This window comes from Rhizobium ruizarguesonis (assembly GCF_012349115.1).
Classification (GTDB): domain Bacteria; phylum Pseudomonadota; class Alphaproteobacteria; order Rhizobiales; family Rhizobiaceae; genus Rhizobium; species Rhizobium ruizarguesonis.
On record NZ_PQIG01000089.1, the window covers coordinates 112,916 to 168,444 of the forward strand.

Genomic DNA, 55,529 nt, shown 5'->3' on the forward strand with positions numbered 1-55,529 from the left:
AATAGTGACGCGGGTCTGTCCCGGAACTTCATCCGTCTTTGAATTCATTGAGCCTTTTCCATTCGAGTCGGCAATCGGCCGTCGCCATTCTGAGCATGCACCAAAAAAGATATTGACTCCAGAGAATTCGAGAACGATAGTGGGAACGTTCCCGTAAACGATCCTATATCGGTCGCGAATGAACCGCGATCGCACGAAGGAGGAGACCAATATGCAACCGATGGATATGCGCGGGCTGAGCCCGGCCCCCGTTACCGCTTTCACCCGCGACGGTGAAGTTGATCACAAAGCCAACGCCAAACTCGCCAAATGGCTGGTCTCGATGGAAGGCGTCAAAAGCCTCGTCATCCTCGGTCATGCCGGTGAGGGCACCTTCCTCACGGAAGAGGAGCGCCTCGCTCTCATCCGCACTTATGTTGAAGCAGTCGACGGTGCCGTTCCGATCATTGCCGGGATTACCGGTGAAGGCACGAGGGTCGCCGCTGAAGAGGCCAGGAAATGCAAGGCTGCTGGGGCTACCGGCGCGCTCGTCTATCCCAACCACGGCTGGCTGCGTTTCGGCTTTCAGAAGGGAGCGCCTCAGGATCGCTACAAGGCAATCTGGCAGGAGTCTGGCCTCCAGTGCATCCTGTTCCAGTATCCCGACGCCACCAAGGCATCATACGATCTGGATACACAGCTTGCGATTGCCACCCAGGAAGGCGTCGTCGCTACCAAGAACGGCGTGCGAAATATGAAGCGCTGGTATGTCGAAATTCCGGAGCTGAAGAAAGCCAATCCAAAGCTGCAGGTTCTGAGCTGCCACGATGAATGGCTGCTGCCAACCATGTTCGATGTCGACGGTCTGCTCGTCGGTTATGGCAATATCGCGCCCGAGCTGCTGATCGACCTGATCAAAGCCGGCAAGGCACAGGACTATCCGGAAGCGCGCAAGGTCTTCGAACGCCTTCTTCCGGTGACGCGTGCCGTCTATCACCGTGGCTCTCACATGGAAGGCACCGTGGCCCTGAAACTCGGCCTTGTCCACCGCGGTATCCTTGATCACGCCACGATCCGCGAGCCGCTGAAGAACCTTGGCGAAAAGGCCGAAGCAGAGATCTTTGCTGCCTTCGACGCCGCCGGTATCGGTCGCGTTGACCAGTTGCTGGCAGCCGAGTGACCTCTTTGACGCCCCTGCGCAGGTCGCAGGGGCGCATTCCCAAGGGAGGAGGAAACCATGGAAACCCGCCGCAGACTTGAACGTCTTTGAAGGCCATTGCTCTGACGTGACGAACTGACGCGCAGTAGCAACCATCAAGCAGGAGCGCCCCTGGCCGGGAGAGTGGTAGTCCACGGGGCGAGAAGGAGGAACCAATGAATGTCATGCAGCCTATGCCGGCTGAGACGGCGAATGCCGCTGATCCTCAGGCCGAAATCAGCGCTCGTCTGGAGCGCCTTCCCATCACCCGCGAGGTATTCTGGGCGCGCAATATCGTCGGCGCCGCAACGTTCTTCGACGGCTACACGGTCATCGCCATTGCTTATGCCATGCCCGTCCTCGTCCGCGAGTGGGGCCTGACTCCCTCACAGACCGGCACGATCCTGTCGATGGGCTATCTGGGGCAGTTGATCGGTGCGATCCTGTTTGGCTGGCTTGCCGAGAAGGTCGGCCGGCTGAAAGTTCTTCTGTTCACGATCCTGCTCTTCGTCAGCATGGATGTCGCATGCTTGTTTGCCGCCGGGGCCGGCATGATGATGGCCTTCCGTTTCGTCCAGGGGATCGGCACGGGCGGCGAGGTTCCGGTCGCCAGCGCCTATATCAACGAGTTGATCGGATCGAAGGGGCGCGGCAAGTTCTTCCTCCTCTATGAGGTCATGTTCCTGCTGGGCCTCGTCGGCGCCGGGCTGATCGGCTACTTCATGGTACCGGTTTACGGCTGGAAGGCGATGTTCGTCGTCGGTCTCGTTCCCGCAATCATCATGATTCCTCTGCGCTGGTTCCTGAAGGAATCACCGCGTTGGCTGGCTGCCAACGGCCGCTATGGCGAAGCAAACGCTATCGTCACCCGCATGGAAGAAAGTGCTCGTGCAGCCGGCAAGGAATTGCCCGAACCGAAGCTCCTCCAGGCGCCGGTCCACCGCAAGTCGGACTGGCGCGAGCTCTTCCAGGGCGTCTACTTGAAGCGGACGCTTTCCATCTGGGCAATGTGGTTCACTGCCTATACGGTCGCCAACGGTACGATCACCTGGCTGCCGACCCTGTATCGACAGGTCTTCAACCTCCCGCTTCAAACCAGCATCTTCTATGGGTTCCTGACATCAGTCGGAGGCGTCATCGCCGCTGTCATCTGCGCGCTGCTCATCGACAAGGTGGGACGCAAACGCTGGTACACGGGGGCGCTGCTTCTCGCTCCCGTGCCGCTGCTGGCTCTCGCATGGCTCGGCGCGACCTCTCCCATCCAGGTTTTGGTTCTAGCCGGCCTCGCTTATGCGATCGTCCAGACCGTCACATTCTCCCTTTACCTGTACTCGGCAGAGATCTACCCGACGCGCCTGAGGGCATTGGGAACCGGAACCGGCAGTGCCTGGCTTCGCCTGGGATCGTCGACCGGCCCGATCATCGTCGGCACGGTGATGTCTTCCATGGGCATTCAGTATGTCTTTGCGAGCTTCGCAGCCATTCTGATCGTCGGTGCAATCATCACGATGTTGTTTGCGGTAGAAACCAAGGATCGCGTGCTGGAGGAGCTTTCTCCGTAACGGTTGAAAATACGGTCTGATCGGCTTGATCTGGCGGATGAAAATCCGCCAGTTTCATTTGGTCGTTGGTGAGGGCACTCGGTCGGCGCCGCCGGGAGGTCAAGCGCCGCCGGATGCGGTTTGCGCTATCGCTGGCAGACTTTAACGCGATAGGGATTGCCCCAATCATCGTGCAACCATTCGAAGTGGCAATAGTCTGGCCGGTAGTAGGTCCGGTAGACGGGATAGGGGCGGTAAGCCGGATAGGCGGGATAGACCGGGTAGGCGGGACGGGCGGCCTCCGACAGCAGAGCGCCGCCGACGACGCCGGCTGCAAGGCCGCCCCAGAAGGCATCGCGTGGACGGGCATCGGCGGTGGTGGCGGTAGCGAGCGAGGCGCCGGCAAAGGTCAGGGCGATCAGGCCCGTCGCCATGGTCTTATGAAGAACGGACATGGTATTTTCCTTTCATGGGCATGGCTTCCATAAAGCCATGCCGAGACTTGGCCCGGATCGCGGCAGCGCAATGGCCGCGCAAGCCGTTTCGGCATCAAATTTTCGTCATGATTTCAACGGATCCCAACGTCGAAAGGAATTATTGCCGGCGTCCTTTCAGTCTCGTGCAAGCCGGAGCTGGTCATCTCGAATTATCTTCAGCCTCGTGAGCCGGCTCGTAAAATTCCGCTGTCGAAATTTATGGTTAAAACCTTGTTAAAAGCCTTGGCGTTATAGTTTTTGTAGTCGATATTTCGTTCATTGCGGGAGCGATATTTTTGAAATCAGCCGGGGAACTTCTGGAGTTGGCTTGCCGCCGGATCGCTGATCTGGATACCCCGGCCTATGTCAAGAACAGCGAGCTGCGCTACATCGCTGTCAACGAGGCCTATGCCCGTTTTCTAGGCCGCGAGATCTCCGATTTCATCGGTAGGCGCAGCCGCGAGCTTCTTGACCGTCCCGAGGAAGAGGATCGTGAGGACAAGGAACGCCGTGCGCTGGTGTTCGGCACAGAGGAAAACGCCATCTGCTTTGATGCGGCGGGCCTCAGCCATGAACGCATACAGATAGAAAGCTTTTCGCCATCGGCCGACCGGGCTTATGTGCTCGGCATTTTCGAAGTGCGAGAGCCGCCGCGCCGCGCCGTTGACGATAGCGACGTCGCCGCCGATTTCGCCCGCGTGCGCGAGGCGCTGGAACAGCACGACCATCCGATCGGCATCTTTGCTGGGGATGGCCGGCCGCTGGTCGTCAACGCCGCCTATCGCAACGGCGCAAAACCTGCGGCTATCAGCGAAACGGCCTGGCACGAGAGCGTCAATGAGCTCGACCTGCTGCGGACCATCCTGGAGGACCTCCCGGTCGCTGCCTTCGTGCGCGATGAGAAGCATCGCCTCGTCTATGCCAATCAATATTACGAAACCTTCAGCGGCCATAACCGTTCTCGGGTCCTCGGGATGACCGAACACGAAATGTTCGGTCCGGACGGCGGCGAGGCGATCTACCAGGAAAACCTGCTGGCGTTGGAGGGAGGCACGTCGAAGGAAATCGAAAGCCTGCTGCCGAGCAAGGACGGCCATATCTATTCCGTCCTTTCGCGCGTCAATCGCGTCGTGACGGCGGATGGACGGCCCTATGTCGTCGGCTCTTTTTCGGACATCTCGCCACTCAAGGAACGAGAGAAGGCGCTGATCGAAGCGCAGAAACACAAAGAGTTGCTGCACCGGGACATCGAGAATATCCTCCGCTCGCTGCCGGTCGGCGTGCTGATCCTCGATAACGACCACCGGATCCTCTACGTCAACGACGAGTTCTACGGCATCTGGGAGCTGCCACTCGACGATCCATTCGACGGCCGCCCCTTCATCGACGTCATCCGCCGCAATTATGAGCTCGGTCGTTACGACGGCACGCAGACGCCCGAGGAGATCTACGATTTCCGCAAGCACCTGTTCGAGACCGAGGAGCCCGAGCCGATCGAGCTCGGCTGGGCGGGCGGCAAATCCGTCATCTTCGATAGCCGCCGTATCTCGAATGACCGAATCCTGCTCACCTATGCCGACATCACGGCCGTGCGTGAGCGGGAAAAGGAGATCCACGAGACCCGCGCTGCGCTGGAGCGGCTCGGCGAAATGATGCGCGATGCGACACACGCCATGCCGCAGGGCCTCGCCATCGTTCAGGACGGCATCATCAGGATGTCCAACGAGGCGCTTTCTGACATCCTGCAGATTCCGGCCACCTATCTCGAGCGTGGCGAGGGTTGGATTGGCATGTTCGAATATTGCGCGGCGCGTGGCGATTTCCACGATGCGGCGGCTGAAACCCTGCAGGGTTGGCGCGACAATATCGCGGCCAGGTTGCCGATCTCCACGGCCTTTCACGTCGGCGGCGAGCGCTGGGTGAACATGGATGCGACCGTCAGCCGGGGACAGCATTGGGTGGCGCTTTTTACTGACGTCACCGAACTCAAGAGCCGCGAAGAGGAACTACGCCAGCTGCTGTCGCGCGCCGAAGCCGCCGATCGCGCCAAATCCGAATTCCTTGCCAATATGAGCCATGAGATCCGCACGCCGATGAACGGCGTGCTTGGGATGGCGGAACTGCTTGCCAAGACCAATCTCGATACCCGCCAGAAGACATTCGTCGACATCATCGTCAAATCCGGCAATGCGTTGCTGACGATCATCAACGACATCCTCGACTTTTCGAAGATCGATGCCGGGCAGATGAAACTGCGCAAAGCCGCCTTCGACATCACCGAAGCGGTAGAGGACGTGGCGACACTGTTGTCTTCACACGCCGCCGAGAAGAACATCGAGCTCCTGGTGCGGGCCGCACCCGATCTGCCCGCCGCCGTCATCGGCGACGCCGGGCGTTTCCGTCAGATCGTCACTAATCTCGTCGGCAACGCCGTCAAGTTCACTGAGCGCGGCCATGTCTTCGTCGATGTCGGTTTCGAGACAGCTGCCGGCGGCGAGATCATGGCGAGCATCCGTATCGAGGATACCGGTATCGGCATTCCGCCGGAGAAGCTCGAATCCGTCTTCGACAAGTTCTCGCAGGTGGATGCCTCATCGACCCGGCGGCATGAGGGTACCGGCCTGGGTCTTGCGATCACCGCCGGGCTCGTCGACCTCTTCGGCGGTTATCTCAACGTCGACAGCGAATGGGGCAAGGGTTCGGTCTTCACCGTCAATCTGCCGTTTGCGGTCGCGGCCGCCCGCCTTGAGCCGAAGCCGTTGCCGATCAACGTGCAGGGTGCGCGCATCCTCGTCGTCGACGACAATGAAGTGAATCGGCGAATCCTGACCGAGCAATTGTCTCTTTGGGGCTTTGACGGCGTGGCCGCCGAGGGTGGCGGTACCGGTCTTGCGATCCTGGAGGCGGCTGCCGATCTTGGCGTCACCGTCGATGCCGTCGTGCTCGATTATCACATGCCCGATATGAACGGTGCCGATGTCGCGCGCAGGCTACGAGCCGATCCCCGCTTCGTCGAACTGCCGATCATCTTCCTGACGTCGATGGATATTTCGGGCACGGAGAAGGAATTCGCGGCGCTGAACGGCCATGCGCATCTGATGAAACCGGCGCGCGCCAACGTGCTGCGCAACACCGTCGTCGAGGTGGTGCGCGCCAGCCGCGTCAAACAGGCCTCCGAGGCCGAGATCGCCCGGCTGCAGACGGAAGCGGCCGTGCCCGCGCCCGCACTCGTGCCGCAGAAGCGGGCTGCTGAATTCGTCGACGTGCTCGTCGCCGAGGACAACGAGGTCAACCAGATCGTCTTCACACAGATCCTGCAAGGCACGGGTCTTTCCTTCCTCGTCGTCGACAATGGCGAGGAAGCGGTCGCCGCCTGGGAGCGGTATACGCCGCGCATCATCATGATGGACGTCTCGATGCCCGTCATGAACGGTCATCAGGCGACCCAGACGATCCGCGAACGGGAAAAGGGGCAGGGCCACCGAGTGCCGATCATCGGCGTCACCGCCCATGCGCTCGAAAGCGACCGCGAGCTCTGCCTCGATGCCGGCATGGACGATTACATGTCGAAGCCGATCAGCCCCGAGCTGCTTGAGGAAAAAATCCGCCAGTGGCTCGGAACAAGCGAGCAGCAGCCGGAGCGCACTACAGCGCCGCGCATCTTTTAAGACGCGAAAAGGACGCTGTAGCACTTTGAATGGCTACTGATCTGCACGCTGATCGGGTGATGCCTTGATGCCGCAGAGCATTTCGCGCTTGCCGGCAAAGCCCTTGCGGCGCTCGACGGCGAAGCCCGCGGCGATGAGGTTGCGGCGCACGAAGCCGGCCGCCGCATAGGTGGCGAAAGTGCCGCCCGCTGCGCTTTTCTCACAGACGAGCCGCATCAACTGCTCCGACCACATATCGCTGTTGCGCGACGGAGCGAAGCCGTCGAGATACCAGGCGTCGAAGCCGGGCTTGGCTGCCGCGACGCCGTCCAAGGCATGGCCGCAGACGACGCTGAGCGTCGTCTGACCATCGAGATCGAGCGAGATGGTATCCGTGGGTGTTTGCGGCCACGTCGCCGTCAGCGCCTCGCGTTCGGCATCGATCTCCGGCCAGTGCGACAGCGCCCGGCCGATTTCTTCGCTGCGCATCGGGTGGAGTTCGAAGGAGATGAAATGCAGGTGCTGGCTGTCTGCACGGTGGAGTTTCCATTGCCGCCAGGTTTCGGCGAAGTTCAGGCCGGTGCCGAAGCCGAGTTCTCCGATCAGGAATTTCTGCCGCCCGTTCCAGCGCTCCGGCAGGCCATTGCCGGCGAGAAAAACATGGCCGCATTCCAGCCGCCCATCGGTCTGGCAATAAAAATGATCGCCAAAGGCTGTGGAATAGGGCATATCGCCGTCGCGCCATTCGAGCGGCTGCGGCGCGCCCGCGCCAATCTGATCGGGGTTCACATCTGTCATGGAAAAAGCCGATAGTCCTGCGCCGGTCTCAGGTCAATCGTCCTACGAATTGCTGATCGTCGGCGGCGGCATCATGGGTCTCTGGGCGGCCGTCCATGCCGAGCGCCGGGGCATCCGTACTCTTGTTACTGACGCCGGCAGATTGGGCGAAGGTGCAAGCGGCGGCTTGCTTGGCGCGCTGATGCCGCATATGCCGGACCGGTGGTCTGAGAAGAAGCAGTTCCAGTTCGATGCACTGGTCTCGCTCGAAGCTGAGATCGCCGCGCTTGAAGCCGAAACGGGGCTTTCCGCCGGTTATACCAGGTCCGGGCGGGTGATCCCGCTGCCGAAGCCGCATCTCAACAAAATAGCGCTCGGTCACTCCCGGGATGCCGAACGCCATTGGCGGGCGGGCGACCGCCGTTTCTACTGGCATGTGCTCGACAGGCCTGATGTGGACGGCTGGATCGAGGCGTCTGCCGGCGAGAGCGGCTTCGTGCACGACACGCTCGCTGCCCGCGTGGCGCCGCGCTCGCTGATTGCGGTGCTCGTCGCTTTCCTGCGGCGAGCAGGGCATGTGCGAATTGGAGAGCATGCCGGGATCGCCGATCTCGATCCCGATCGCGGCACGGCCGAAATAAACGGTGAAACCATCGCTTTCGGTCACTGCATCCTGGCTGCCGGTCATCAATCCTTTCCGTTGTTGCAGGGCCTGACGGCGGGGCTGAAACAACCGCTTGGCCAGCCGGTCAAGGGGCAGGCAGCGCTATTGAAAGCCGATATCGACCCGGCGCTGCCGACGATCTTCTTCGACGGGCTCTATGTCGTCGCGCACGAGGGCGGGCACGCGGCAATCGGCAGCACCAGCGAGAACCGTTTTGAGGATCCCACCTCGACCGACGCCCAGCTCGACGTGCTGATCGAGGCGGCGCGCGGCATCGTGCCAACCCTTCGCGATGCCCCCGTTGTCGAGCGTTGGGCGGGGCTTCGCCCGAAGGCGATCGACCGAGATCCAATGATCGGCCGCCATCCCGATCACCGGCGCCTGATCGCGCTGACCGGCGGCTTCAAGGTCAGCTTCGGGCTCGCCCACAGGCTGGCGGAGGCGACGATATGTATCGCAGGCGATACAGACTGCGGATTTTTGCTGCCGGAAAGCTTCGCTATTTCAAGCCACATCGCGGTGGCTTCACGTTAAACGTGAATTCGGCGCCGCTGCGTTTCGTTATTCTGTCATGCAAATCACCTATCTGCTTGCGCATCGACAGCGCCGGATCTGGACGGCGCTCATTTCCTTGATGGAGGAAATTGCATGCGCTATGCCATTTGCTTCACGCCCCCGGCGAGCGACCCGCTGTCGCTCGTGGCCGCCAATTGGCTTGGCCGAAATGTGTTTTCGGGCGATATGATGGAGCCTCCGGCAGTTCGTGGCCTCGGCATTCACGAGATCGCCTTCCATACCGCCGTGCCCCGGCGCTACGGTTTTCACGGCGTTTTGAAGGCGCCGTTTCATCTGTCCCACGACATGTCCGAATCGCAACTCCTGCGCGATTTGATGCGTTTTTCCGGGACTTTCGTTCCCTTCCAGATTCCGCGTATCGAAGTCGCCCGGCTCGGCAATTTCTACAGCCTGCTGCCGAGTGTTCCCTGCGAGCAGATCCAGTATCTTGCCTCGGCGCTGGTGCAGGAATTCGATCGTTTCCGCGCACCGCTCAGCGAGGCCGAGATTGAACGCAGCGATCCGGACGGGCTGTCGGCGACGCAATTTGCCAATCTGCATCGCTGGGGCAATCCCTATGTGATGGAGGAGTTCCGCTTTCATATGCCGGTGACGGGCCCCGTCAACATGATCGATATGCCGCGCATCGAGCCGGTGCTGCGGACGATCTTCGAGCCTGTCCTCTGCGAACCTGTCACGGTTTCGAACGTGGCGTTGATGATCGAGGAGGGCACGGGCGGCCCTTTCCGCGTTCATTCGCTGCATCCGATGGGCAAGGTCAGCGCGCGCAGGATCGCCTAAGGATGCCGATGAGCTAAGGCCTTGCGCTGCCAAGACAAAATCTGGTCGAGCAGTTTCCGTCTCGACATTCCGGCTGCGGATGCTACCGTTCCCCGTCTTTTCAGAAGGTGATTTGATGGTATCCGAGACTTATCCGCGCAATCTCGTAGGTTACGGGCGTCTGACGCCCGATCCGAAATGGCCGGACGAGGCACGCGTCGCCGTGCAGTTCGTCATCAACTATGAGGAGGGCGGCGAAAGCTCGATCCTCGACGGCGATGCGGCTTCCGAAAACCTGCTGTCGGAGATCGTCGGTGCGGCCGCCTGGCCAGGGCAGCGCAACCTCAACATGGAATCGATCTACGAGTATGGTTCGCGTGCCGGCTTCTGGCGGCTCTGGCGAATGTTCACCGATCTCAAGGTGCAGGCAACCGTCTACGGCGTGACGCTGGCGATGGCCCGCAACCCCGAGGCCGTTGCCGCGATGAAGGAGGCCGGCTGGGAGATCGCCAGCCACGGCTACCGCTGGCTGGAATACAAGGATTTTCCTGAGGATCTGGAGCGCAAGCATATCCTCGAAGCCGTGCGCCTGCACACCGAACTCACCGGCGAGCGGCCCTACGGCATGTACCAGGGCAAGCCTTCCGACAATACGCTTCGACTGGTGCAGGAGGAGGGTGGTTTCCTCTATTCCTCCGATTCCTATGCCGACGACCTGCCTTACTGGGTGAAGGGCGTCGACGGGAAACCCTTCCTGATCATCCCCTATACGCTCGAAACCAACGACATGCGTTTTGCAACGCCGCAGGGCTTCAACGCCGGCGATCAGTTCTTCACCTATCTGAAAGACGCCTTCGACACACTTTATGAGGAAGGCAAGGCCGGCAGCCCGAAGATGATGTCGGTCGGCCTGCATTGCCGCCTCGTCGGACGTCCCGGCCGGGCAGCGGCGCTGAAACGCTTCATCGAATATGTGCTGAAGCACGACAATGTCTGGATTCCACGCCGCATCGAGATCGCCGAGCATTGGCACAAGCACCATCAGCCGGAAGCGCTCTGATGGTGTCGCGCGAGGATTTCGTCTCCCGCTTCGGCGGCGTCTTTGAACATTCGCCTTTCATCGCCGAGCGCGCCTATGACGCTGGCCACGTGACGGGGCCGCTGACGGCGGCCGGCGTGCATGCGGCCCTTGCCGCCGTCTTCCGGACGGCAAGCCCACAGGAGCGCCTCGGTGTGCTCCGCGCCCATCCAGATCTTGCCGGGCGCCTCGCAATATCAGGCGAACTCACCGAAGACAGCCGGAAGGAACAGTCCGGCGCCGGTCTCGATCGCCTGAGCCCGGCCGAACATGCCCGCTTCACCGAACTCAATTCGTCCTATGTCGAAAAATTCGGCTTTCCCTTCATCATCGCCGTCAAGGGACTTGGCAAGGACGACATCCTGTCGGCCTTCGAAACACGCATCGGCAACGGGCAGGACGAGGAATTCGCGACCGCAACGGCGCAGGTCGAAAAGATCGCGCTGCTGCGCCTCACATCGATGCTGCCGGAGGCTGAATGAGCGAGCGGCGCGCTGTCGATTATCTCAACGATATGCAAGAGGCGGCATCCGATGCGCTGCTCTTTGTCGGAGGAATGGATGGGGAGGCGTTCGCCGGGGATAAACTGATCTTCAAGGCGGTTGCCTTCTGCCATTTCACCATCGGGGTGGCGGCATCCCGTCTGCTGGTGACATATCCGGCATTTGCAACCGAGCATCCCGATTTGCCGTGGACGAAAATCTGCGGGACGGGCAACCGAATCCTCGACGACGTCTTCGATCTCGATCCCTCCGACATCTGGGAGGCGACGCAGCGCACGCTGCCGGAGCTTCTTGCCGCGATCGATGGCGTCCGCAACTGGCATGCCCAAGGCGAGTAAGGTAATTGACTGAGCTTCTCGACGTCCGCCCGCTCACCAGATCCGTCTTTGCTCCCTTCGGTGAGGTGATCGAAGCCGATCCGGCCTCGATGCGGCTGATCAATGGTGGCACGACGGAGCGTTTTCATGCGCTGGCCGCCACTGAGGCGACGGGTGAGGGCGCACGCGTCATCATCAACCTCTTTCGTGGCCAGCCGCGCAGTTTCCCCTATGACGTCGGCATGATGGAGCGCCATCCCTTCGGCAGCCAGAGTTTCTCGCCGGTCTCGGGTCGTCCCTTTCTCGTCATCGTCTCCGAGGATGAGAACGGCCGCCCGGGCAGGCCGCAGGTGTTTCTCGCGCGCGGCGACCAGGGTGTGAACTACCGCCGCAATGTCTGGCATCATCCGCTGATGGCGCTCGAGCAAGCCTCAGATTTCCTGGTCGTCGACCGCGACGGGCCGGGCAATAATCTGGAAGAATACTTCTTCGAAACCCCTTTCACGATCAACGAGCCAGACCCATGACCGGACTGACCACGCATGTTCTCGACACCGCCCTCGGCAAGCCCGCCGAGGGCCTGAGGATCGATCTTTTCCAGCTCGACGGCGAGATCCGCAGACATCTGAAGACGGTCGAGACCAATGCCGACGGCCGGGTTGATGGCGGCCCCATCCTCGTTGGTGAAAGTTTCCGTGCCGGCATCTATGAACTGGTCTTCCACGCCGGCGATTATCTGAGGGCCAGCGGCACGCCGCTGCCGCATCCCGCCTTCCTCGATCTCGTGCCGATCCGCTTCGGTATTGCCGACGTCGCGGCGCACTACCATGTGCCGTTACTGATATCGCCTTATGGCTATTCCACCTACCGAGGGAGCTAAAAAATGCGGTTTGCGGCAATTGCCGATATCCACGGAAACCATCTGGCGCTCGAGGCCGTGCTTGTGGATATTCGTGCGCAGGGGATCGATGAGATCGTCAATCTCGGTGATTTCTTCAGCGGCCCGCTCGAGGCCGGCAAGACGGCAGACTTGCTGATGCCGCTCGGCCTGACCTCGGTCCGTGGTAATCACGACCGCTACCTGATCGAACAGGACCCGGCGGCAATGCATGCTTCGGATGCCGCCGCTTACGGTCAATTGTCGTCGTCTCATCTCAATTGGATACGAAGCCTGCCGTTCGATACCGTCTATCGCGGCGAGATCTATCTCTGCCACGCAACGCCGAAGGACGACAATCTCTACTGGCTGGAATCGGTCTCGCCGGAGGGCTTCGTCTTCCTGAAGCCGATCGAAGCGATCGCGGCACTGGCCGAAGGCATCGACCTGCCGCTGATCCTCTCCGGCCACAGTCACATTCCCCGCGCTGTCCGACTTTCCGACGGCCGCCTCATCGTCAATCCCGGCAGCGTCGGCTGCCCGGCCTATGACGACGAGCTGCCCTATTACCACAAGGTGGAAGCCGGCCATCCGCTGGCGAGTTATGCCATTCTGGAAAAGGCGGCGGGCGGATGGACATGGCAGTTCAGAACCGTCGCCTACGACTATATGGCGATGTCGGCACTGGCCGCCGAAAGGGGCCGTGCCGACTGGGCAGGCGCGCTGGCAACGGGTTGGGTGAGATAGAGCAGGATGCCGAAAAGTGTGTGCGGTTTTCGGGCGACATCATGCTCTAACTATTTAATTTAGAACAGGATTCAGATTTTAGGCCGAACCGGCCTAAAATCATCCTGTTCTAGTCCAGACCCGCTTGTGCGGTGATCAGTCCTTCTTTGGTGCCGGCTTAAGGGCCGGAGGGATGATCGTTTGTGTCGGGGCTGCGGCCGGTGATGCCGGCTTTGCCGGGGCTGCGGCGGTTGCAGGTCTTGCCGGTTTTGCGCCATCGAGATTTCCGAGAAGAGATGAGATGGCATCGTCGCCGTCGAAGCCGGCTTCCTTCAGCAATTTGTCGAGGATCGGTTTATTCGCCTGATAGGAGAGGAGCTGGCTGGCCAGTCCTTCGCCGAGCCCGATGCCGTTTCCGCCGGTCGCTCCGTTTCCGCGGCCGAGCATGCCGCCGGTATCGAATATCCTGATATCGGAGATTTTCTCGATCGGCTTGACGGCCTCGGCGAGCGCCTGCGGAATGATGCGGATACGTTCGCGGGTGATCTCGAACTCGATGATAGCAGAGCTCAACTTGTTGCGCGCGTCGTTGAGCAATGCTTCGCTCTCGGCCGCGGCCTTGCCGGTTTCGAGAATGCCCTTGGCCTTGATGATCGCCGCATCCGCCTCGGCGGTTGCGAGCGTCTTGATGGCTTCGGCCTGGTCGCTTGCTGCCTGTTTTTCGGCCTCCGCGCCGACGGTGACGGCGGTTGCTTCCGTCTCGGCTTTCTTGCGCGCATCAATCACGGCAATCTGCTTTTCGCGTTCGGCAATCTCGATCGCCTTGGCGGTGCCGACTTTTTCCTCCGCCGCTATCGCCAGCGCGCGGGCCGTTTCCGCAGCCGCCTTCGCTTCGGATTCTTCGCGGCTCTTGTTGGCAACGGCGATCGCGCTCTCCTGTGCCACGATCTGGAGGTCACGCTTGGCTTCGGTTTCGCGTTGCTGGACGGCGCGGGCGGCGTCGATGTTGGCGCTTTCGCGAGCCTGCTTGGCGGATGCCTCGCGTTCGGCGATCGCCTGTTCGGAAGCGATGCGGGCTTCCTCCTCGGCGCGTTTTGCGGCCTGCTCCTGCTGCGCGGTTTCGGCGCGTGTCGCCGCGGATTTGTTGGCGATGTCTCTTTCCTGGCTGAGTTCGGCCTCTCGCTTCGTCCGCTCGATGGTCAGCGATTGCTGGCGGGCCTCGAGATCCTTCTGGGCGATGGCGACTTCGGTGTCGCGAACGATCTCGTTCCGCTCCTTCTTGCGTCCCTCGGTGATGCGGGTCAATGCCGCCAGGCCTTGTGCGTCGAAGAAGTTGTTGGCGTTGAAATGCTTGATATCGGTCTGGTCGAGGCGTGTCAGCGACACGGATTCGAGTTCGAGACCGTTCGACTGGAGATCGGCGCCGACAGCTTCCTGCACGGCCTTGACAAAATCCATGCGCTGTTCCTGCAGCGCGTCGAGATTCATCGTCGCGGCCACCGAGCGAAGGCCGTCGACGAATTTCGCCTCGATCAAGATGCGGAGGGCCTCGGCGTCGTTGGTGCGGTTGCCGAGTGTCTGAGCTGCAAGCGCAATCGAGGAGGCATCGGGTTTCACGCGCACATAGAACTCGGCGCCGATATCGACGCGCATGCGGTCTTTGGTGATCAGCGCATCGCCTTCGCCGCGGCGAACCTCGAGGCGCAGTGTCTTCAGGTTGACCCGGGCGGTCGAATGGAAGATCGGCAGGACGACTGAACCGCCGTCGAGCACGACCTTCTGGCCGCCGAGACCGGTGCGCACATAGGCCTCATCGCGACTGGAGCGCGTGTAAAGAGAGGCGAGGACAAAACCGATGCCGAAGATCAGAACAATCCCAATGCCGGCTGGTAGAATAACGTCGTACATCATTGCTGCTCCCTGAAAGATTGATTGTTCGCATCGGTGGGGTCGACCGGCGCGGGAATGGCGATAAAGACATTTGCCTTGTGATCGACGAGAAGAACCGAAGCGCCGATCCCAAGCGGACCCTCGCCCTTGGCGGCTCGGGCTCGAAGCACATGCCAGTTTCCGTGCTGATCCTTGACACGGACGCGGCCCGGCAGTCCCTGATCGAGCGGGCCGATCGACACCTCGGCGGTCCGGCCGAGGAAGGCGTCGAGATCGACGGCATAGGTTTCGTCGTGCGGTACGAGCCGTGCCACAGTTCTGCTCGATGCCCTGACCATGGGGATGGTTGCGAGCGCGGCAGGTATGACGGCGATGAAGCTTGGCAGCGGCGCCCAGAAGGCGCTGGCGACGGCCTGCAAGGTAAACCCCGTCATCGCGAAGAAGCCGAGTGTCATCATCAGAAGAATCAGCAGGGGGACACCGCCGAGATTGAGCCAGGACAGGTATGCCAGGATGCCGTCATGGCCATGAACCTCCGGCTTTCCCAGAAATTCCGTCACAGAAAAACCCATGACCATCGCGAGCATCTCGATCGCGGTCAGACCTGCAAGCACGGCGGCGGCGATGGCAAAGGGAGCACATTCGGGTGCGAAGAGAAGGGCCATCGGCGTTACCGGTTATCCCCCTTGAAGCGTGCGAGGCGTGCCTCGATCGCCTGTTCGCGGTGCAACCGGTCGAGTTCGTCCAATTCGGAACTATGGGCATGCTCGCCAGCGGGAACTCCGGTCAGCCGAGAGACTGCCGCGGCAGCGCGGGCAGCATCTGCACCCGGTGCGGGCTGGCTATGACTGGTTGCGGCGTGTTCGGGATGCCTGGCAATGCTGCGCTTGAAATCGGCAAGGCGAGCGTCCGCCTCGCGGCGCGTGGCGAGCACGGCCTGCAAGGCTTTCTGGCCTTCGTCCAGCTGTTCCCTGGCATCGGCCAGTGCCTTATCCAGAGCTGCGATCTGGGATTCGAGATCGATCTGGCGGGCAACGCCGGCCTTTGCCAGGTCATCGCGCTGAGACGAGACAGCGAGGCGGATCTTCTGGTCGAGCGCGTTCAGGTCTTCGACGATTTCGTCCCTGCGGCTCTGGATGCGATATTCCTCGGCGCGCGCCTTGCCGAGATCGGTGCGGGCCTCATCCGCCGCTGCGTCGATTTCGCGGATCGCCTGTTCGATGACGGCGATCTTGTTGACGCCTTCCGCCTTGTCGACCGCCGCATTCGCGATGCCCGCGATCAGACGGCCCATACGTGAGAGAATGCCTTCGTTCGTCATGTTTTCCTCCATCCGAGCGGAATTCGGCGTAACGCCGATGTGAATCTCGTAGCGATCCTGGCCTGCAACGAGGTAGGCCGGAAAAATACTCTCCCATCCCCTGGAATAACCCGCGACATCGAAGGGCACGGCAACACGTCCGTGCACCGTGGCGATCGTCAGGTCCGCGGGGCCTTTGATGGCGAAGAGCTTGTCATCGAGCGGCAGATGCGGTGGATCGGCGGTGACGCCGCGATTGGCGGCGAAATCGCGAAGGCCGAGCGTGACCAGCCTTGCCGGCAAGCCCGTTTGCTCGCGGACGGTTTCATAGGCAAGGTCATGCAGCACGACAAGATTGGCGCCCGTCCTGTCGGTGACGAGGCCGGTCAGGATTTCGATCATCCTGAGATAGGCGGCAATGGTGTCATCAAGCGCCTGCCGGGCACTGTCGTCAGGCGCCAGCGTGTAACGCAGCAGTGATGGATGCGGTGTCTTGCCTGTGGTAGCCATAGGTAAAACATAAAGCACCGCTTTTGTGCTTTCAAGAGGTGGCGCTAAAAATACAACCTGGACTTAACGTGCGGTTAGGAGGACAGAGGCAGCATCGATTGTCGAGATATGTCGCGAGCCACCGCCGGCGGCAGTGAGCAGCCTGCTGAAAAGAGTTACGGACCCTTGAAGCCTAACGCGTGACCGGCGGCAAAAAGCCTCGATACAGTTCCGGATCACATTTGCCGATGGAAGAACTGGCAGCAGCAGATCGGCTCCGCTCCCTATCGGGCGGCCGTGTGCGCCTCGCGAATACCGGCGCTGATACGGTTGCGGATGGTCCATATGAGAAGTAGAGCCACCACCGCCCAAAGCCACGAAGTCCATGCTGCAAACGTACCGCCAACCGCGACAAAGATGCCGAGCGCGCCGAAAAGCACCGCGCGGTCGCTCTTGCCCAGCGGCCCGTCGTAACGCCGGCTTGCCCCGACCGTTTGACCCAGAACGCCGGTAAATTCCGTCAGCGCCGAGAGGAATATGACGGCCATCGCCGGTACCAAGCCGTTCGGATCGATGAGCGCAAACGGCAAATACAGGGCGACATCCGACACGACGTCACCGATCTCGTTCAGATACGCGCCTAAAATGCTCTTCTGTCCATGTTCGCGTGCGAGCATGCCGTCGATGGCGTTGAGGCCCATGCGCAGGAGAAACCATACAGGCACCAGCAGGAACCAATGCGGAAGCGGGGCGACACTCAGAAAAAGGCCCAATGCAACCGAGACGGCGGCGGCAACTGAAGTCACCTGATTGGCGGTGACGCCTCGTGCCGCGAGGGAGCGCACCAGAGGGCGAAGAATATTTTGAAATCTGGACTTCAATTGATAGACAGACATGCTACCTCAGTGGAATTTCGTGGCATCGGAAAAGTCTATCCCGGCCCGGGCGGTGCAGATCGTCGTATTTTGAGGAAGGCCACACTTCATATCGGTTCTCGCAAAGGGCTTACATTTGCGACTAGACTTTTGCAATGAAGACAAATCACTGTTCCCGTCAATGGTTGCAACCCATCCACCCATCAGAATTGGAGAAGACCGTGCTGCAAACTGCCGATAGTGGGCAACCGTCCTCGACGGCCAGACCAATGCGTGAATCCGAATTCGAGTCGCATGATGGCACTCGACTCTTCTATCGGACGTGGCCTTCGACGGGCGCTGCACCGAAGGGCGTAATCATTCTTCTCCATCGCGGCCACGAGCATAGCGGCCGCGTCGCCCATCTCGCCACCGAGCTCGGCCTCGATGATTTTTCCTTCTACGCCTGGGATGCACGCGGCCAAGGGCGTTCACCGGGAGAGCGCGGCTATTCGCCATCCTTTGCTGCCTCGGCGCGTGATCTCGATTGCTTCGTCCGCCATGTAAGCGAGACAAGCGGCACTGCTGTCGAAAACATCGCCGTCATTGCACAGAGCGTCGGCGCGGTCCTCGCCACCACCTGGGTGCACGACTATGCGCCGCCGATCCGTGCGCTGGTGCTTGCCTCACCAGCATTCAGCGTCAAGCTCTACGTGCCTTTTGCCAAAGAAGGCATTGCACTCTGGGAAAAGCTCAAGGGAACGTTCTTCGTCAATTCCTATGTCAAGGCGAAGTTCCTGACGCATGATCCCGAGCGCATCGCCTCGTACGAATCCGACCCATTGATCTCCCGGCCGATTGCCTCCAACATCCTGTTGCAGCTCTATGAGGCGGCAGCCCGCGTCGTCGGTGACGCCCGCGCCATCACCGTTCCGACCCAATTGCTGATCTCCGGCAGCGACTGGGTGGTTCGACACGCGCCGCAGCACCGGTTTTACGAAAACCTGGGCAGCCGCATCAAGGAACGGCATGTGCTTGCCGGCTTCTACCATGACACGCTCGGCGAAAAGGACCGCGCGATTGCCCTGGCCGAGGTCCGCCGTTTTATCGACGCGCGTTTCGCCGAGCCTCGGGCGCCTGCTGATCTTCGCACCGCCCATATCCAGGGCTATACCAAGGACGAGGCCGACCGGCTCGCGAGCCCGCTGGATGCCACATCTCCACGCGGCGTCTACTGGGCGCTCAGCCGTCTCAACATCAAGATCGGCGCCCTGGTCTCCGAAGGCATAAGGACTGGGGTCAAGACCGGTTTTGATTCCGGCTCGACGCTCGATTACGTCTACGAGAACAAGCCGCGCGGGCTTGGTCCCGGCGGGCGTTTGATCGACAAGGTGTTCCTCGAGGCGATCGGCTGGCGCGGCATCAGGCAGCGCAAGCTGCACCTGCAGGAGCTGATCGACCGCGCGCTGCAGCGCCTGAAAGCCGCCGGCCGCAGTACCCACATGCTCGATATAGCGGCCGGGCATGGCCGTTATGTCCTTGATGCGATCGAGACGGCTGCCGTGCGTCCCGATAGCGCGCAGTTGCAGGACTATTCCTCCATCAACGTCGACGCCGGCCGCAAGAGCATTGCCACACGCGGACTGAGTGATTTCGTGAGCTTCCGCCAGCAGGATGCCTTTGACCGCGAGGGGCTGGCTGCAATCACGCCGGCTCCGGATCTCGCGATCGTCTCCGGCCTTTACGAGCTGTTTTCCGACAATGCGCTGATCGCCGCTTCGCTCAATGGGATCGCCCGCGCGATGCAGCCCGGTGGTCTGCTCGTCTACACCAACCAGCCATGGCATCCGCAACTGGAGATGATCGCCCGCGCCCTGACGTCGCACCGCGGCGGCGAGGCGTGGGTGATGCGGCGGCGGACGCAAGAGGAAATGGACCAGCTGGTTGCCGCAGCCGGTTTCCGCAAGATCGAGCAGCGGATCGACCAGTGGGGCATTTTCACCGTCTCGCTGGCCGAGAGAGTCTGAGGGCAAAGCGTGGAGAAGGTACGTTCAACTTTTTCCCAGACAGCGCTGGTCCCGAAGCGGGCAGCGCTCTGGCTCGCCTTCCTGGCGCCGTCCTTCTATCTGAGCTATGGCGGCGCCAATTGGCTGGCATCGCAACGCGCTCATGTGCCGAACGTCGCCTTCGCATGGGAAAGCGCCATTCCGTTCCTCGGATGGACGATCATTCCCTATTGGTCGATCAATCTGTTCTATGCACTCTGCCTGTTCATCAACACGGTGCCGCGCGATGTGGATAGGCTGGCGAGGCGTTATCTGACGATCCAGATAGTAGCCGTAGCCTGCTTTATCGCGTTTCCGCTCGAAGCGACCTTCGTGCGGCCGGCAACGAGTGGCCTGCCGGGCTTCATGTTCGCCGTCCTCGGTGGCTTTGATAAGCCGTTCAATCAAGCGCCGTCGCTCCATATCGCACTCCTGGTGGTGATCTGGGATCATCTGCGCGGCCGGCTGCCGCGGAAGGTGCGGCTTCTCTGGCACCTCTGGTGCTTCCTGATCGGTGTCTCCGTGCTGACCACGTGGCAGCATCACATCATCGACATACCGACCGGCATGCTGCTCGGTCTGTTTGCCATCTGGCTTTTTCCGCGCGATGCCGGTTCGCCTCTCGCGAATTTTACGATGAGCGGCGATCCAAAGTCGCGCCGTCTCGGCTTCTATTATCTGTGCGGCGCCGTCGTATTTCTCGGTCTTGGAGCGCTCTGCACGCCTCTCTCGGCCGCAGCCCTTCTGTTGCTCTGGCCGGCTGTTGCGCTGGCGATCGTCGCGCTCGGATATTTCGGCGCCGGCCCGCAAATATTCCAGAAACGCGTCGATGGCCGGGCCACGCTTACCAGCCGCTGGCTGCTGGCACCTTATCGGCTCGGCGCTCTCATCAACATTCGGCTCTGGACCCGGAGAATGCCGGCATCGGTGGTGATCGCCGACGGCGTCCATCTCGGTCGTTTTCCGCGTCGCCACGAGGCCGACCGTTTTGCCACGGTGATCGACATGACCGGTGAACTTCAGCGCCCGGGCGGGACGCGCGCGCGCTGGTGCAGCTTTCCCACACTTGATCTTGCGGCCCTCGACAAGATCCAGACGCTCGCCGCGGCGAACCTCATCGAGACTGCGCGCCACCAAGGGCCGGTCCTCGTCTGCTGTGCACTCGGCTTCCAGCGGAGTGCCTGCGTCATCGTGCATTGGCTGCTCATCAGCCGACGTTGCGAAGATCCAGCCGAAGCCGTGCGGCGGGTCGAACGGACAGGGTGGCGTGTTCATCTGCCCGCGGAAAGCCTCCATGCCGTGACGGAGGGCTTGCAATGACGCAGTGGAATGTCACGGCCTCGGCGGCTGCGCGAAGTCTCGGCCGCAATTCGATATGCTGCGGGCTGGCAGCGCTGCTGCCACTGATTGCCGGCCCGATCGCCGTGGGATATCGCGGCTTCGTTCCATTGCTCGGCTGGCTCTTGATGCTCGTTTTCTGCGTGATGGTCCTTGCGCTGGCGGTCCATCTCCTCTTCGATGCGCTGCTGTTTCGCCTTGCGTCGAGCCACGAGACAGAGGCCGCCGGCCTTGCCGCCGTCGACGACCTGTTGTCCCGAATGCAGCTTCGCAAGCCTGGCGGGGCGCCGCTTGGCTTGGAGAGGCGGATTGCCGGGTCGCGCCGCATCGTCTGGCGGCAGCGTTTTGCCCTCGCCATCTGTCTGGTGATTTTCGCGATCCTTCTGTTCGATGCAAGCGACGGCCTGCCGCTATGCTGAATCGCATGCGGTCGATTGCATGATGGCTGGCTCGCGCCTCTTCTAAGCTGGCTTCTCCGGCAGGTTTACTGCCGTCCGGCGATGATCGACGAATTCACATCGTTAATGTCGCGCTTGCCGCAGAGCGCCATGGTGATGTCCATCTCCTTGCGGATGATGCCGAGCGCCAGCGACACGCCTTCCTTGCCCATGGCGCCGAGACCGTAAAGGAAGGGGCGGCCGATATAAGTGCCCTTGGCACCGAGCGCCACGGCCTTCAGCACGTCCTGGCCGGAGCGGATGCCGCCGTCGAGATGGACCTCGATGCGGTCGCCGACGGCGTCGACGATCTTCGGCAGCATGCTGATCGAGGAGGGGGCGCCGTCAAGCTGGCGGCCTCCGTGATTGGAGACGACGATCGCATCGGCGCCGGTGTCGACGGCCGCCTTCGCATCCTCCGGATCGAGTATGCCCTTGATGATCAGCGGGCCGCCCCATTGTTCTTTGATCCAGGCGACATCGGCCCAGGATAGCCGCGGGTCGAACTGCTCGTGTGTCCATGCGGAGAGCGAGGCGATATTGGTGACATTTTTCGCATGGCCGACGATATTGCCGAAGCTGCGGCGCTTGGTCTGCAGCATATCGAGGCACCAGAAGGGCCGGGTCGCCATCTGCCAGACATGTTTCGGGGTGAATTTCGGCGGCGCCGACAGGCCGTTGCGCAGGTCTTTATGCCGCTGGCCGAGGATCTGCAGATCGGCGGTCAGCACCAGCGCCGAGCATTTGGCGGCCTTGGCGCGGTTGATGAGGTTGAGGACGAAATCCTTGTCCCTCATCACGTAGAGTTGGAACCAGAAAGGGCGCGTCGTCACCGAAGCGACGTCCTCGATCGAGCAGATGCTCATCGTCGAGAGGGTGAAGGGAACGCCGAACTCCTCGGCGGCGCGAGCCGCCAGCATCTCGCCGTCGGCATGCTGCATGCCGGTCAGGCCGGTCGGCGCCAAGGCCACCGGCATCGACACTTTCTGACCGATCATCGTCGTTGCCAGCGTGCGGTTGGTCATATCGACCATCACCCGCTGGCGCAGCTTGATCTGGCTGAAATCGCTCTCGTTCGCCGCGTAGGTCGATTCCGTCCAGGCGCCCGAATCCGCATAGTCGAAAAACATCTTCGGCACACGGCGCCGTGCGAGCTTTTTCAGGTCAGCGATGGTGAGCGGAGCGGCCATGAATTGAACCTTCACATCTGAATGCGGCCATCGGCCATAACATGAATTTCGCGGGAGCGTTATGGGAAATTGGCCGTGCCGGGCTGCTTTCACGGTGCAAATTCGAGAGTAACAGGGCGTGTCATCGAAGCCCCGCCTTCAACGCAACACCGGCCACATAGGTCTCGGCGATCGCCCGGTCGTCACCCATCGTCTGCAGCAGGAAGAGTTCCTCGGGCAGCGTCTTCACCACTTCCATCTTCAGCGCCATGGCCGGTGTTGCCGTTGCATCGAGAACGACGAGATCGGCCTCGGTGCCGGGTTCCAGCGTGCCGATCCGGTCCGCCAGCGACAGGGCCTCGGCATTGCCACGCGTCATCAGGTAATAGCTTTCCAGCGGGTTCAGCCGTTCGCCGAGCAACTGCTGGATCTTGTAGGCTTCGTCCATCGTCCGCAGCATCGAATAGCTGGAACCGCCGCCGATATCGGTCGCTACCCCGATACGGACCGGTTTTTCACGCCGCGCCAGCGCCTTCATCGGAAACAGGCCGGAGCCGAGGAAGAGGTTGGAGGTCGGGCAATGCACGGCGACGGCGCCGGCCTCGCTCATCGCATCCGCCTCACGCTCGGACAGGTGTATGGCGTGGCCGAAGAGGCTTTTCGGCCCGAGCAGGCCGTAGTGGGCGTAGATGTCGGTATAGTCGAGCGCGTCGGGATAGAGTTCGCAGGTGAATTTGATCTCGTCGTGGTTTTCGGAAAGATGCGTCTGGATGTGCAGCTCGGGGAATTCGCGGGCAAGGGCTGATGTCGCTTCCATCTGCGCCGGTGTCGAGGTGATGGCGAAGCGCGGGGTGATGGCGACGTGGTTGCGGCCCTTGCCGTGCCAGTCCGATATCACCTGGCGGGTCTCGTCATAGCCCATCTCGGGCGTGTCGAGCAGGCCCTGCGGGGCATTGCGGTCCATCATCACCTTCCCGCCGACCATGCGCATGTTGCGCCGCATCGCCTCGGCGAAGAAGGCGTCGGCCGAGGTCTTGTGCACGGAGCAATAGGCGACCGCCGTCGTCGTGCCGTGGCGGATCAACTCGTCGTAGAAATGCGTGGCGATCCTTTCGGCATGCGCACTTTCGACGAAACGGCATTCCTCGGGAAAGGTATAGGTGTTCAGCCATTCGAGCAGATTGGCGGCGTAGGAGGCAATCACCTGCATCTGCGGAAAATGCAGGTGCATGTCGATGAAGCCAGGCATGATCAGATGCGGGCGGTGATCGATCTCAGCCGTATCCGCGGCTGCTTTTGCCTTGACGTCGGCATAGGCGCCGATTGCCGTGATCAGCCCATCTTCGACCAGCAGGCCGCCGTCCTCTTCGTAAAGATAGCTTTGGCTGTCGGCGAGGCTCAGCGGTGCACGATGGAAGGAAAGCAGGCGGCCGCGCAGGAGTGTCGTCGTCATTGTTTCTTGCTTTCGACTGCGCTCTCGAACCAGGCGACCAGCAGCTTGCGTTCGTCCGGCGTGATGTCGGTGATGTTGCCGGGCGGCATGGCATGGCTGCGGCCCGCCTGTATATAGATCTCGCGGGCATGGGCGGCGATTTCCGCGTCGTTTTCGAGCATCACGCCCTTCGGCGGCCGCACGATACCCTCATAGACCGGTTCGGCCGCATGGCACATGGAACAGCGCGTCGAGACCAGTTGCTTGACGGCGGGGAAATGCGGATCGCCGGCGAATTGCCGGAAGGCGGGCGCGACCGCCGCCGCATCCCTTTCGCCCGTCAGCAGCTTCGGCACGGTCGAAAGCCACATGATCAGGATGAAGAGAATGACGGTGACGATCCAGGTCCAGGTCGGCCGGCCCTTCCTGGCATGCGTGGTGTTGAACCAGTGGCGGATGGTGACGCCCATTAGGAAGACCAGTGCGGCGATCACCCAGTTGAACTGCGTACCGAAGGAGAGCGGATAATGGTTCGACAGCATGAAGAAGATGACGGGCAGCGTCAGGTAGTTATTGTGTAGCGAACGCTGCTTGGCGACCTGCCCATATTTGGGATCGGGAACCCGTCCGGCGATGAGGTCGGCGACGACGATCTTCTGGTTCGGAATGATGATCATGAAGACGTTGGCCGACATGATTGTCGCGGTGAAGGCGCCGAGATGCAGGAATGCGGCGCGGCCGGTGAAAAGCTGCGTATAGCCCCAGGCCATGAAGACGAGCACGACATAGAGCACCGCCATCAGCCCCCAGGTATTCCGCCCAAGCGGAGATTTGCAGAGCAGGTCGTAGACGATCCAGCCGAGGGCAAGCGACGCCAGCGAGATCAGGATCGCGACGGGCGGGCTGATATCGAGCACGTGCCGGTCGATCAGGAAGAGGTCGGCGCCGCCGTAATAGACGATGCACAGCATCAGGAAGCCGGAAATCCAGGTGAAATAGCTCTCGTATTTGAACCAGGTCAGGTGCTCCGGCATCTGGGCGGGCGCCACCAGATATTTCTGGATATGGTAGAAGCCGCCGCCATGAACCTGCCATTCCTCGCCATAGGCACCGGGCGGCAGATGCGGGCGTTTCACCAGTCCGAGATCGAGGGCGATAAAATAAAAGGACGATCCGATCCAGGCGATCGCGGTAATGACATGGAACCAGCGTGCCGCGAAGGCGAGCCATTCCCATGCTATGGCATATTCATACATCGAGTTCCCCTATCTTCCTCCGACTCGTGACATTGCGGAAATTTTGGCGGGGAGGGAAGAGGAGATTGAAGAACTGCACACGCGCAACGACCGGCGCGGCTAAAGGAGCAATGGAATGATCACCGCGCTCTACAGCGATCAAGTCATCGCCGAAAACGCGCCGATGGACCGGCGGTTGGCGGCGCTTATCCTCTCGCGAGGGAACCGCGTCGGCTATATCACGTCCGGTCCTGACCCTCAGCGGGCGTTTTTCGATGAGAAACGGCGTTACTATATGAGGTACGGGCTTTTTCTCAATCCCTTCGTCGATCTCGACGCGCTTTCCAATGATGAGGAAATCAGCCGGCTGTTTTCCTGTAACGCCATCCATCTTTCCGGCGGCCACACCGGCGATTTTTTGAGAAGGCTGCGGCAAAGCGACATGCTGGACAAGTTGAGTGCATGGGCACTGGGTGACGGCATTCTTGTCGGAACCAGCGCCGGGGCGATTTTGATGACGCCGACAATCGCCGTCGACGCGCTCTTTTCCGGCGGTTCGCCTGATGCGGTGCAGGATGGTGCGGCTCTTGATCTCCTGCCTTTCGAATTCTTCCCGCATCTGAACGACGATCCCGGCTATATCTCGGCGCTACTACGCTACAGCGAGAAGACGGCAACACCCATTCTCGCGTGTCGGGATGGCGAAGGTGTCATTCTCGGCAATGGGCTCGTCGAGATCTTCGGCGCTCCGCTGATGATTTCCGGCGGTTTTGCCGAAGTTGCCGATCGCGGTCGCATCGCTGATCTGCTGTCGCGTGCCTAAAAGCTGCCGAGAAGGCTGTGCATTATACTGAATCTGCTAATTCAGCAGATCTTGAACTGCGACGACTCGATTACAGTTATTTTGCAGGCCGCCGGAGTAAAATAAGAACCGTTAGATCATCGGCGGCGCATTCATCGACGGAGAAGATGCCCATGCGCAGCATTCTGACGTGTGTGATGATTGCGTATGCGTCGTTGGCGACGGCTCACGACGCACCTTCGGGGTGGAGTTATGACCCCTATTGTTGCAACGGCGACAGTCATAGTGGCGATTGCCAGATGATCCCTTCGAAAAGCGTGGCTGTGACGCCAGGCGGATATCGCGTGACGCTGCTGCCGGGCGACCACCGGCTGGTCACGCATGCTCATGTCTTCCTGCTGCCGATGACGAAGGCGATGCAATCCGGTGACAACGACTATCATCTCTGTCTGTTCCCGAACGAGGATACGCCACGCTGTTTCTATGCACCGGAAATGGGATATTGAAGGCGAGACCACAGGACCGGACTCGGCTCATGAATCGAGTCCCGTGTGAGACGATCTAATTTCCGGCTGCCTTCATCTCCTCAAGGATCCAGTTGCGGAAAGCCTTGATCTTCGGCACGTTGCGACGGTTTTCAGGGTAGACGAGCCAGTAGGCCTTGCCGTCGCTGCGGGTCAGTTCGAAGGGCTGATAGAGCCGGCCGAGGGCGATCTCGGCCTCATAGAAGGCAGGATGAAGGATGGCGACGCCATGGCCGGCGATCGCCGCGTCGGCTTCCACCGCCTGAGAGCCGAGCTGGTTGCGCGGGCGCCGGTCGAGATCCGTCTCCGTCACGCCGGCAGCCTCGAACCATTGTTTCCACCAGATGTCACCGGCGTCGAAGAGATCGAACTTCAGGAGATCGCGCGGCTCCCGGATGCCGCCTGCCGTCTCCGCCAGCTTCGGGCTCAGCATCGGCGTGAACTCCAGGCCCATCAGCCGGTGCAGCGTCAGCCCCGGCCAGTTGCCGTCGCCCCAACGGATGCCGACATCGATCTGCTCGCGGGCGAAATCGATGATATCCGAGCTCGCCTGAAAGCGCACCGCGATTGCCGGATGTTTCAAGTGGAAGGAGCCGAGGCGCGGCGCCAGCCATTTCGAGGCGAAGGTATGGGTCGAACTGATCGCGAGCATGCCTTCGACGCTGTCGCGCGCCGTCGCCATCGCGTCGTGCAGCATGGCAAAGGCTTCAGTCACCTTCGGCGCCAGCCTCTCGCCGGTCTCTGTCAGCGCGATCTGGCGGGGACGGCGCAGGAAAAGCGGCTCGCCGACATTCTCCTCCAGCAGTTTGATCTGATAGCTGACGGCCGTCTGCGTCATGCCGAGTTCATTGCCTGCCTTGGTAAAACTTCCAAGCCGGGCAGCGGCCTCGAAGACGCGCAGCGCATTCAGCGGGAATTGTTTCGACAGTTTCATGGATAAGTTCTCTTGATGCAGGCAGACGGTCGTTCGATTGGAATTGCAGCATTTTTGGCGGCAAACTGCAACTCATACCATCAATCTATCGAGGTGATGTCATGGACTGCCATGTTATCGAAGAGGGCCGGCCGCAGCAGAGAATCCAGATTTTCCGGCGTCTTGCCGGCTGGCTGGCAAGCGGCGCTGATCGTTTCTGCCGTCGGCCCCGGCTCGATCTCAGTGCTGCGCCCGATCGCGTCAAACGCGATCTCGGTTTCCTCGACGGACGCGATCCCTACTACGAAGACGAGCGCATGCGGTAGGCGCCAAGCGCCGTCAGGATCTCGGCGGCGGTCATGGCGGCGATCACCTCAGGGCGCTTGTCCCTGACCGCCGCGCCGCCGATCGGCAGCGTCAGCCGCTCCATCCAGCCGCGCTCTCCGCCGCCTTCACGGGAAAGCCAGCTTGCGAAGGTGGCGCGCTTGGTCGCCGAGCCGATCATGCCGGCATAGGCGAGATCCGGTCTTTCCAGCGCTTCGCGGGCGATGAGGAAATCCAGCGCGTGATCGTGCGTCAGGATGACGACCGCGCCGCCGGCCGGAATATCCTTCACCAGTGCTTCCGGCATCGGCATGAGCCGCGTCTTCGTCTTGGAAGGCAGGTTGGCGAGTTCCTCCCGCCGCGTCTCGACGACCGTCACCGACAGCGGCAGCGGCGCAAGGGCTGTTGCCAGCGCCCGGCCGACATGGCCGGCACCGAAGAGATAAACCTCCGGCAGACGCTCGACCTCACTGGTTAACCTGGCCTCGATTTCTTCGGCAACCGCCTGCGTCACCCGGCGAAACCGCAGCTGCGTGCGCCCACCGCAGCACTGACCGATGTCAGGCCCGAGCGGGATATCCATCTGCGCCATCCCGCCAGTTCCCGCGAGCATGTCCCGCGCATTCGCGATCGCCATGAACTCGAACTGCCCTCCGCCGATCGTGCCCCACAATGCGGTTTGCGATACCAGCATGAAGGTACCGGCCTCGCGTGGGGTCGAGCCCTGCGTGCCGGTGATATTGACGAGGATGCAGTCTGGGTGGGCGGCGAGGAAGGGGTGGATGTCGGTCATCTGTGGATGGCCGATGGGCGCGTGGGTGAGCCGTTCCTGCCTCTCTGCCCGCCCCGACCAACCATCAGGTGCAACAAACCAGCCGGACGCGTTCCCATCTCTACACTCGTTTCATCCGCTCGACCGCCATCAGCACCCGCTCCGGCGTCGCCGGCGCGTCGAGCCTCGGGCAGACCTTGTAGTTGGCCACACTTGCCACCGCCATCGACAAGGCTTCCAGCACCGAGATCGCCAACATGAAGGGTGGTTCGCCGACGGCCTTGGAGCGGCCGATGGTGGCCTCAGTGTTCTCGGACCATTCGGCAAGGCGCACGTTGAAGATCTTCGGACGGTCGGAAGCGAGCGGGATCTTGTAGGTGGAAGGCGCATGCGTGCGCAGCCGACCCTTGTCGTCCCACCAGAGCTCTTCCGTCGTCAGCCAACCCAGGCCCTGCACGAAGGCGCCTTCGACCTGGCCCATGTCGATCGCCGGGTTCAGCGAGCGGCCGACATCGTGGAGGATGTCGGTGCGGTCGATCAGATATTCTCCTGTCAGCGTATCGATCGACACCTCGGTGCAGGAGGCGCCATAGGCGAAATAATAGAAGGGCGTGCCACGCCCGGCCTTGCGGTCCCAGTGGATTTTCGGCGTCTTGTAGAAGCCAGCGGCGGAAAGCTGGACGCGAGCGAAATAGGCTTGCTTGATGAAATCGGGGAAGGGGATCTCGATCTCGCCGACGCGCACGCGGTTCGGCAGGAAGACGACGTCGGTAGCCCCAACATCCCATTTCTCGGCGGCGAAGGCCACCAGCCGTTCCTTGATCTGGCGGGCGGCGTCATAGGCGGCCATGCCGTTCAAGTCCGAGCCGGAGGAGGCGGCGGTGGCCGAGGTGTTCGGCACCTTGGCCGTCGTCGTCGCGGTGATCTTCACCCTGTCGATATCGACCTGGAAGCTGTCGGCCAGCACCTGCGCCACCTTGGTGTAGAGGCCCTGACCCATTTCCGTGCCGCCATGATTCAGGTGGATCGAGCCGTCCTGGTAGATGTGGACGAGGGCGCCGGCCTGGTTGAAGGCGGTCATGGTGAAGGAGATGCCGAATTTCACCGGCGTCAGCGCGATGCCCTTTCTGATATAGCGGCTGTCGCGGTTGAAGGCGATGATGGCGTTGCGCCGTGCCTGGTATTCAGCCGTTTCCTCCAGCTCCTCGACGACGCGGGCGATGATATTGTCCTCGACCTCCTGGTGGTAGGGGGTGAGCGTGCGCCCGGAGCCCGGCTGCCCGTAGAAATTCAGCTTGCGGACATCAAGCGGATCCTTGCCGAGGGCATAGGCAATCTCCTCGATAAAACGTTCGGCGCCGAGCATGCCCTGCGGCCCGCCGAAGCCGCGAAAGGCGGTGTTGGAGACGGTGTGTGTCTTCAGCGGCATCGAGGTCAGGTGCACATGCGGATAGAAATAGCTGGAATCGGCATGGAAGAGGGCACGGTCGGTCACCGGTCCTGAAAGATCGGAAGAGAAGCCGCAGCGCGCCGCATAGGTCGCATCAACCGCGTGGATTCGGCCTTCGGCGTCGAAACCGAGCTCATAATCGACGAGGAAATCATGGCGCTTGCCGGTGGCGCTCATATCTTCGTCGCGGTCCGGACGGAATTTGATCGCGCGGCCGAGCTTCTTGGCGGCGATAGCCGCAAGTGCTGCGAACTGATTGCCCTGCGTCTCCTTGCCGCCGAAGCCGCCGCCCATGCGGCGCACGTTGACGGTCACGGCGTTCGAGGGAATATCGAGCACGTGGCCGACGATGTGCTGGATCTCGCTCGGATGCTGCGTCGAAGACCAGACGGTGACCTCGTCGTCCTCGCCTGGGATGGCCACAGCGATATGGCCTTCGAGGTAAAAATGCTCCTGCCCGCCGATGCGCATTTGACCTTTCAGACGCATGGCGGCATTCGTCATTTCCGTGTCCGGCTCGCCGCGCCGTAGCGTCATCGGAGTGATGACGAGCGGGCCGCCATTGGCGAGCGCGCCGTCAATGTCAGTCCAATGCGGCAGGTCGCGATAGTCGATCTTTGCCAGCAGTGCGGCACGGCGGGCGGCATCACGCGTCTCGGCGATGACGGCAAAGATCGGCTGGCCATGGAACTGAACTAAAGTTTCGGCCAGCAGCGGCTCGTCATGGCTGCCGTTGGAGCTGACGTCGTTGACGCCGGGCACATCCTTGCCGGTGAAGACCCAGACGACGCCGGGATGCGCGGCGACCGCAGAAAGGTCGATGCTGAGGATTTCGGCATGCGCCCGGTCGGAGAGGCCGAGGGCGCCATGCAACAGACCTGTGGGTTCCGGAATATCGTCGATATAATCGGCGGTTCCGGTGACATGCTTATGCGCTGAATCATGCCGCAGCGAGCCGCGCATCGGGCCCGCGATGATGGCCTTGCGGTCTTCGAAGGTGGATTTGTCCATCAGCGATGTCCTCCGCGAAGGGAGTGATGGGATGCGGTTACTCCGCACTCCCTCATTCCTGTGCCTGTCACAGGAATCCAGCCACCGCGCGTCTGCGCGGTGAACGACTCATATGATGCTAAGGAAAGGTCTCTCGCGCCCAAGGACTTGGGCGCGCTGGATTCCTGTGACAAGGACAGGAATGAGGGAGGGGAGGCGACCGCGACCGTTCCCATCGAAGCTTGCGACCAGGTCTTGGAGATCAGGCTGAAGATTAATCCTTCCATCACGCCACCTCCTCGAACCGCTTCAGCTCCGCCGGCGCGCCGACGGTCTCAAGATAGAACCGCGTCAGCAGGTTCTTCGTCGTCAGCTGACGGTATTCCGCCGTGGCGCGCCAGTCGGTCAGCGGCTGATAATCGACATCGAATGCGGGGCGGGCTGCCTCGATCGTCGCTTCCGTCCACGGTTTGCCGATCAGTTCGGCTTCCACCGTGCGGGCGCGTTTCGGCGTCGCCGCCATGCCGCCGAAGGCGATGCGGATGTCGGCGATCATCTCGGCCTCGTCAAGCGTCAACAGGAAAGCGCCGAGCACGGCGGTGATGTCCTCGTCGCGCCGCTTGGTGATCTTGTAGGCGGCAAAGCGGCTGGTTCCCGCCGGATAGGGCACATAGACGCTTTCGACGAATTCGCCGGGTTTCCGGTCCTGCTTGCCATAGGCGATGAAGAAATCCTCGAGCGGCAGCGTGCGCGTGCCGTTTACGGAGCGCAGCGTCAGCGTCGCGCCGAGCGCGATCAGCGGCGGCGGGCTGTCGCCGATCGGCGAGCCATTGGCGATGTTGCCGCCGATCGTGCCCATGTTGCGCACCTGCTCGCCGCCGATGCGATCGATCAGCCGCCCGAGCGCCGGGATTTTCTTGGAGATCGCCTCGAAAGCCCTGGTGTAGCTGACGCCGGCGCCGATGGTGACGCCGTCCTCGCCTTCCGTGACCGACTGCAATTCGCTGAGGTGGCTGATGAAGACCACTGGGCTCAGCCTGCGCATCTGCTTCGTCACCCAGAGGCCGACATCGGTCGCGCCGGCGACGATGGTCGCGTCGGGTTCCTGCGAAAGGATTCCTGCCAGTGCCTCCATGGAAGCCGGTACGATCAGTCGGTCTTCGCCATTAGTAATGCTGATGGTGCCGCTCGCCTGCATCGCCCAGAGCCGGGCGACGATTTCCGAACGTGTCCGCTGCAGCGGATCGAAGAGCGTGCTCGGCCGCATCATGCTCACCTGCTCGGCGGCCTTGACGATCGGCTCGTAGCCCGTGCAGCGACAGAGATTGCCTTGCAGTGCCTTTTCGATTTCCTGGCGGCTAGGCTTTTCCTTGGCGAGCCAGAGACCGTAAAGCGACATGACGAAGCCCGGGGTACAGAAGCCGCATTGCGAGCCGTGGCAATCGACCAATGCCTGCTGCACCGGATGCAGCGCGCCGTCCCTGCCGGCCAGATGCTCCACCGTCACCACATGCGTAGCGTGTAAGGAGCCCATGAAACGGATACAGGCATTGACCGATTCATAGGCGAGTTTGCCATCGGCCAGCCGGCCGACGAGCACGGTGCAGGCGCCGCAATCGCCTTCCGCGCATCCTTCCTTGGTGCCCGTCAGCCGCCGCTTCAACCGCAGAAAATCGAGAAGCGTCTCGGTTGGCCTGACATCGGTGAGCGTGATGTCCTCGCCATTCAGGATGAAGCGGATACTGTCGTTCATGATGTTCCTGTTGTTGTTTTTCCAAATGGTTAAGCCGCCGTCCAGCCACCGTCAATCGAGATGTGCGTTCCGGTCACCTGCCGGGCGGCATCGCTGGCGAGGTAGAGCGACAGTGCGCCTATTTCCTCGGCCTTGACGAATTCATGCGTCGGCTGCGCCTTGAGGATGACCTCGCTCTTCACCTGCTCCTCGGTCATGCCGCGCGCCTTGGCGGTGTCCGGTATCTGTTTCTCGACGAGCGGTGTCAGCACGTAGCCGGGGCAGATGGCGTTCACCGTCACGCCGAATTCGGCAAGCTCCAGCGCCGCCGTCTTCGTCAGGCCTAATATACCATGTTTTGCCGCGACATAGGCGGATTTGAAGGGGGAGGCGACGAGCCCGTGGGCCGAGGCGATGTTGATGATGCGGCCGTGCTTCTTAGCCTTCATCAGCGGGATCGCGGCGCGCATGGTATGAAAGGAACTCGACAGATTGATCGCGATGATCTGATCCCATTTCTCGATCGGGAAATTCTCGATCTTCTCGACGTGCTGGATGCCGGCATTGTTGATCAGGACATCGACGCCGCCGAAGGTTTTCGCTGCCGTTTCGATCAGGTCGGCGATCTCCGCCGGCTTTGTCATGTCGGCCGGATGATAGAGCGCCCGGCCTTTGGACAATGATTCAAGCCGTTCGGCGATTGCCTTGATTTCGTCAGCTTTTCCGAAGCCGTTGATAACGACGTTGTCGCCCGTTTCGGCGAAGGCAGTGGCGATCGCAAGGCCGATGCCGCTGGTGGAACCGGTGACGACGACTGTTCTGCTCATGCTGTTCTCCCTGAAATCACGATGCTGCGTTGCAGCGTTAGCTGCGAGGTTATGCCCAAAGCCGGCGGGCTGGCAATTCCGCTTTATTCGCTTTTCTCGCCCGCATCCGTGTCCTATTGATTTGTCACGATAATCGACATGTTAAGGGAGAGATTTCATGAGCGGATATGTTCTGGCGATCGATCAGGGAACGACGTCGACGCGGGCGATCGTCTTCGATGGCGACATGCATGTCGCCGGCAAGGGCCAGAAGGAATTCACCCAGATCTATCCACGCTCCGGCTGGGTCGAGCACGATCCGGAGGAGATCTGGGATTCGGTCGTCTCCACCGTCCACATGGCGCTGCGCGATGCCGGGATCGAGGCTAGTGATCTTGCCGCACTCGGCATCACCAACCAGCGCGAGACCGTCGTCGTCTGGGAGCGCGAGACGGGCCGGCCGATCCAGAATGCCATCGTCTGGCAGGACCGGCGCACGGCAAGCTATTGCGACAATCTGAAACGGCAGGATCTCGAGCGGCTGTTCACGAAGAAGACCGGCCTCATCCTCGATCCTTATTTTTCCGGCACCAAACTCTCCTGGATGCTTGCCAATGTGAAAGGCGCGCGGGCGCGTGCTGCCAGGGGCGATCTCTGCTTCGGCACGATCGACACCTTCCTGATCTGGCGGCTGACGGGTGGGAAGAGCTTCGTCACCGACGCCACCAATGCCTCGCGCACGCTGATGTACAACATTGCCGAAAACGCGTGGGACGAGGATCTGCTCGATATTCTGAGGGTCCCCGCCGCCATGCTGCCCGAAGTGAAGGATTGCGCCGCCGATTTCGGCACGGTCGATCCTGATATTTTCGGTGCTGCTATCCCGATCCTCGGCGTGGCCGGCGACCAGCAGGCGGCAACCATTGGCCAGGCGTGTTTTGCGCCGGGCATGATGAAATCGACCTACGGCACCGGCTGCTTCGCGCTGCTCAACACCGGCGCCGATATGGTGCGTTCCAAAAATCGGCTGCTGACGACTATCGCCTATCGCCTGAATGGCGAGACGACCTATGCGCTGGAGGGTTCGATCTTCATCGCGGGTGCCGCCGTGCAATGGCTGCGCGACGGGCTCGGCATCATCGGCAGCGCTGCCGAGACCAACGCGCTTGCCGAAAGGGCCGATCCGACGCAGGAGGTCTATCTCGTTCCCGCCTTCACCGGGCTCGGCGCGCCGCATTGGGATGCCAAGGCGCGCGGCGCGATCTTCGGGCTGACGCGCAACAGCGGTCCGGCGGAACTCTCCCGGGCGGCACTGGAAGCCGTCTGCTATCAGACCCGTGACCTGCTCGATGCCATGCAGAAGGACTGGAAGAATGGCACCGAGGACACGGTGCTGCGCGTCGACGGCGGCATGGTGGCCTCTAACTGGACGATGCAGCGCCTTGCCGACCTGCTCGATGCGCCGGTCGATCGCCCGGTGATCCTGGAGACGACGGCGTTGGGGGCCGCCTGGCTCGCCGGCAGCCGGGCAGGGGTGTGGCCGGACCGGGACGATTTTTCGGCGACGTGGAAACGGGATCGGCGGTTTGAGCCTGAGATGGACGAGAAGGTGCGGGCGGCAAAACTCAAGGGTTGGAAGAATGCGGTCAAGCGGACCTTGAGCGAGGGCTAAAGGGTGATCAGCGCCGTACTATGGCTCCGCTCGTCCCGGCAGACGCCTGGCCATTTCTTCAGCCACGGCGTCGCCGTTCTTCGGAAGATCACGAATTTCCAGTCAATAATTTTTTGATGCGGCCTGTCGGGTAAGCGGTTACTCCTTCGTCATTCAAAAAGAGGAGTGAGCGATGCTTTATGCAATCCTTTGTTACGCCCATGAGGAAACCGTCTTCGCCTGGTCTAAGGAGGAAGAAGCTGCCGTCATGGAGAAACTCTACGCCGTGCAGGAGCCGCTTGCCGTATCCGGCAGGCTCGGCCCTGTCGGTCGGCTGATGCCGACGACGGCTGCGACCACGGTGCGCAAGGGCAGGGACGAGCCCTTGGTCATCGACGGGCCTTTTGCGGAAACGAAAGAGGCGCTTCTCGGCTTCTATGTGGTCGACTTCGAAACGCTCGACGAGGCGATTGTCTTCTCGAAGCAGCTATCGGCCGTCAATCCAGGTTCCACCTCTTACGAAATTCGGCCTTTCTACGTCTTCAGGCCCGGAGATGCTTCATCATGACAGACATTGCCTGGATCGACCTCGCGCTTGCATCGGCTCGCCCGAAGGCGCTCGGCGCGCTGCTGCGCTATTTCCGCAATCTCGATACCGCGGAAGAGGCGTTTCAGGAGGCGTGTCTGAGGGCGATCCGGACATGGCCGGAGAAAGGGCCGCCGCGCGATCCCACAGCCTGGCTCATCTTCGTCGGCCGCAACAGCGGCATCGATGCGGTGCGCAAGCGGGCGAAGATCCAGGCTCTGCCTGATGAGGACGTCATCTCCGATACCGAGGATGCCGAAAGCGACATCGTCGAGCGGCTGGACGATTCCAATTATCGCGACGATATTCTGCGGCTGCTGTTCATCTGCTGCCATCCCGATCTGCCCGCGACCCAGCAGATCGCGCTGGCGCTGCGCATCGTCTCCGGCCTTTCGGTGCCGCAGATCGCGCGTGCCTTCCTGGTTTCCGAGAGCGCCATGGAACAGCGCATCACCCGGGCCAAGGCGCGCGTCGCCAAGGCAGGTGTGCCTTTCGAAACGCCGAGCCCGCAGGAGAGGGCCGAGCGGCTCTCGATCGTCAGCACAATGATCTACCTGATCTTCAACGAGGGCTACAGCCAGGCCGATCCCAGGCATGAGGCGGCTGCCTTCAGTGACGAAGCGATCCGGCTAGCTCGGTTGATGCTGCATATCTTCCCGTCGGAACCGGAACTGATGGGGCTGCTTGCGCTCATGCTCCTGCAGATATCGCGCCGGCCGGCACGCTTCAACGCCGGAGACGAGATCGTGCTGCTCGAAGATCAGGACCGGTTGCTCTGGAACCGACCCTTCATCAACGAGGCCTTGGCGCTGCTCGACAAGGCGCTGCGCCATCGTCAGCCCGCTCCTTATCAAATTCAGGCAGCCATCGCCGCTGTTCATTCCCGCGCCAATCGTGCCGAGGATACAGACTGGGTGGAGATCGATCTGCTCTATCGCGCGCTGGAGCGTCTCCAGCCGTCGCCTGTCATAACGCTGAACCGGGCCGTCGTCGTCTCCAAGCTCCAGGGTGCGCAGGATGCGCTCGACCTCATCGATCCGCTCGGCGAAAAACTCGGGGGCTATTTCTACTATCACGGCTTACGGGGCGGGCTGCTGAAGCAGCTTGGCTTGACCAGCCAGGCACGAGAAGCCTTCGACCGCGCCATTGCGCTCGCCCATTCGGCGGCCGAGGCAGCCCATATCCGCCGGCAGATCGACAAGATGCAGGAAGAGGCCACGCAGCCGATCGCAAAATAAAATGCGAAAAAGCCGGCGCGTTGTCGGAACGTCGAACTTCGGCACGTCCTTGTAACAACCTGACAGGAAACAGGTTTCATTCAAATGGAGAGATGTCGACATGACTGCCAGCACGCAACATGAACTTGTCCTCGTTCGCGAATTCGACGCGCCACGTGAGAAGATTTACAAAGCATGGACCGATCCCGCCTTGCTGAAGCAGTGGTTCGTGCCGCGTCCCTGGGGTGTGACGGAAGCAACGCTCGACGTCCGCCCCGGCGGTTCCAGCGTCGTCGTCATGCATGACCCCGAGGGCAATCAATACCCGAACCGTGGCGTCTATCTCGAAATCGTCGAGAACGAGAAGATCGTCTTCACCGATGCCTATACCAGCGCCTGGGTGCCTTCCGAGAAACCTTTCTTCACGGGCGTCATCCTGCTCGAAGATCTCGGCAACGGTCGCACGAAATATACGGCCAAGGCGCTGCACTGGCGCGCGGAGGACAAGGAAGCACACGAGAAGATGGGTTTCCACGAAGGATGGGGCAAGGCTGCGGACCAACTGGCGGAGCTGCTGGCGAAGATGTGAGCGGCGCGGTGAGACCGCGTCGTCCTGACGCTTCAAGCAAGGTTTGAGGCGGTTCGAAAAAAGATTCCGCCGGTGCTTCGAAGTCGTTGAATTCAGATTCGAATTGGTCTTCGATCGATCTTCCAGATCGTCAGAGACATCATGCCGCCTATCGAAATTCTCGAACATTCCGTTCCAGAATTTGTATTTGCGCTCTATCCCCGGCATCCTTATCTCAACCGAGAATTCAACAGGATGCCGACAATGGAACTGGGGCTTTACACATTCGCCGACGTCAATCCCAACCCTTCCCGCAGCAAGGGCGCGGAAGCGGCCGAACGGCTGAAGCATCTTATCGAGGAAATCGAGCTTGCCGATCAGGTGGGGCTCGACGTCTTCGGGCTCGGCGAACATCATCGGCCGGATTATGCGGCGTCGGCTCCCGCGGTCGCGCTGGCGGCGGCCGCCGTCAAGACGAAGAACATCCGGCTGACCAGTGCGGTCACCGTGCTCTCGTCCGATGATCCGGTGCGCGTCTTCCAGCAGTTTTCGACGCTCGACCTGATTTCCAACGGCCGAGCCGAGATCATGGCCGGGCGCGGTTCCTTCATCGAGTCCTTCCCGTTGTTCGGCTATAATCTCGAAGATTACGACCAGCTTTTCGAGGAGAAGCTCGATCTGCTGCTGGCGTTGCGCGACAGCGAGGTTGTGGAGTGGAAGGGCGAGCTTCGCGCGCCGATCAACGGGCGCGGCGTCTATCCGCGACCGCTGCAGGATCCGTTGCCGTTGTGGGTTGCGGTCGGCGGTACGCCGCAGTCGGTGGCGCGCGCCGGCGCGCTGGGCCTGCCGGTGGCACTGGCGATCATCGGCGGCGAGCCGCGCCGTTTCGCGCCGCTCTTTGATCTCTACCGCGAGGCCGCGCGCCGGGCAGGGCAGGATCAGGCGAAGCTTAAGACCAGCATCAACGTCCACGGCTTCATCGCCGATACGACGGAGGCCGCCGCCGACCAGTTCTACGGTCCGCAGGCCGAGGTGATGAACCGCATCGGCCGCGAGCGCGGCTGGGGGCCGACGAACCGGGCGCATTTCGACATGTCGCGCGGGCCGAATGGTGCGCTCTTCGTCGGCGATCCCGAGGCGGTCGCCGAAAAGATCATCGCCCATCACGCGCTTTTCAAGAACGACCGCTTTCTGCTGCAGATGGCGATCGGTCTGATGCCGCATGCCGAGATCATGCGCGGTATCGAGCTTTATGGCACGAAAGTCGCGCCGATCGTCAGAAAGGCGTTGACTGATAGCAGCGAAGAGGCGAAAGCCACGGCTTGACGAGCGCATAACGCCGAAAATCGGAATCGATTTTCGAAACTGAGTATGCGCAGATTTGAAGTGACAGAGCGTCCTTAGGCTTCCTGTTGGAGGCGCGGCGCTCAAGGCGGCCGCTGCCGCCCCTGCGCAAGGCCGGAACAGACGAATGGTTATCGCAAACGACGACGAACTGACAAAGCTCAAGGAGATCGGCCGCATCTGCGCCAACGCCATCCAGGTGATGGCGGCGGCGATGGAGCCCGGGATGACGACACTGGAGCTCGACCAGATCGGCCGCAAGGTGCTCGAGGATTCGGGCGCGCGCTCGGCGCCGGAGTTCTGCTACCAGTTTCCCGGTGCCACTTGCATCAGTATCAACGAGGAAATCGCCCACGGTATTCCCGGCCCGCGCGTCATCCGCGCCGGCGACCTCATCAACATCGACGTCTCGGCGGAAAAGGATGGTTTCTTTGCGGATACCGGCGCCTCCTTCGCGATGCCGCCGGTCAAACCGAAGATCGAGCGGCTTTGCCGCGACGGTAAGCGGGCGCTCTGGGTCGGTCTCAACCAAGTGAAATCGGGCGAACCGCTGGCGAAGATCGGCACAGCCGTCGGCGCCTTCGCGCAGAAGAACCGCTATACGCTGGTCGCCAATCTGGCGAGCCACGGCGTCGGCCGCTCCCTGCATGAGGAGCCGGCCGAGCTCTCGACCTGGCCGGACCCTTCGGAAAAACGGATGATGACGGAAGGTCTCGTCTTCACCGTCGAGCCGTTTCTCTCACTCGGCGCGACATGGGCTGAAGGCGGCGACGATGCCTGGACGCTCTATGCCGATCCGAAGGCGCCGACCGTGCAATACGAACACACGGTGGTGGCGACGCGCAACGGGCCGGTGATTCTGACCTTGCCGGATGAGCGGGCGTAAGACCGGCGCTGGACAATGAAGATGGCGGGAGCTGACTTCGTCTCAAATCCCGCCGTACAGTCTTCGTCTCAGCCCCGCGTTCCCGGCCTGCCGCCTTGCAGGATTTCGGTGGCGGCGCGTTCGAGGATGCCGGCGATGCGGGCGGCTTCGGGTTTCGACCAGGGATAGCGCATCCGCATGGCCGAGCGCAGCAGCATGCGGGCGGCGCGGATATCGCCGCCGTCCTGCATGAAATCACCGTCATCGCCTTCGTCGGCGCCGTGACGGTCGGTTTCGAAGACACGCTTCACATGGGCCATCTTCTCGCCGATGCGTTCCAGCTTGGCGAACGTATGCAGGATCATGGCGCGGTTTTCCTCGACGCGGCCGCGGCCGGCCTCGGTGATACGGTAGAGCTTCTTGGCGCCCTCGACCTCGACCTCGGCAAGGCCGGTTTCCTCGAGATAGGTGAGGGCGGGATAGATGACGCCGGGGCTCGGCACGTAGAAGCCGCCGGACCGCTCCTCGAGCAACTTTATCAATTCATAGCCGTGGCGCGGCTGCTCAGCGAGCAGGGCCAGGATGACGAGCTGGAGATCGCCAGCCGCAAATTTGCGGCCCATGCGGAAATCTCCGCCGAACATGCCGCCTTTAAAACCTCTCATGGGTCTTCCTTTCATCGTTAGATGTATCGTTGACTATGTCGTAAAACATATATCGTAAGATAATTGTTTTCAAGAGGGGGTGAAAATTTCCGGCGTTTCGGGAAATTGATCGATCGATCAGAATTACTTGATTGTGCCACCGATGCTGCAGCGCGATAAACGCGGGCATGCTCGCCCGCACCCGAAACTCCCCACCGAACCTCGTCTCCACCGCCGCTGCCGGCGCTGTCGCCATGGCAGCTGCCATGGGCTTCGGGCGCTTCTCCTACACGCCGATCCTGCCCGGTATGATCAGCGGCGTGCCGCTTTCGGCGGCGGATGCCGGCTTTATCGCATCGGCCAATTTTGTCGGTTATCTCGTCGGTGCCGTGCTTGCCGCCTATGGCTGGGCGGCCGGACGGGAGCGGCTGGTGGCGCTGCTGTCGCTGCTGGCAACCGCAATCCTGCTTGCCGCCATGGCCACCACCGATTCCGTTGCCGTCTTTGCTATCATTCGCTTCCTGGCCGGTGTCGCCAGCGCCTTTGCGATGGTCTTCACCTCGTCGATCGTGCTCAGCCACGGGGCTGCCGCCGGCAACGACCATGTGCAGGCGGCGCATTTCGGCGGGCCGGGGGCAGGTATTGCGCTTTCTTCGGTCATGGTGCTGTTGATCGGACTTGGCTTTCACGACGGGCCGGGCGGTTGGCGCGTCGACTGGATCGGTGGGGCGCTCTACTGCGCGGCAAGCCTCGTCGTCGTCTTCCTGCTATTGCCGTCGGCGCCGGCGCAATCGGCGCAGGCGGGCAAGGAGCCGGCGCTGGTCTGGAACCGGCCGATGGTGCTGCTGACGCTGTCCTACGGCCTGTTCGGTTTCGGCTACGTCATCACCGCGACCTTCCTCGTCACCATCGCGCGCCTTTCTGCAACGGGACCCTTCGTCGAATTCCTCTGCTGGTTCATCGCCGGGCTGACGTCGGCGGTAGCGCTGTTTGCCTGGAAGCCTCTGGTCAGGCCGCTCGGGCTTGGCGGGGTCTACGTCGCAGCCCTTCTGGTCGAGGCCGCCGGGGTGCTTGCGACGGTGGCGCTACCGCCTTCCGTCGCACCGCTGATCGGGGGAGCGCTGTTCGGGGCGACGTTCCTGGCGATCACCGCTTACGGACTGCAGATCGGCCGCAAGCTTTCGCCTGACAGTCCGCGGCGGATCCTGGCGATGATGACGGCCGCCTTCGGCGTCGGCCAGATCGTCGGGCCTGTTGTCGCCGGCTGGATCGCCCAGCGCGCAGGCAGCTTCACCGTCCCGACAGTGATCGCAGCCATAGCACTCGTCGCCTGCGCAGCGCTGGTGATGCCGGTGATCAAGAAAATCTCTTAACCGGTTACATCTCCGTAACAATCGGCCGAACCCATTGCTGCTTCCTTCGAACTGCCTTAGTTTCCGGCACAATCAGTGTTCGACGACACTCCCGAGACTCACAGTTCAGGAAAGCAAAGCCTCCCGTGTTTCATTCCTTTTTTCCGCAGCCAAAGGCGTTCTTTACTTCGCTCGTCGTTTGGACCCTGATTTCCATTGCCGGCTGGTATCTCTTCGCCGCCAGTCTCGGCGCATCGCTGGGCTACGCGCCGGTTGCAGAAGAACAGCAGCCGATTGACCTCTCGTTCTTCCTGCTGCCCGAAAATGTCTGGTTCTACGGCTATTTTCTGCTGTCGGCGGCGATCTTCTGCGCCGCGTGGCATCTGAAAGCGCTGAACCACCCCTGGAAGATTTGGTCGATCTGGGGTTCGGCGCTGATCATCTTCGTGACCTACTTCGGCGTCCAGATCAGCGTTGTGATCAATAACTGGCGCCGGCCGTTTGGTGACCTTCTGCAGAACGCATTGTCGAAGCAGCCAGGCATTTCCGTCGACAATTTCTACACCCTGATGTGGGTCTTCTGCCAGATCGCATTCCTCAGCATGTTCGTATCGATCATGACCGACTTCTTCACCAGCCATTACATCTTCCGCTGGCGAACGGCGATGAACAATTTCTATATGTCGAAGTGGGAAAAGCTTCGTCATATCGAAGGTGCCTCCCAGCGCGTTCAGGAAGATACGATGCGCTTTTCGAGCACGCTCGAAGGTCTTGGCATCAGCCTCATCAACTCGGTGATGACGCTCGTGGTATTCCTTCCGATCCTTCTGGCGCTGTCGCATTACGTGACCGAACTGCCGTTCATCGGGCCGGTGGCGAATTCGCTCTTCTGGCTGGCGCTGTTCTGGTCGGCGTTCGGCACGCTTCTGCTGGCGGTCGCCGGCGTCAAGCTGCCGGGGCTGAACTTCCGCAACCAGCGCGTCGAGGCGGCGTATCGCAAGGAGCTCGTCTATGGCGAGGACCATGGGGAACGGGCTGAGCCGCTGACAGTCAGGGAGCTCTTCGGCAACGTTCGCCGTAACTATTACCGCATGTATTTCCACTACATGTATTTCAATGTTGCCCGTTATTTCTATATCCAGGCCGACGCGCTCTTCGTGGTCTTCATGCTGGTGCCGACGATCGTGGCGGGCACTATCACTTACGGTATCTTCCAGCAGATCTCGACCGCCTTCGGACAGGTCAGCAACTCGTTCCAGTATCTCGTCAATTCCTGGACGACGATCATTGAACTGCTCTCGATTCACAAACGCCTCAAGGCCTTCGAGGCGGCAATCGACGACGAACCGCTGCCTGAAATCGACCAGCGCTACCTAGAGCGCGAGACGGGCGTTGTGCACGCCGACGGTTGATGGGCGGGGTATTCTGCGAGCGATCGGAAGATTGGCGTTTGGGGCGCCTCCTCCTCGCTGGGTAGAAGGGGGGCGCAGCGTCGCAACGAATCTCTTCTCCCCAGCGGGGAGAAGATGCCGATAGGTAAATGAGGGCGGCGGCCCGGCACGTTGTCTCGTTCAAGGGAACTTAGAGACACCTTGCAGGCTCGACAGCGCTCATAGCCGCCATCAAAGACCTGACGTCTGCAATCTGCCGCGGGCCTCGATCATCGGGATCGCTTCCGAATAGCTGACGCAGGCCACATCCGTTCGGTGGCAGACGTCGCTGACAAGTCGGTCTAGCGCCCGCCAGTAGGCGCCGCCGTTCATTTCGACGAAGTGGAAGCCGAGCTGGAGCGGGATGCGGGCGCCGGCATATTGCTTGTCGAAAGCCTCCTTGAAGGCGGCATAGGCGCGGTCCTCGAATTCCGTGGAATCGGCCGTATCCTCCTCACCCTTGGAATGGCGGACGAAGAGATTGTAGTCCATGCCGATGATTGGCTTTTCGCTCGGGCCTTCGGGGATCAGCGGCAGGCCGAAGCGAGTGATGCCGTCTTCCTCGACAGGCATGGCAGGCCCTTTGGTGACGAGGCTCGCGTCATAAGTGAAGCCCGCCTTCTTTTCGGCGGCGATCATGTCGGCGCCCGCAGTTGCCGAGAGATAGGGGGCGCGAAAGCCCTTGATGCCGTGATCAACCAGATCCTGCCAGCCGGCAGGCGCCTGAAGGCCGACGCTCTTCCAGGCATTCTCAAGCGTCGCGTGGAAGGTGGCGTATTCGGCCGACCAGTCGGCCTCGCTCCAGAGGCGGCCGTCGAAATGGCCGCAGGCATGGCTCGATATGTCGTGTCCTTCGAGATGGGCGTGCCAGATATTGCCGAGGCGCTCGCGGATCTCGTCGTCGCTCTGGGCGAAGCCCACGTTGGATTTTCCGCGTTTCTGGTACGGCGCCTGGTAGGCCTTCTTCGCCGCCTCGTTCATCAGGAAAGTGCAGGAGAGAAAATAGGTGAAGTGGGCACCGTTCTTCGCCGCCATCTCGCGACTCTTCAACCAGAGCGCATTGTCGTGGGCACCGTCGAAGGAAATGATGACGAGCTGTTTCGGCCGGTCGGCCGCCTCGGCAATCGCCGGGATGAGGAGCGAAACAGAAAGGCAGGTGGAGAGGAGAAGACGGGACATAGACACCGCGACAATTTGTTCGGGGTTTCCTCCAATAGAATTGCGGCGAAGCTGCGGTCTCGCTGGCATTTTTTCACGCCAGGCTCTAAGCCATGACAAACGGCACGGAAGGGATCCACAATGACATTGCTTATCGTCGGCATCATACTTTTCCTCGGGGTGCATCTGGTGCGAGTGGTGTCGCCGGACTTTCGCCGTTCGATGATCGCAAGCCTCGGCGAGAAGGGCTGGCGGGCGGCCTATTCGATTGCCAGCATCGCCACGCTGATCCTTTTGATCTACGGCTTCGGGCAGGCGCGTGATGTGACCGGCGTGCTTTACAATCCGCCGGTCTGGATGGCGCATATAACAATCACGCTGATGCTGATCGCGATGATCTGTCTCGTCGCCTCGCTGCTGCCGGCGGGGCATATCGCGACCAAGACCAAGCATCCGATGGTGCTGTCGGTGAAGATCTGGGCGCTGGCGCACCTGCTCGCCAATGGCGAGACGTCGTCGGTCCTGCTGTTTGCCGCCTTTCTCGCCTGGGGCGTCATCCTGCGCATTTCCCTGAAACGGCGGCAGCGGGCGGGTGAGATCACGCTCCGGCCGTTCGTCTCGGCCAAATACGACCTCTATGCGATCGTTATAGGCATCGTCGTCTGGGCGCTGATCATCTGGAAGCTGCATGAATGGTTGATCGGCGTTTCGCCGCTCGTCATCTGACCCGCGCATAACCCCAAAAATCGATTCCGATTTTTGGAAAGGATTACACGCGGATTCAAAGTGTTAGAGCGTCCTGTTGGACGCGCGGCGCTTTAGAGCGGTTCAGCTTTTCACGGAAGCTCAGAACCGCTCTAACCTTTTGTTTCTATGCAATTCCCGGCAAAAGCGCTTCGCGCTTTGCGTGGGAAAACCGCTTCGCACTTTTCCTGGAATTGCTCTAATCTTTCACATCCCCCTTACAACCGCTGCAAAATGGAGTAGAAGGCCCGACAATATGCGTTTTGCATGGTGTATGGGTATTTCCGCGGCCGGAGACGAGAATGGCATTCAACGACGACAGCTTCATCCGTGAAGTCAATGAGGAATTGCGATCCGACCAGATGAAGGGCGTCTGGCGCCGGTTCGGCCGCTATATCATCGTCGTCGCCATTCTGATCGTCGCCGGCACAGCCGGCAAGGTTCTCTACGACTATTGGGACGACAACCGTTCCTCCGGCACCGGCGACCAGTTCCTGGCGGCGATGAAGCTTGCCGACGAGAACAAGAACGACGAGGCGCTGGCCGCGCTCGACAAGCTTGAGAAGGAAGGCCATGGCGCCTATCCGGTGCTGGCACGCATGCGGGCCGCGACGGTCCAGGTGCAGAAGGGCGATACTGCTGCCGCGATCGCCGCCTTCAACGAGATCGGCAAGGACAACGGCGTTCCGGCCGCCGTGCGCGATGCCGCCAAGATGCGTGCCGGCTGGCTGCTCATCGAGAACGGCGCTTACGAGCAGGTTTCGGCCGCGATCGAGGAGATGGCCGTTCCGGGCAACGCCTTCCGTCATTCGGCGCGCGAGGCACTCGGCCTTGCCGCTTACAAAGCCGGCAACATGGCGCAGGCGCGGCAGTGGTTCCAGTCGATCGTCGACGATACCGACAGCCCGCGCAATGTTGCCAATCGCGCCCATATGATGCTTGATCTGATTACCGCATCCGGCAAGGCGCCCGCCGCTCAGGGCTGAGCTTAAGGAAAAAGAATGAGTTTCACGGTCGCCATCGTCGGTCGTCCGAATGTCGGCAAGTCGACACTTTTCAACCGGCTGGTGGGCAAGAAGCTGGCGCTTGTCGATGACACGCCAGGTGTAACCCGCGACCGCCGGCCGGGCGATGCGCGGCTGATGGGCCTGACTTTCACGATCATCGACACGGCTGGTCTGGAAGAGGCCGACGCGGAGAGCCTGCAGGGCCGGATGCGGGCACAGACGGAAGCGGCGATCGACGAGGCGGATCTTTCGCTCTTCGTCGTTGACGCCAAGAGCGGATTGACGCCCGTCGATACCGACCTTGCCGAAATGCTGCGCCGGCGCGGCAAGCCGGTGGTGCTCGTTGCCAACAAATCCGAGGCACGCGGCTCCGATAGCGGTTTCTACGACGCCTATACGCTCGGGCTCGGCGAGCCGACGCCGATTTCGGCCGAACATGGGCAGGGCATGCTCGACCTGCGTGACGCCATCGTTGCGGCAATCGGCGAGGACCGAGCCTATCCCGCCAAGGAGGATGTCGCCGTCACTGACGTCGACATTCCGCAGACCGAAGGCGAGGGCAGCGACGAGGACGAGGAGCCGACCTATGATGAGACGAAGCCGCTCAGAGTGGCGATCGTCGGCCGGCCGAATGCCGGCAAGTCAACACTGATCAATCGCTTCCTCGGCGAGGATCGGCTTTTGACCGGGCCGGAGGCAGGCATCACCCGTGACTCCATTTCGGTCGAATGGGACTGGCGCGGCCGCACCATCAAGATGTTCGATACGGCAGGCATGCGCCGTAAGGCGCGGGTGATCGAGAAGCTGGAGAAGCTTTCGGTTGCCGATGCGCTGCGCGCCATCCGCTTCGCCGAAACCGTCGTCATCGTCTTCGACGCGACGATCCCCTTCGAGAAGCAGGACCTACAGATCGTCGACCTGGTGCTGCGTGAAGGCCGTGCCGCTGTGCTCGCCTTCAACAAGTGGGACATGATCGAAGATCGGCAGGCGGTGCTTGCCGACTTGCGCGAAAAGACCGACCGGCTGCTGCCGCAGGCGCGCGGCATCCGCGCCGTGCCGATCTCCGGCCAGACCGGCTGGGGGCTCGACAAGCTGATGCAGTCGATCATCGACACGGACAGGGTCTGGAACAAGCGCATCTCGACAGCGCGGCTCAACCGCTGGCTGGAGACGCAGCAGATCCAGCATCCGCCACCGGCCGTTTCCGGCCGCCGCATCAAGCTGAAATACATGACGCAGGTCAAGGCTCGCCCGCCAGCCTTCATGATCTCCTGCACCCGGTCGGATGCGCTGCCGGAATCCTATACACGCTATCTGATCAACGGGTTGCGCGCCGATTTCGACATGCCGAGCGTGCCGATCCGCATCCATTTCCGCTCGCCTGAAAATCCGTTCGAAGGCAAGAAGAGGCGGACGTAGGCGGGGAGCTTGCACTGATTGGTGGGGCATTGCGCACGCGTCGTGGAGCCCCCCTCTGCCCTGCCCGCCAGGGCAGAAGAGGTGTATCACAGGCACTGTGATAGCTATCTGGCAATCTAAGCCACGTTTTTGTTCAGCGCTTCACGCAGTGCCACGATCTCGGCCTGGAGGCGGGTGAGGTCGACTGCATCGCGACCGCTGGCAGCGGCGATGCAACCCGGGATGCCGATCGCCTTTTCCTTCAGGCGAATGCCTTCTTCGCTCAGGCGGATGACGACGACGCGTTCGTCCTCCCGGCTGCGTTCGCGTTTGACATAACCTGCGGTTTCAAGGCGTTTGAGCAGCGGGGTCAGCGTGCTCGATTCCAGGAAGAGCTTTTCACCCAAGCCGCCGACGGTCTGGCCGTCCTGCTCCCAGAGCGAAACCATCGCCAGATATTGCGGATAGGTGAGGCCGAGCGTGTCGAGCAGCGGTTTGTAGACGCGATTCATTGCGTGGCTTGCCGTATAGACGGCGAAGCAGATGAAATTGTCGAGCTTCAGTTGATCCTGCATGAGCATATCTCCAAAACCAATCAAATATATATCGTGCGATAAATAATCGTAGGCGCTTTTTATGCATGGCAGCTATGCGGAAATTTAATTTGCACGATAAACAATCGTGCACGATATAAAAGCCGTGTTCGCGACGAACATCGAAACCGAGAGGACAAGACAATGTCGACCATCAAGACCGCAGTTTCCGCAGCAGCACTGCTCGCAGCCTCCGCCGTTGGCGCGCTTGCCGATCCGGTACTCGAACCGACAACGCAGAAATTCATCGACGGGCTTGCCGGCGGCAAGCCGATCTACACGCTGTCGCCGGCCGATGCCCGCAATGTCCTGGCCGGCGCGCAGAAAGGCGATGTGAAGAAGCTTGCCGCCAAGGAAGAGGACAGGGTCATCAAGGCTGGTCCGACAGGCAGCATCAAGCTGCGCATTGTCCGCCCGGAACATGCCAAGGGCACGCTGCCGGTCATTCTCTATTTCCATGGCGGCGGCTGGGTGCTGGGCGATGCGGATACGCATGACCGGCTGGTGCGCGAGATCGCCAACGGCGCCGATGCCGCCGTCGTCTTCGTCGACTACGAGCGCTCGCCGGAAGCCCGCTATCCCGTTGCCATCGAGCAGGCTTATGCTGCGACCAAATATGTCGCCGAGCATGCCAAGGAGTTCAAGGTCGACGCCTCCAGGCTCGCGGTCGCAGGTGATAGCGTCGGCGGCAACATGGCGGCGGCGGTGACGCTGCTTGCCAAGGAACGCGGCGGTCCTGCCATCGATCAGCAGGTGCTGTTCTACCCCGTCACCGACGCCAATTTCGACAATGGTTCCTACAACCAGTTCGCCGATGGCCCGTGGCTGACGAAGGAAGCGATGAAATGGTTCTGGAACGCCTATCTGCCTGATGAAGCCAAGCGCAAGGAGCCGACGGCCTCACCGCTGCAGGCGTCGCTGGAGCAGTTGAACGGCCTGCCGTCAGCGCTTATCATCGTTGACGAGAACGACGTGCTGCGTGACGAGGGCGAGGCCTATGCCCGCAAGCTCAGCCAGGCTGGCGTCAAGGTCACGTCGATGCGTTATAACGGCACGATCCACGATTTCGTGCTGCTGAACGCCATTGCTGAAACGCCTGCCGCGCGCAGCGCGATTGCGGTCGCGAACGACACGCTTCGCAGCGCGCTTCACAAGTAAAATCAATCAGTCTGCAGACGGGAGAGGCCCGGCGGTTTCGCCGGGCTTTCTGCTTCTAGGAAGCGACTTGGCATACTGCCAAGCCTTCCGCCATTTCGGCGTGATGACGCCATTGGCGGCGCGGATATTGTTGATGAACTGCAGCGTCGCCGCTTCCCAGGAATATTGCATGGCGAGTTCGCGCGCCTTGCCGCGCGAGGCGGAGAGGGCAGCAAGGCAGGCGGCCTGCAGGTTCTGGTCGAGCGCGCCGACTTCGCTATCCTCGCCGATGATATCGAGCGGGCCGGTGACCGGATAGGCTGCAACGGGCACGCCCGATGCCAGTGCTTCGAGGATGGTGTTGCCGAAGGTGTCGGTGAGCGAGGGAAAGACGAAGACGTCGGCCTGGGCATAGGTTTTCGCCAGATCCTCGCCGAGCTGCACGCCGGCGAAGAAGACGTCGGGATATTGTTTTTCCAGTTCGGCGCGGGCCGGACCGTCGCCAACGACGACCTTGGAACCCGGCAGGTCGAGATCGAGGAAGGCCGGCAGGTTCTTTTCCAGCGCCACGCGGCCGACGGTCATGAAGATTGGGCGCGCCAAGCCGAACGGGTTTGCCGCGAGCGCCATCGGACGGAACTGGGTGGCGTCGATGCCGCGGCTCCAGGGCATGAGGTTGCGGATGCCCTTTTCCGACAGTTCGCGGGCAAGGCTCGGTGTCGCCACCATGCAGCCGGCGCCGCCATTATGGAACCAGCGGACGAAGGAGTAGAGCCAGCTCTTCGGTATCGGCAGGCGCGCGGAAACGTATTCCGGGAAGCGGGTGTGGTAGCTCGTCGAAAACGGCATGCGGTTCTTCAGGCACCAACGGCGGGCGGTCAGCCCCAGAGGACCTTCAGTGGCGATATGCACGTAGGAGGGATTGTGCTTTTCAATCTCGCGGGCGATGCGGCGGTAATTGGCGATCGACAGGCGGATCTCAGGATAGGTCGGGCAGGGGATGCTGTTGAAGCGCTCCGGCGTCACCATCGAAACCTCGACGCCCATCTTCGCCAGTTCGCGGTTGGTGTTCTCGATCGAACGCACGACGCCGTTGACCTGCGGGTGCCAGGCATCGGTGACGATCACCAGCCTCTCGGGCAGGTTTCCGGCGGCAGCGGCATTGGCCCAGCTCTCGCCGCTATAAGTGTTTGCCGGACGTTGCAGCATGTCACGATTTCCATCCGCGTCGCAGTGATATGCCAACGCTCAACCCCAAAGCGGGGTTCCGGAACGGCGATTCCCGCTTCTCTATTTTGAGGCATGACCATGATGGAAATATTACAGCCCATATCGCAAGGATTGCAGGGCTTTCGCCTGACCGATCGCCCCGATTATATCGGTAGCCGGCGGCGGTTTTCATACGGAAAAAAGAAGGTCACGGCGCCGGTCCTGGACCGGCGCCGTTCGGGAGGTCAGGCGGCAGCAGAAGCCGAGCTTGCAGTCGGAACTTCCGAGATCGTCTTCAGAACCTGCGAAGCGATCTGGTAGGGGTCGCCTTGCGAGTTCGGGCGGCGATCTTCCAGATAGCCCTTGTAGTCGTTCTTGATGAAGGAGTGCGGCACGCGGATCGAAGCACCACGGTCGGCAACGCCGTAGGAGAACTTGTTCCACGGAGCAGTCTCGTGCTTGCCGGTCAGGCGCTTGTCGTTATCGGGGCCGTAGACCGCGATGTGGTCCATCAGGTTCTTGTCGAACTGCGCCATCAGCGCTTCGAAATATTCCTTGCCGCCGACTTCGCGCAGGTACTTGGTCGAGAAGTTGCAATGCATGCCCGAGCCGTTCCAGTCGGTATCGCCGAGCGGCTTGCAATGATACTCGATGTCGATGCCGTACTTTTCGGTCAGGCGCTGCAGGAGGTAGCGTGCCATCCAGATCTGGTCGGCGGCCTTCTTGGAGCCCTTGCCGAAAATCTGAAATTCCCACTGACCCTTGGCCACTTCGGCATTGATGCCTTCGTGGTTGATGCCGGCAGCGAGGCAGAGGTCGAGGTGCTCTTCGACGATTTCGCGGGCGACATCGCCGACGTTCGAGTAGCCGACGCCGGTGTAATAAGGACCCTGCGGAGCCGGGTAGCCCTGCTCAGGGAAGCCGAGCGGACGGCCGTTCTGATAGAAGAAATACTCCTGCTCAAAGCCGAACCAGGCATCTTCGTCGTCGAGGATGGTGGCGCGGGCATTCGATGCGTGCGGCGTGACGCCATCCGGCATCATGACTTCGCACATGACGAGAGCGCCGTTGGTGCGGGCCGGATCGGGATAAATGGCGACGGGCTTCAGCACGCAGTCAGAGCTGCGGCCCTCGGCCTGCATGGTCGACGAACCGTCGAAGCCCCACAGCGGAAGCTGTTCCAGCGTCGGGAATTCATCGAATTCCTTGATCTGCGTCTTGCCACGCAGGTTCGGTACCGGTGTGTACCCATCGAGCCAAATGTACTCGAGCTTAAATTTTGTCATCGCGACTCTCTCAGTGCTACAAAGGTGAGCAAATCCGGAGGCAATCTCGGCGCGCAAGCGCATCCGATCGCCAGGGATGATGCTTTAAAAGCACGTAGCGTGCCAGTTTTGGCGCCACGCGAAAGAAAAATCGCGAATCAGCATACCGACCGATTTTTCCCCTTTTGGAAAATCGGGCTGTTTTTAACGCTCGCAGGCGGTATCGCCCATCAAAACGCACTTTTCCCGTCTGGAACCGGATGAAAATTGCGGCGTTAAGCTGAAATGATGAAGTGTTAAACAAATTGGCGGAAGCTTTTGGTCGAGACAGCATGCCGACCGGCTACAATTGCAACATTGCTCTTATTTTGTGCAATTTGCATAAACTATGTGCATTATGCTATGGTAGCGGTCCTGAAATGTTGATACGCCGAGCTGAATGGAGGCGATCTCATGCCCACCGGTTTCCACCGTGAATCCGCAACGATCTACCAGTTTCCCGTCAAGGCGATACGCAACGCCAACCGGTTCGAACGCGCCCGCCTGATGGAGCGCGAGGCAGCCGAAGTCTGCGATGCCGCGCTCGACAGCTGCTGGTACCATGACGAGGCGGTTCGCGAATCCGACCGGCCGACGAAGTCCTGATTTCCCCTGGTCGCACAACCCTGAAATCGGAATCGATTTCGGGGAGGAACAGCGGAGCAAGCGATGTCGACAAGGCGGGGAGCGCCTGCGCATCGCGTTCGTACTGTGTCGGCATGTGTGGCTAGCCGCCATCCAATCCAAGCTTCTCCTTCACCACCAGTGCACCATGTTCGCTGACGACGCGGGCAGCGACCTTTGCTGCGAAACGGGCGGCGGCAGGCGCATCGCCTGCTTCGAGATATCGTGCGAGAAAGGCGCCGTTGAAGCTGTCGCCGGCGCTGGTCGTGTCGACCACCTTCTTCACCTTTTCGGCCGGAACGAAGGTTTGCTCGCCGGCAAAATTCAGCGTGACACCGTCAGCGCCGTTCTTGACGACGATATCGACGGCACCCAGTGCACGGTAGCGATGGATCGTCGCCTCGATGGAATCGTCGCCGAAATGGGCGGCCTCGTCGTCGAAGCTCGGCATGACGACCACGGAGGAGCGGGCGCCTTCGCTGATCGTCGTGTGCATCACGTCGTAGCTCGACCAGAGGCGCGGGCGGATGTTCGGATCGAAGACGACGAGCTTGCCGGCGGCCTTGGCGCGACGGACTTCGGCGAGCAGCGTCTCGGCATCCTCATGCGGCAGGATGGCAAGGGTGATGCCGGAGAAATAGATGACGGCAGCGCTTTCCACCGCCTCGCGCAGACTGTCCGGATCGGCAGCCAGGCTGCGGGCCGCCGAGCTGTCGCGCCAGTAGCTGAAGGAGCGTTCGCCATTCTTCAGGTTGATCATATAGAGACCGGGCGTCCTGCCCTTGATGCGGCGGATGAGGCTCGTGCCGATACCTGATGTGTCGATGAAGGCCAGCATTTCATCCGACATGGCGTCGTCACCGAGGGCGGTGAAATAGTCGACCGACCAGTCGGCGGCAAGGCAGGCGCGGGCATACCAGGCGGTGTTGAAGGTATCGCCGGCAAAGCCCTTGCGCAGCAGGCCGTCGCCTGCTTGCGAGAGTTCCACCATGCATTCACCGATCGATAGAAACCGTCTGCTCACCTTGTCCTCCCGGCATTAGAGCGCCGAGCGTCGAACAGGACGCGCTAAGGACGCTCTATCACTTTGAATTGGCGCACAATCCTTTCCGAAAATCGATCCCGATTTTCGGAAAGGATTGTGCGCTGGTCTTCATTCGCTGATACGCGGAGCCGGGCGAAGTGACAAGCGTCGATATCACGCGAGATGAAAGCCCGCCTTCACGGACGATGCGAGGGCGGGCTCTTAATACCTATTCGTGGATAGTGTAGCTGCCCATCGCGCAAAGATTCTGCGTGTCTTCGGTGGTTGCGAGGTTTGAGCCCTCCTCGAATTCGAAGCGCATGTCATATTTGCAGACGGTGCGGCCATCGGCGATGGTGATGTCCATGCTTTCACCAGGATTGAGAACGTCGTCGCCGAAGACGTCTTCTTCCCATTCGTCGACGCCGGTCGGCGAGCTGTAGAAGCGCGCCAGGACGGAGTTCGTTCCATTGGTGAGCTTGAAGCTTAGATCTTCTGCATGCGACGAACCGGCGGAGGCGGCGATCATCGTGGCGGCGAGTGCGATCAAAACTGATATCTTCGATTTCATATATGCGTTCCCCTGGCTTGCGATTAGGCCAAAATGGGATAGCACGCGCTCATAAAATCTTTCTTATTGGGGACTTTAGACCCAAAAATAGTCCACTTCGTCCCAAGAACGGATGGCGCATCAGATATTGAAGGCGAAGACCGCTTGCGCGGCCTTCGTTTCGCTCATGGCCTGTCCATATAATAACAGGCAGCCGTCTGGCCGGGGCGGACCTGCTCGGTCGGCGGCATTTCGGTGCGACAGATGTCGGTCGCCTTCCAGCATCGCGGCGAGAAGACGCAGCCTTTCGGCGGGTTGAGCGGCGAGGGCGGGTCGCCCTGCAGGCGGATGCGCGTGCGCAGCCGTGCAAGTTTCGGATCCGGGATCGGCGCGGCGGAAAACAGCGCCTGCGTATAGGGATGGGCCGGGTGATCGAAGACGGTTGCGCAATCACCGGCTTCCACCACCCTGCCGAGATAGAGCACCAGCACATCGTCGGATATCAGGCGCACGACGGAGAGGTCGTGGCTGATGAAGATCAGCGTCAGGCCGAATTCCTTGCGCAGCTTGCGCAGAAGCGTGATCACCTGTCCCTGGATCGAGACGTCGAGGGCCGAAACCGGCTCATCACAGATGATCAGCTTGGGTTTGGTGACGACCGCGCGAGCGATGCCGATGCGCTGCGCCTGGCCGCCGGAGAATTCGTGCGGATAGCGGTTGATCATCTCCGGCACCAGGCCGACGGCGGTCATGATCTCGCGAACGCGCTCGGTGCGCTCTGCCCTTGAGAGTTTGGGCTCGAAGACCGTGAGCGGCTCGGCGATGATGTCGCCAACCGTCATGCGCGGGTCGAGCGAGGCGATCGGGTCCTGGAAGATGATCTGCATGTCGCGGCGGGCGGCGCGCATTTCCTCATCCGTGAGGTCGAGCAGGTTGCGGCCCTGCCAGAGGATGCGGCCCTTCTGCGATTTCAACAGCCGCAGGATGGAGCGGCCGAGCGTCGACTTGCCGCAGCCGGATTCGCCGACGATGCCGAGCGTGCGGCCTTCGCTGAGGTCGAAGCTGACATTGTTGACGGCGGTCAGGAAGACCGGCGGCTTGAAGAGGCCCTTGGCCGGCAGTTCGAACTGGGTCGTCAGGTTCTCGACCCTCAGAAGCGATCGATCAGCCATGGTTCAGTAACTCCTCGCGACGCGGGAAAGGGTGGTAGCAGGCGGCGCAGTGGTGCGGCGCCAGCGTTTCGAGCAATGGCGGGCGGTCGATGCAATCGTCCTGGGCCTGCGAACAGCGCGGCGAGAAATTGCAGCCCTTCGGCAGGTGCTGCAGGTTCGGCGGACGGCCGGGGATGACGACGAGATCGTCGACATCCTGGTCCGGCCGCGGGATCGAGGCATGCAGTGCTGCGGTATAGGGATGGGCTGGGTTGTCGAAGAGTTCGTCGACAGGCGCCTCCTCGACGATGCGGCCGGCATACATGACGGCGACCCGGTCGGCGAGGCCGGCA

Annotated in this window: 55 protein-coding genes (2 of these 55 running past the window's edge); 31 read left to right on the forward strand and 24 right to left on the reverse strand. The window is 61.3% G+C overall.

Features of this window, described 5'->3' with window-relative positions:
• Positions 1-48, reverse strand: the 5' portion of a protein-coding gene (locus tag C3Y91_RS22085) for a LacI family DNA-binding transcriptional regulator (protein ID WP_075224561.1). 981 nt of this gene lie to the left of the window's left edge; the window shows 48 of its 1,029 coding nt (coding positions 1-48); the start codon lies at positions 46-48; its stop codon lies beyond the left edge, outside the window.
• Positions 49-211: 163 nt separating this feature from the next.
• Here C3Y91_RS22085 and C3Y91_RS22090 point away from each other — a divergent pair, with 163 nt between their 5' ends.
• Positions 212-1,159, forward strand: coding sequence for a dihydrodipicolinate synthase family protein (locus C3Y91_RS22090; protein ID WP_024319458.1), 948 nt, complete (start codon positions 212-214; stop codon positions 1,157-1,159).
• A 194-nt stretch (positions 1,160-1,353) separates the two neighbouring features.
• Positions 1,354-2,739 (forward strand): MFS transporter, encoded by a 1,386-nt coding sequence (locus C3Y91_RS22095; protein WP_168575790.1) that lies wholly within the window; start codon positions 1,354-1,356, stop codon positions 2,737-2,739.
• Between the two features lie 125 nt (positions 2,740-2,864).
• Here C3Y91_RS22095 and C3Y91_RS22100 read toward each other — a convergent pair whose 3' ends face one another.
• Positions 2,865-3,173 (reverse strand): hypothetical protein, encoded by a 309-nt coding sequence (locus C3Y91_RS22100; protein ID WP_003561784.1) that lies wholly within the window; start codon positions 3,171-3,173, stop codon positions 2,865-2,867.
• Between the two features lie 317 nt (positions 3,174-3,490).
• On the opposite strand from C3Y91_RS22100, the gene C3Y91_RS22105 reads away from it, so the two are divergent.
• The gene (locus tag C3Y91_RS22105) at positions 3,491-6,862 is read left to right on the forward strand and encodes a response regulator (RefSeq protein ID WP_024319460.1); all 3,372 of its coding nucleotides are present in this window, start codon (positions 3,491-3,493) and stop codon (positions 6,860-6,862) included.
• Between the two features lie 33 nt (positions 6,863-6,895).
• Here C3Y91_RS22105 and mnmC2 read toward each other — a convergent pair whose 3' ends face one another.
• Positions 6,896-7,639 (reverse strand): tRNA (5-methylaminomethyl-2-thiouridine)(34)-methyltransferase MnmC2, encoded by a 744-nt coding sequence (gene mnmC2, locus C3Y91_RS22110; RefSeq protein WP_024319461.1) that lies wholly within the window; start codon positions 7,637-7,639, stop codon positions 6,896-6,898.
• Here mnmC2 and C3Y91_RS22115 point away from each other — a divergent pair.
• The 8 genes from C3Y91_RS22115 (at position 7,638) to C3Y91_RS22150 (ending at position 13,139) form a co-directional block, all read left to right on the forward strand.
• The gene (locus tag C3Y91_RS22115; protein ID WP_130662045.1) at positions 7,638-8,816 is read left to right on the forward strand and encodes an NAD(P)/FAD-dependent oxidoreductase; all 1,179 of its coding nucleotides are present in this window, start codon (positions 7,638-7,640) and stop codon (positions 8,814-8,816) included. The genes mnmC2 and C3Y91_RS22115 overlap by 2 nt on opposite strands.
• A gap of 114 nt (positions 8,817-8,930) precedes the next feature.
• Positions 8,931-9,638: a DUF1045 domain-containing protein gene (locus C3Y91_RS22120; protein WP_168251215.1), complete on the forward strand. Its 708-nt coding sequence runs from the start codon at positions 8,931-8,933 to the stop codon at positions 9,636-9,638.
• Positions 9,639-9,753: 115 nt separating this feature from the next.
• Positions 9,754-10,677 (forward strand): allantoinase PuuE, encoded by a 924-nt coding sequence (puuE, locus tag C3Y91_RS22125; RefSeq protein ID WP_018073855.1) that lies wholly within the window; start codon positions 9,754-9,756, stop codon positions 10,675-10,677.
• Positions 10,677-11,177, forward strand: a complete 501-nt coding sequence (gene uraD, locus C3Y91_RS22130) for a 2-oxo-4-hydroxy-4-carboxy-5-ureidoimidazoline decarboxylase (RefSeq protein ID WP_018495258.1) — start codon at positions 10,677-10,679, stop codon at positions 11,175-11,177. The genes puuE and uraD overlap by 1 nt, the downstream gene beginning before the upstream one ends.
• Positions 11,174-11,536 carry a HepT-like ribonuclease domain-containing protein gene (locus tag C3Y91_RS22135; protein WP_018073857.1) on the forward strand — a complete coding sequence of 121 codons (363 nt, stop codon included), beginning with the start codon at positions 11,174-11,176 and terminating at the stop codon, positions 11,534-11,536. The genes uraD and C3Y91_RS22135 overlap by 4 nt, the downstream gene beginning before the upstream one ends.
• 5 nt (positions 11,537-11,541) lie before the next feature.
• A complete protein-coding gene (locus tag C3Y91_RS22140; protein WP_018073858.1) occupies positions 11,542-12,042 on the forward strand; it encodes an ureidoglycolate lyase in 501 nt (166 codons plus the stop codon).
• Positions 12,039-12,395, forward strand: coding sequence for a hydroxyisourate hydrolase (gene uraH, locus C3Y91_RS22145; RefSeq protein WP_018073859.1), 357 nt, complete (start codon positions 12,039-12,041; stop codon positions 12,393-12,395). Before C3Y91_RS22140 ends, uraH begins: the two co-directional genes overlap by 4 nt.
• Before the next feature lie 3 nt (positions 12,396-12,398).
• A complete protein-coding gene (locus C3Y91_RS22150; protein WP_168251214.1) occupies positions 12,399-13,139 on the forward strand; it encodes a metallophosphoesterase family protein in 741 nt (246 codons plus the stop codon).
• A 135-nt stretch (positions 13,140-13,274) separates the two neighbouring features.
• Here the strand turns inward: C3Y91_RS22150 and C3Y91_RS22155 are convergent, their stop codons facing one another.
• The 4 genes from C3Y91_RS22155 to C3Y91_RS22170 form a co-directional block, all read right to left on the reverse strand.
• Positions 13,275-15,029, reverse strand: a complete 1,755-nt coding sequence (locus C3Y91_RS22155; RefSeq protein WP_130771794.1) for a flotillin family protein — start codon at positions 15,027-15,029, stop codon at positions 13,275-13,277.
• Complete coding sequence (locus tag C3Y91_RS22160; protein ID WP_130692421.1) at positions 15,026-15,673, reverse strand: OB-fold-containig protein; 648 nt, start codon at positions 15,671-15,673, stop codon at positions 15,026-15,028. Before C3Y91_RS22160 ends, C3Y91_RS22155 begins: the two co-directional genes overlap by 4 nt.
• Before the next feature lie 5 nt (positions 15,674-15,678).
• The gene (locus C3Y91_RS22165; RefSeq protein WP_168575791.1) at positions 15,679-16,836 is read right to left on the reverse strand and encodes a PspA/IM30 family protein; all 1,158 of its coding nucleotides are present in this window, start codon (positions 16,834-16,836) and stop codon (positions 15,679-15,681) included.
• A gap of 245 nt (positions 16,837-17,081) precedes the next feature.
• Positions 17,082-17,693 (reverse strand): CDP-alcohol phosphatidyltransferase family protein, encoded by a 612-nt coding sequence (locus tag C3Y91_RS22170; RefSeq protein ID WP_018495251.1) that lies wholly within the window; start codon positions 17,691-17,693, stop codon positions 17,082-17,084.
• 200 nt (positions 17,694-17,893) lie between these two features.
• Between C3Y91_RS22170 and C3Y91_RS22175 the strand changes: the two genes are divergently transcribed.
• From C3Y91_RS22175 to C3Y91_RS22185, 3 genes are read left to right on the forward strand one after another with little or no spacing between them, the layout of a single operon-like run.
• Positions 17,894-19,678 (forward strand): bifunctional alpha/beta hydrolase/class I SAM-dependent methyltransferase, encoded by a 1,785-nt coding sequence (locus tag C3Y91_RS22175; protein WP_018495250.1) that lies wholly within the window; start codon positions 17,894-17,896, stop codon positions 19,676-19,678.
• 9 nt (positions 19,679-19,687) lie between these two features.
• Positions 19,688-21,016, forward strand: a complete 1,329-nt coding sequence (locus tag C3Y91_RS22180) for a phosphatase PAP2/dual specificity phosphatase family protein (RefSeq protein ID WP_130692417.1) — start codon at positions 19,688-19,690, stop codon at positions 21,014-21,016.
• A complete protein-coding gene (locus tag C3Y91_RS22185) occupies positions 21,013-21,453 on the forward strand; it encodes a hypothetical protein (RefSeq protein WP_018073867.1) in 441 nt (146 codons plus the stop codon). Before C3Y91_RS22180 ends, C3Y91_RS22185 begins: the two co-directional genes overlap by 4 nt.
• Before the next feature lie 65 nt (positions 21,454-21,518).
• Here C3Y91_RS22185 and C3Y91_RS22190 read toward each other — a convergent pair whose 3' ends face one another.
• The 3 genes from C3Y91_RS22190 to puuD form a co-directional block, all read right to left on the reverse strand.
• Positions 21,519-22,661, reverse strand: coding sequence for an alpha-hydroxy acid oxidase (locus tag C3Y91_RS22190; protein WP_024319470.1), 1,143 nt, complete (start codon positions 22,659-22,661; stop codon positions 21,519-21,521).
• Positions 22,662-22,782: 121 nt separating this feature from the next.
• Positions 22,783-24,093 carry a guanine deaminase gene (guaD, locus tag C3Y91_RS22195; protein WP_024319471.1) on the reverse strand — a complete coding sequence of 437 codons (1,311 nt, stop codon included), beginning with the start codon at positions 24,091-24,093 and terminating at the stop codon, positions 22,783-22,785.
• A complete protein-coding gene (gene puuD / locus C3Y91_RS22200; RefSeq protein WP_168575792.1) occupies positions 24,090-25,328 on the reverse strand; it encodes a urate hydroxylase PuuD in 1,239 nt (412 codons plus the stop codon). Before puuD ends, guaD begins: the two co-directional genes overlap by 4 nt.
• 115 nt (positions 25,329-25,443) lie before the next feature.
• Between puuD and C3Y91_RS22205 the strand changes: the two genes are divergently transcribed.
• Both C3Y91_RS22205 and C3Y91_RS22210 read left to right on the forward strand, forming a co-directional pair.
• Positions 25,444-26,130, forward strand: a complete 687-nt coding sequence (locus C3Y91_RS22205) for a Type 1 glutamine amidotransferase-like domain-containing protein (protein ID WP_168575793.1) — start codon at positions 25,444-25,446, stop codon at positions 26,128-26,130.
• 152 nt (positions 26,131-26,282) lie between these two features.
• Positions 26,283-26,615 carry a hypothetical protein gene (locus C3Y91_RS22210; protein WP_018073872.1) on the forward strand — a complete coding sequence of 111 codons (333 nt, stop codon included), beginning with the start codon at positions 26,283-26,285 and terminating at the stop codon, positions 26,613-26,615.
• 55 nt (positions 26,616-26,670) lie between these two features.
• Here the strand turns inward: C3Y91_RS22210 and gcvA are convergent, their stop codons facing one another.
• Complete coding sequence (gcvA, locus tag C3Y91_RS22215) at positions 26,671-27,567, reverse strand: transcriptional regulator GcvA (protein ID WP_130656006.1); 897 nt, start codon at positions 27,565-27,567, stop codon at positions 26,671-26,673.
• A gap of 101 nt (positions 27,568-27,668) precedes the next feature.
• On the opposite strand from gcvA, the gene C3Y91_RS22220 reads away from it, so the two are divergent.
• Positions 27,669-27,872: a hypothetical protein gene (locus C3Y91_RS22220; RefSeq protein ID WP_130656005.1), complete on the forward strand. Its 204-nt coding sequence runs from the start codon at positions 27,669-27,671 to the stop codon at positions 27,870-27,872.
• Here the strand turns inward: C3Y91_RS22220 and xdhC are convergent.
• From xdhC to C3Y91_RS22240, 4 genes are all read right to left on the reverse strand, one after another.
• Complete coding sequence (xdhC, locus tag C3Y91_RS22225) at positions 27,848-28,663, reverse strand: xanthine dehydrogenase accessory protein XdhC (protein ID WP_168575794.1); 816 nt, start codon at positions 28,661-28,663, stop codon at positions 27,848-27,850. The genes C3Y91_RS22220 and xdhC overlap by 25 nt on opposite strands.
• 100 nt (positions 28,664-28,763) lie before the next feature.
• Complete coding sequence (gene xdhB, locus C3Y91_RS22230) at positions 28,764-31,103, reverse strand: xanthine dehydrogenase molybdopterin binding subunit (protein ID WP_168575795.1); 2,340 nt, start codon at positions 31,101-31,103, stop codon at positions 28,764-28,766.
• A gap of 265 nt (positions 31,104-31,368) precedes the next feature.
• The gene (gene xdhA / locus C3Y91_RS22235; protein WP_018073877.1) at positions 31,369-32,835 is read right to left on the reverse strand and encodes a xanthine dehydrogenase small subunit; all 1,467 of its coding nucleotides are present in this window, start codon (positions 32,833-32,835) and stop codon (positions 31,369-31,371) included.
• 29 nt (positions 32,836-32,864) lie between these two features.
• The gene (locus C3Y91_RS22240; RefSeq protein ID WP_075224549.1) at positions 32,865-33,641 is read right to left on the reverse strand and encodes a 3-hydroxybutyrate dehydrogenase; all 777 of its coding nucleotides are present in this window, start codon (positions 33,639-33,641) and stop codon (positions 32,865-32,867) included.
• A 157-nt stretch (positions 33,642-33,798) separates the two neighbouring features.
• On the opposite strand from C3Y91_RS22240, the gene glpK reads away from it, so the two are divergent.
• The 6 genes from glpK to map all read left to right on the forward strand — a co-directional run bounded on the left by glpK (position 33,799) and on the right by map (position 39,872).
• Positions 33,799-35,292, forward strand: coding sequence for a glycerol kinase GlpK (glpK, locus tag C3Y91_RS22245; protein WP_168575796.1), 1,494 nt, complete (start codon positions 33,799-33,801; stop codon positions 35,290-35,292).
• Between the two features lie 172 nt (positions 35,293-35,464).
• Positions 35,465-35,839, forward strand: coding sequence for a YciI family protein (locus tag C3Y91_RS22250; RefSeq protein WP_024319478.1), 375 nt, complete (start codon positions 35,465-35,467; stop codon positions 35,837-35,839).
• Positions 35,836-37,095 (forward strand): RNA polymerase sigma factor, encoded by a 1,260-nt coding sequence (locus tag C3Y91_RS22255; RefSeq protein ID WP_024319479.1) that lies wholly within the window; start codon positions 35,836-35,838, stop codon positions 37,093-37,095. Before C3Y91_RS22250 ends, C3Y91_RS22255 begins: the two co-directional genes overlap by 4 nt.
• Positions 37,096-37,195: 100 nt before the next feature.
• Entirely contained in the window at positions 37,196-37,663 is a 468-nt protein-coding gene (locus C3Y91_RS22260; RefSeq protein WP_018073882.1) for an SRPBCC family protein, read from the forward strand.
• Positions 37,664-37,906: 243 nt separating this feature from the next.
• On the forward strand, positions 37,907-38,968 hold the full coding sequence (locus C3Y91_RS22265; RefSeq protein WP_024319480.1) for an LLM class flavin-dependent oxidoreductase: 1,062 nt from the start codon (positions 37,907-37,909) through the stop codon (positions 38,966-38,968).
• A 145-nt stretch (positions 38,969-39,113) separates the two neighbouring features.
• A complete protein-coding gene (gene map / locus C3Y91_RS22270; RefSeq protein ID WP_130662031.1) occupies positions 39,114-39,872 on the forward strand; it encodes a type I methionyl aminopeptidase in 759 nt (252 codons plus the stop codon).
• Positions 39,873-39,940: 68 nt separating this feature from the next.
• Here map and C3Y91_RS22275 read toward each other — a convergent pair whose 3' ends face one another.
• On the reverse strand, positions 39,941-40,516 hold the full coding sequence (locus C3Y91_RS22275; protein WP_003541914.1) for a PadR family transcriptional regulator: 576 nt from the start codon (positions 40,514-40,516) through the stop codon (positions 39,941-39,943).
• A 167-nt stretch (positions 40,517-40,683) separates the two neighbouring features.
• Here C3Y91_RS22275 and C3Y91_RS22280 point away from each other — a divergent pair, with 167 nt between their 5' ends.
• Both C3Y91_RS22280 and sbmA read left to right on the forward strand, forming a co-directional pair.
• Complete coding sequence (locus C3Y91_RS22280; protein WP_168575797.1) at positions 40,684-41,868, forward strand: YbfB/YjiJ family MFS transporter; 1,185 nt, start codon at positions 40,684-40,686, stop codon at positions 41,866-41,868.
• Between the two features lie 125 nt (positions 41,869-41,993).
• Positions 41,994-43,259 carry a peptide antibiotic transporter SbmA gene (gene sbmA / locus C3Y91_RS22285; protein WP_075224546.1) on the forward strand — a complete coding sequence of 422 codons (1,266 nt, stop codon included), beginning with the start codon at positions 41,994-41,996 and terminating at the stop codon, positions 43,257-43,259.
• Between the two features lie 210 nt (positions 43,260-43,469).
• Here the strand turns inward: sbmA and C3Y91_RS22290 are convergent, their stop codons facing one another.
• On the reverse strand, positions 43,470-44,456 hold the full coding sequence (locus C3Y91_RS22290) for a polysaccharide deacetylase family protein (protein ID WP_168575798.1): 987 nt from the start codon (positions 44,454-44,456) through the stop codon (positions 43,470-43,472).
• Positions 44,457-44,576: 120 nt separating this feature from the next.
• Here C3Y91_RS22290 and C3Y91_RS22295 point away from each other — a divergent pair, with 120 nt between their 5' ends.
• From C3Y91_RS22295 to der, 3 genes are all read left to right on the forward strand, one after another.
• Positions 44,577-45,161 (forward strand): NnrU family protein, encoded by a 585-nt coding sequence (locus tag C3Y91_RS22295; protein ID WP_130655995.1) that lies wholly within the window; start codon positions 44,577-44,579, stop codon positions 45,159-45,161.
• Between the two features lie 320 nt (positions 45,162-45,481).
• Positions 45,482-46,165 carry a tetratricopeptide repeat protein gene (locus C3Y91_RS22300; RefSeq protein ID WP_018073889.1) on the forward strand — a complete coding sequence of 228 codons (684 nt, stop codon included), beginning with the start codon at positions 45,482-45,484 and terminating at the stop codon, positions 46,163-46,165.
• Between the two features lie 15 nt (positions 46,166-46,180).
• Entirely contained in the window at positions 46,181-47,605 is a 1,425-nt protein-coding gene (gene der / locus C3Y91_RS22305) for a ribosome biogenesis GTPase Der (RefSeq protein ID WP_024319485.1), read from the forward strand.
• 116 nt (positions 47,606-47,721) lie between these two features.
• Here the strand turns inward: der and C3Y91_RS22310 are convergent, their stop codons facing one another.
• Positions 47,722-48,159: a MarR family winged helix-turn-helix transcriptional regulator gene (locus C3Y91_RS22310; RefSeq protein ID WP_075224569.1), complete on the reverse strand. Its 438-nt coding sequence runs from the start codon at positions 48,157-48,159 to the stop codon at positions 47,722-47,724.
• A 162-nt stretch (positions 48,160-48,321) separates the two neighbouring features.
• Here C3Y91_RS22310 and C3Y91_RS22315 point away from each other — a divergent pair, with 162 nt between their 5' ends.
• Positions 48,322-49,335, forward strand: coding sequence for an alpha/beta hydrolase (locus C3Y91_RS22315; protein ID WP_064247877.1), 1,014 nt, complete (start codon positions 48,322-48,324; stop codon positions 49,333-49,335).
• 6 nt (positions 49,336-49,341) lie between these two features.
• On the opposite strand, the gene C3Y91_RS22320 is transcribed toward C3Y91_RS22315, so the two are convergent.
• Both C3Y91_RS22320 and C3Y91_RS22325 read right to left on the reverse strand, forming a co-directional pair.
• Positions 49,342-50,523, reverse strand: a complete 1,182-nt coding sequence (locus C3Y91_RS22320) for a glycosyltransferase family 4 protein (protein ID WP_075224545.1) — start codon at positions 50,521-50,523, stop codon at positions 49,342-49,344.
• Positions 50,524-50,768: 245 nt separating this feature from the next.
• Positions 50,769-51,809 (reverse strand): glutamine synthetase beta-grasp domain-containing protein, encoded by a 1,041-nt coding sequence (locus C3Y91_RS22325; RefSeq protein WP_017965408.1) that lies wholly within the window; start codon positions 51,807-51,809, stop codon positions 50,769-50,771.
• A gap of 24 nt (positions 51,810-51,833) precedes the next feature.
• On the opposite strand from C3Y91_RS22325, the gene C3Y91_RS22330 reads away from it, so the two are divergent.
• On the forward strand, positions 51,834-52,052 hold the full coding sequence (locus tag C3Y91_RS22330; protein WP_130662029.1) for a hypothetical protein: 219 nt from the start codon (positions 51,834-51,836) through the stop codon (positions 52,050-52,052).
• 189 nt (positions 52,053-52,241) lie between these two features.
• Entirely contained in the window at positions 52,242-52,433 is a 192-nt protein-coding gene (gene gstI, locus C3Y91_RS22335) for a glutamine synthetase translation inhibitor GstI (protein WP_018073894.1), read from the forward strand.
• Between the two features lie 121 nt (positions 52,434-52,554).
• Here gstI and C3Y91_RS22340 read toward each other — a convergent pair whose 3' ends face one another.
• The 4 genes from C3Y91_RS22340 to C3Y91_RS22355 form a co-directional block, all read right to left on the reverse strand.
• Positions 52,555-53,475 carry a sugar kinase gene (locus C3Y91_RS22340; protein WP_018073895.1) on the reverse strand — a complete coding sequence of 307 codons (921 nt, stop codon included), beginning with the start codon at positions 53,473-53,475 and terminating at the stop codon, positions 52,555-52,557.
• A gap of 229 nt (positions 53,476-53,704) precedes the next feature.
• Positions 53,705-54,046 carry a hypothetical protein gene (locus C3Y91_RS22345; protein ID WP_164567987.1) on the reverse strand — a complete coding sequence of 114 codons (342 nt, stop codon included), beginning with the start codon at positions 54,044-54,046 and terminating at the stop codon, positions 53,705-53,707.
• Positions 54,047-54,210: 164 nt separating this feature from the next.
• Positions 54,211-55,197, reverse strand: coding sequence for an ABC transporter ATP-binding protein (locus tag C3Y91_RS22350; RefSeq protein ID WP_018073897.1), 987 nt, complete (start codon positions 55,195-55,197; stop codon positions 54,211-54,213).
• Positions 55,190-55,529 carry the final stretch of an ABC transporter ATP-binding protein gene (locus C3Y91_RS22355; RefSeq protein WP_018073898.1) on the reverse strand. It continues 653 nt past the right edge of the window, so 340 of the gene's 993 nt are visible here — the last part of the coding sequence; its start codon lies beyond the right edge, outside the window — the gene reads right to left on this strand; the stop codon is at positions 55,190-55,192. Before C3Y91_RS22355 ends, C3Y91_RS22350 begins: the two co-directional genes overlap by 8 nt.

Excerpts from the sequence above, each read along its gene's own strand:
- C3Y91_RS22265 (WP_024319480.1), top strand. The coding sequence starts at position 37,907 with ATGGAACTGGGGCTTTACACATTCGCCGACGTCAATCCCAACCCTTCC.
- C3Y91_RS22250 (WP_024319478.1), top strand. The coding sequence starts at position 35,465 with ATGCTTTATGCAATCCTTTGTTACGCCCATGAGGAAACCGTCTTCGCC.
- puuD (WP_168575792.1), bottom strand. The coding sequence starts at position 25,328 with ATGTATGAATATGCCATAGCATGGGAATGGCTCGCCTTCGCGGCACGC.
- C3Y91_RS22115 (WP_130662045.1), top strand. The coding sequence starts at position 7,638 with ATGGAAAAAGCCGATAGTCCTGCGCCGGTCTCAGGTCAATCGTCCTAC.
- puuE (WP_018073855.1), top strand. The coding sequence starts at position 9,754 with ATGGTATCCGAGACTTATCCGCGCAATCTCGTAGGTTACGGGCGTCTG.
- C3Y91_RS22325 (WP_017965408.1), bottom strand. The coding sequence starts at position 51,809 with ATGACAAAATTTAAGCTCGAGTACATTTGGCTCGATGGGTACACACCG.
- uraH (WP_018073859.1), top strand. The coding sequence starts at position 12,039 with ATGACCGGACTGACCACGCATGTTCTCGACACCGCCCTCGGCAAGCCC.
- C3Y91_RS22170 (WP_018495251.1), bottom strand. The coding sequence starts at position 17,693 with ATGTCTGTCTATCAATTGAAGTCCAGATTTCAAAATATTCTTCGCCCT.
- C3Y91_RS22260 (WP_018073882.1), top strand. The coding sequence starts at position 37,196 with ATGACTGCCAGCACGCAACATGAACTTGTCCTCGTTCGCGAATTCGAC.
- C3Y91_RS22150 (WP_168251214.1), top strand. The coding sequence starts at position 12,399 with ATGCGGTTTGCGGCAATTGCCGATATCCACGGAAACCATCTGGCGCTC.
- C3Y91_RS22345 (WP_164567987.1), bottom strand. The coding sequence starts at position 54,046 with ATGAAATCGAAGATATCAGTTTTGATCGCACTCGCCGCCACGATGATC.
- C3Y91_RS22205 (WP_168575793.1), top strand. The coding sequence starts at position 25,444 with ATGATCACCGCGCTCTACAGCGATCAAGTCATCGCCGAAAACGCGCCG.
- C3Y91_RS22280 (WP_168575797.1), top strand. The coding sequence starts at position 40,684 with ATGCTCGCCCGCACCCGAAACTCCCCACCGAACCTCGTCTCCACCGCC.
- C3Y91_RS22295 (WP_130655995.1), top strand. The coding sequence starts at position 44,577 with ATGACATTGCTTATCGTCGGCATCATACTTTTCCTCGGGGTGCATCTG.
- guaD (WP_024319471.1), bottom strand. The coding sequence starts at position 24,093 with ATGACGACGACACTCCTGCGCGGCCGCCTGCTTTCCTTCCATCGTGCA.
- C3Y91_RS22240 (WP_075224549.1), bottom strand. The coding sequence starts at position 33,641 with ATGAGCAGAACAGTCGTCGTCACCGGTTCCACCAGCGGCATCGGCCTT.
- C3Y91_RS22300 (WP_018073889.1), top strand. The coding sequence starts at position 45,482 with ATGGCATTCAACGACGACAGCTTCATCCGTGAAGTCAATGAGGAATTG.
- C3Y91_RS22090 (WP_024319458.1), top strand. The coding sequence starts at position 212 with ATGCAACCGATGGATATGCGCGGGCTGAGCCCGGCCCCCGTTACCGCT.
- C3Y91_RS22155 (WP_130771794.1), bottom strand. The coding sequence starts at position 15,029 with ATGATGTACGACGTTATTCTACCAGCCGGCATTGGGATTGTTCTGATC.
- C3Y91_RS22160 (WP_130692421.1), bottom strand. The coding sequence starts at position 15,673 with ATGGCCCTTCTCTTCGCACCCGAATGTGCTCCCTTTGCCATCGCCGCC.
- xdhB (WP_168575795.1), bottom strand. The coding sequence starts at position 31,103 with ATGGACAAATCCACCTTCGAAGACCGCAAGGCCATCATCGCGGGCCCG.
- C3Y91_RS22275 (WP_003541914.1), bottom strand. The coding sequence starts at position 40,516 with ATGAGAGGTTTTAAAGGCGGCATGTTCGGCGGAGATTTCCGCATGGGC.
- mnmC2 (WP_024319461.1), bottom strand. The coding sequence starts at position 7,639 with ATGACAGATGTGAACCCCGATCAGATTGGCGCGGGCGCGCCGCAGCCG.
- C3Y91_RS22220 (WP_130656005.1), top strand. The coding sequence starts at position 27,669 with ATGGACTGCCATGTTATCGAAGAGGGCCGGCCGCAGCAGAGAATCCAG.
- C3Y91_RS22190 (WP_024319470.1), bottom strand. The coding sequence starts at position 22,661 with ATGGCCGCTCCGCTCACCATCGCTGACCTGAAAAAGCTCGCACGGCGC.
- xdhC (WP_168575794.1), bottom strand. The coding sequence starts at position 28,663 with ATGACCGACATCCACCCCTTCCTCGCCGCCCACCCAGACTGCATCCTC.
- C3Y91_RS22310 (WP_075224569.1), bottom strand. The coding sequence starts at position 48,159 with ATGCAGGATCAACTGAAGCTCGACAATTTCATCTGCTTCGCCGTCTAT.
- C3Y91_RS22315 (WP_064247877.1), top strand. The coding sequence starts at position 48,322 with ATGTCGACCATCAAGACCGCAGTTTCCGCAGCAGCACTGCTCGCAGCC.
- der (WP_024319485.1), top strand. The coding sequence starts at position 46,181 with ATGAGTTTCACGGTCGCCATCGTCGGTCGTCCGAATGTCGGCAAGTCG.
- map (WP_130662031.1), top strand. The coding sequence starts at position 39,114 with ATGGTTATCGCAAACGACGACGAACTGACAAAGCTCAAGGAGATCGGC.
- C3Y91_RS22320 (WP_075224545.1), bottom strand. The coding sequence starts at position 50,523 with ATGCTGCAACGTCCGGCAAACACTTATAGCGGCGAGAGCTGGGCCAAT.
- C3Y91_RS22185 (WP_018073867.1), top strand. The coding sequence starts at position 21,013 with ATGACGCAGTGGAATGTCACGGCCTCGGCGGCTGCGCGAAGTCTCGGC.
- C3Y91_RS22350 (WP_018073897.1), bottom strand. The coding sequence starts at position 55,197 with ATGGCTGATCGATCGCTTCTGAGGGTCGAGAACCTGACGACCCAGTTC.
- gstI (WP_018073894.1), top strand. The coding sequence starts at position 52,242 with ATGCCCACCGGTTTCCACCGTGAATCCGCAACGATCTACCAGTTTCCC.
- C3Y91_RS22100 (WP_003561784.1), bottom strand. The coding sequence starts at position 3,173 with ATGTCCGTTCTTCATAAGACCATGGCGACGGGCCTGATCGCCCTGACC.
- glpK (WP_168575796.1), top strand. The coding sequence starts at position 33,799 with ATGAGCGGATATGTTCTGGCGATCGATCAGGGAACGACGTCGACGCGG.
- C3Y91_RS22210 (WP_018073872.1), top strand. The coding sequence starts at position 26,283 with ATGCGCAGCATTCTGACGTGTGTGATGATTGCGTATGCGTCGTTGGCG.
- C3Y91_RS22135 (WP_018073857.1), top strand. The coding sequence starts at position 11,174 with ATGAGCGAGCGGCGCGCTGTCGATTATCTCAACGATATGCAAGAGGCG.
- C3Y91_RS22095 (WP_168575790.1), top strand. The coding sequence starts at position 1,354 with ATGAATGTCATGCAGCCTATGCCGGCTGAGACGGCGAATGCCGCTGAT.
- C3Y91_RS22120 (WP_168251215.1), top strand. The coding sequence starts at position 8,931 with ATGCGCTATGCCATTTGCTTCACGCCCCCGGCGAGCGACCCGCTGTCG.
- xdhA (WP_018073877.1), bottom strand. The coding sequence starts at position 32,835 with ATGAACGACAGTATCCGCTTCATCCTGAATGGCGAGGACATCACGCTC.
- uraD (WP_018495258.1), top strand. The coding sequence starts at position 10,677 with ATGGTGTCGCGCGAGGATTTCGTCTCCCGCTTCGGCGGCGTCTTTGAA.
- gcvA (WP_130656006.1), bottom strand. The coding sequence starts at position 27,567 with ATGAAACTGTCGAAACAATTCCCGCTGAATGCGCTGCGCGTCTTCGAG.
- C3Y91_RS22255 (WP_024319479.1), top strand. The coding sequence starts at position 35,836 with ATGACAGACATTGCCTGGATCGACCTCGCGCTTGCATCGGCTCGCCCG.
- C3Y91_RS22290 (WP_168575798.1), bottom strand. The coding sequence starts at position 44,456 with ATGTCCCGTCTTCTCCTCTCCACCTGCCTTTCTGTTTCGCTCCTCATC.